This window comes from Mesobacillus sp. (assembly GCF_057785455.1).
Map to the genome: position 1 here is coordinate 1 of NZ_JBYNSB010000012.1, position 53,722 is coordinate 53,722.

At 42.1% G+C, this 53,722-nt stretch carries 73 protein-coding genes (1 of these 73 cut by a window edge); 15 read left to right on the forward strand and 58 right to left on the reverse strand.

Going from position 1 to position 53,722, the window contains the following annotated elements:
• Window positions 1-187: 187 nt before the first annotated feature.
• The 7 genes from AC3EBE_RS02535 to motA form a co-directional block, all read right to left on the reverse strand.
• Window positions 188-898 carry an ABC transporter ATP-binding protein gene (locus tag AC3EBE_RS02535; RefSeq protein ID WP_488593443.1) on the reverse strand — a complete coding sequence of 237 codons (711 nt, stop codon included), beginning with the start codon at window positions 896-898 and terminating at the stop codon, window positions 188-190.
• Window positions 891-1,724 carry an ABC transporter permease gene (locus AC3EBE_RS02540; protein WP_488593444.1) on the reverse strand — a complete coding sequence of 278 codons (834 nt, stop codon included), beginning with the start codon at window positions 1,722-1,724 and terminating at the stop codon, window positions 891-893. Before AC3EBE_RS02540 ends, AC3EBE_RS02535 begins: the two co-directional genes overlap by 8 nt.
• A complete protein-coding gene (locus tag AC3EBE_RS02545) occupies window positions 1,706-2,167 on the reverse strand; it encodes a nitrous oxide reductase accessory protein NosL (RefSeq protein ID WP_488593445.1) in 462 nt (153 codons plus the stop codon). Before AC3EBE_RS02545 ends, AC3EBE_RS02540 begins: the two co-directional genes overlap by 19 nt.
• Window positions 2,164-3,519, reverse strand: a complete 1,356-nt coding sequence (gene nosD, locus AC3EBE_RS02550; RefSeq protein WP_488593446.1) for a nitrous oxide reductase family maturation protein NosD — start codon at window positions 3,517-3,519, stop codon at window positions 2,164-2,166. Before nosD ends, AC3EBE_RS02545 begins: the two co-directional genes overlap by 4 nt.
• 459 nt (window positions 3,520-3,978) lie before the next feature.
• Window positions 3,979-5,196: an MDR family MFS transporter gene (locus AC3EBE_RS02555; protein ID WP_488593447.1), complete on the reverse strand. Its 1,218-nt coding sequence runs from the start codon at window positions 5,194-5,196 to the stop codon at window positions 3,979-3,981.
• Window positions 5,197-5,549: 353 nt separating this feature from the next.
• Window positions 5,550-6,314 carry a flagellar motor protein MotB gene (gene motB / locus AC3EBE_RS02560; RefSeq protein WP_488593448.1) on the reverse strand — a complete coding sequence of 255 codons (765 nt, stop codon included), beginning with the start codon at window positions 6,312-6,314 and terminating at the stop codon, window positions 5,550-5,552.
• Window positions 6,307-7,101, reverse strand: a complete 795-nt coding sequence (gene motA, locus AC3EBE_RS02565; RefSeq protein ID WP_488593449.1) for a flagellar motor stator protein MotA — start codon at window positions 7,099-7,101, stop codon at window positions 6,307-6,309. Before motA ends, motB begins: the two co-directional genes overlap by 8 nt.
• Before the next feature lie 221 nt (window positions 7,102-7,322).
• Between motA and AC3EBE_RS02570 the strand changes: the two genes are divergently transcribed.
• Entirely contained in the window at window positions 7,323-8,804 is a 1,482-nt protein-coding gene (locus AC3EBE_RS02570; protein WP_488593450.1) for a methyl-accepting chemotaxis protein, read from the forward strand.
• Window positions 8,805-8,895: 91 nt separating this feature from the next.
• Here AC3EBE_RS02570 and AC3EBE_RS02575 read toward each other — a convergent pair whose 3' ends face one another.
• Window positions 8,896-9,270, reverse strand: a complete 375-nt coding sequence (locus AC3EBE_RS02575) for a DnaJ family domain-containing protein (protein WP_488593451.1) — start codon at window positions 9,268-9,270, stop codon at window positions 8,896-8,898.
• A 259-nt stretch (window positions 9,271-9,529) separates the two neighbouring features.
• Here AC3EBE_RS02575 and AC3EBE_RS02580 point away from each other — a divergent pair, with 259 nt between their 5' ends.
• Window positions 9,530-11,347: a solute:sodium symporter family transporter gene (locus AC3EBE_RS02580; RefSeq protein ID WP_488593452.1), complete on the forward strand. Its 1,818-nt coding sequence runs from the start codon at window positions 9,530-9,532 to the stop codon at window positions 11,345-11,347.
• Between the two features lie 44 nt (window positions 11,348-11,391).
• Here the strand turns inward: AC3EBE_RS02580 and AC3EBE_RS02585 are convergent, their stop codons facing one another.
• A complete protein-coding gene (locus AC3EBE_RS02585; RefSeq protein ID WP_488593453.1) occupies window positions 11,392-12,003 on the reverse strand; it encodes a peroxiredoxin in 612 nt (203 codons plus the stop codon).
• A gap of 125 nt (window positions 12,004-12,128) precedes the next feature.
• Between AC3EBE_RS02585 and AC3EBE_RS02590 the strand changes: the two genes are divergently transcribed.
• The gene (locus tag AC3EBE_RS02590) at window positions 12,129-12,293 is read left to right on the forward strand and encodes a hypothetical protein (protein WP_488593454.1); all 165 of its coding nucleotides are present in this window, start codon (window positions 12,129-12,131) and stop codon (window positions 12,291-12,293) included.
• 150 nt (window positions 12,294-12,443) lie between these two features.
• Window positions 12,444-12,593, forward strand: coding sequence for a heavy metal-binding domain-containing protein (locus AC3EBE_RS02595; RefSeq protein ID WP_488593455.1), 150 nt, complete (start codon window positions 12,444-12,446; stop codon window positions 12,591-12,593).
• Between the two features lie 81 nt (window positions 12,594-12,674).
• On the opposite strand, the gene AC3EBE_RS02600 is transcribed toward AC3EBE_RS02595, so the two are convergent.
• Complete coding sequence (locus AC3EBE_RS02600) at window positions 12,675-13,097, reverse strand: hypothetical protein (protein WP_488593456.1); 423 nt, start codon at window positions 13,095-13,097, stop codon at window positions 12,675-12,677.
• Between the two features lie 209 nt (window positions 13,098-13,306).
• On the opposite strand from AC3EBE_RS02600, the gene AC3EBE_RS02605 reads away from it, so the two are divergent.
• Entirely contained in the window at window positions 13,307-13,531 is a 225-nt protein-coding gene (locus AC3EBE_RS02605; protein ID WP_488593457.1) for a helix-turn-helix domain-containing protein, read from the forward strand.
• Window positions 13,532-13,579: 48 nt separating this feature from the next.
• Here AC3EBE_RS02605 and AC3EBE_RS02610 read toward each other — a convergent pair whose 3' ends face one another.
• Both AC3EBE_RS02610 and AC3EBE_RS02615 read right to left on the reverse strand, forming a co-directional pair.
• A complete protein-coding gene (locus AC3EBE_RS02610; protein ID WP_488593458.1) occupies window positions 13,580-13,825 on the reverse strand; it encodes a LexA family protein in 246 nt (81 codons plus the stop codon).
• Between the two features lie 2 nt (window positions 13,826-13,827).
• On the reverse strand, window positions 13,828-14,046 hold the full coding sequence (locus AC3EBE_RS02615; protein WP_488593459.1) for a hypothetical protein: 219 nt from the start codon (window positions 14,044-14,046) through the stop codon (window positions 13,828-13,830).
• A 104-nt stretch (window positions 14,047-14,150) separates the two neighbouring features.
• On the opposite strand from AC3EBE_RS02615, the gene AC3EBE_RS02620 reads away from it, so the two are divergent.
• From AC3EBE_RS02620 to AC3EBE_RS02630, 3 genes are all read left to right on the forward strand, one after another.
• The gene (locus AC3EBE_RS02620; RefSeq protein WP_488593460.1) at window positions 14,151-14,387 is read left to right on the forward strand and encodes a hypothetical protein; all 237 of its coding nucleotides are present in this window, start codon (window positions 14,151-14,153) and stop codon (window positions 14,385-14,387) included.
• 40 nt (window positions 14,388-14,427) lie between these two features.
• Window positions 14,428-14,631, forward strand: a complete 204-nt coding sequence (locus AC3EBE_RS02625; RefSeq protein WP_488593461.1) for a helix-turn-helix domain-containing protein — start codon at window positions 14,428-14,430, stop codon at window positions 14,629-14,631.
• A 122-nt stretch (window positions 14,632-14,753) separates the two neighbouring features.
• Window positions 14,754-15,515, forward strand: coding sequence for a hypothetical protein (locus AC3EBE_RS02630; protein ID WP_488593462.1), 762 nt, complete (start codon window positions 14,754-14,756; stop codon window positions 15,513-15,515).
• 94 nt (window positions 15,516-15,609) lie between these two features.
• On the opposite strand, the gene AC3EBE_RS02635 is transcribed toward AC3EBE_RS02630, so the two are convergent.
• The 46 genes from AC3EBE_RS02635 to AC3EBE_RS02860 form a co-directional block, all read right to left on the reverse strand.
• Complete coding sequence (locus AC3EBE_RS02635) at window positions 15,610-16,299, reverse strand: N-acetylmuramoyl-L-alanine amidase family protein (protein WP_488593463.1); 690 nt, start codon at window positions 16,297-16,299, stop codon at window positions 15,610-15,612.
• 111 nt (window positions 16,300-16,410) lie between these two features.
• Window positions 16,411-16,653, reverse strand: coding sequence for a phage holin (locus AC3EBE_RS02640; protein ID WP_488593464.1), 243 nt, complete (start codon window positions 16,651-16,653; stop codon window positions 16,411-16,413).
• Window positions 16,654-16,657: 4 nt separating this feature from the next.
• Window positions 16,658-17,068 (reverse strand): hypothetical protein, encoded by a 411-nt coding sequence (locus AC3EBE_RS02645; RefSeq protein ID WP_488593465.1) that lies wholly within the window; start codon window positions 17,066-17,068, stop codon window positions 16,658-16,660.
• Window positions 17,069-17,133: 65 nt separating this feature from the next.
• Window positions 17,134-17,271, reverse strand: coding sequence for a hypothetical protein (locus AC3EBE_RS02650; protein WP_488593466.1), 138 nt, complete (start codon window positions 17,269-17,271; stop codon window positions 17,134-17,136).
• Window positions 17,271-17,573, reverse strand: a complete 303-nt coding sequence (locus AC3EBE_RS02655; RefSeq protein ID WP_488593467.1) for a hypothetical protein — start codon at window positions 17,571-17,573, stop codon at window positions 17,271-17,273. The genes AC3EBE_RS02650 and AC3EBE_RS02655 overlap by 1 nt, the downstream gene beginning before the upstream one ends.
• A 17-nt stretch (window positions 17,574-17,590) precedes the next feature.
• The gene (locus tag AC3EBE_RS02660; RefSeq protein WP_488593468.1) at window positions 17,591-18,565 is read right to left on the reverse strand and encodes a hypothetical protein; all 975 of its coding nucleotides are present in this window, start codon (window positions 18,563-18,565) and stop codon (window positions 17,591-17,593) included.
• A 3-nt stretch (window positions 18,566-18,568) separates the two neighbouring features.
• Complete coding sequence (locus AC3EBE_RS02665) at window positions 18,569-18,937, reverse strand: hypothetical protein (RefSeq protein WP_488593469.1); 369 nt, start codon at window positions 18,935-18,937, stop codon at window positions 18,569-18,571.
• 15 nt (window positions 18,938-18,952) lie between these two features.
• Complete coding sequence (locus tag AC3EBE_RS02670) at window positions 18,953-22,330, reverse strand: Gp37-like protein (protein WP_488593470.1); 3,378 nt, start codon at window positions 22,328-22,330, stop codon at window positions 18,953-18,955.
• Window positions 22,327-22,971, reverse strand: a complete 645-nt coding sequence (locus tag AC3EBE_RS02675; protein WP_488593471.1) for a hypothetical protein — start codon at window positions 22,969-22,971, stop codon at window positions 22,327-22,329. Before AC3EBE_RS02675 ends, AC3EBE_RS02670 begins: the two co-directional genes overlap by 4 nt.
• Window positions 22,972-22,985: 14 nt before the next feature.
• Window positions 22,986-23,855, reverse strand: coding sequence for a phage tail family protein (locus AC3EBE_RS02680; RefSeq protein ID WP_488593472.1), 870 nt, complete (start codon window positions 23,853-23,855; stop codon window positions 22,986-22,988).
• On the reverse strand, window positions 23,856-26,963 hold the full coding sequence (locus tag AC3EBE_RS02685) for a phage tail protein (RefSeq protein WP_488593473.1): 3,108 nt from the start codon (window positions 26,961-26,963) through the stop codon (window positions 23,856-23,858).
• A 2-nt stretch (window positions 26,964-26,965) separates the two neighbouring features.
• Window positions 26,966-27,169, reverse strand: coding sequence for a hypothetical protein (locus AC3EBE_RS02690; RefSeq protein WP_488593474.1), 204 nt, complete (start codon window positions 27,167-27,169; stop codon window positions 26,966-26,968).
• Window positions 27,170-27,285: 116 nt separating this feature from the next.
• Window positions 27,286-27,759: a tail assembly chaperone gene (locus AC3EBE_RS02695; RefSeq protein ID WP_488593475.1), complete on the reverse strand. Its 474-nt coding sequence runs from the start codon at window positions 27,757-27,759 to the stop codon at window positions 27,286-27,288.
• Between the two features lie 61 nt (window positions 27,760-27,820).
• Window positions 27,821-28,351: a phage major tail protein, TP901-1 family gene (locus AC3EBE_RS02700; RefSeq protein WP_488593476.1), complete on the reverse strand. Its 531-nt coding sequence runs from the start codon at window positions 28,349-28,351 to the stop codon at window positions 27,821-27,823.
• Window positions 28,344-28,757, reverse strand: a complete 414-nt coding sequence (locus AC3EBE_RS02705; protein ID WP_488593477.1) for a DUF3168 domain-containing protein — start codon at window positions 28,755-28,757, stop codon at window positions 28,344-28,346. The genes AC3EBE_RS02700 and AC3EBE_RS02705 overlap by 8 nt, the downstream gene beginning before the upstream one ends.
• 1 nt (window position 28,758) lies before the next feature.
• Complete coding sequence (locus tag AC3EBE_RS02710) at window positions 28,759-29,178, reverse strand: HK97-gp10 family putative phage morphogenesis protein (RefSeq protein ID WP_488593478.1); 420 nt, start codon at window positions 29,176-29,178, stop codon at window positions 28,759-28,761.
• Window positions 29,171-29,497, reverse strand: coding sequence for a phage head closure protein (locus AC3EBE_RS02715; RefSeq protein WP_488593479.1), 327 nt, complete (start codon window positions 29,495-29,497; stop codon window positions 29,171-29,173). Before AC3EBE_RS02715 ends, AC3EBE_RS02710 begins: the two co-directional genes overlap by 8 nt.
• Window positions 29,484-29,825, reverse strand: a complete 342-nt coding sequence (locus AC3EBE_RS02720) for a head-tail connector protein (RefSeq protein ID WP_488593480.1) — start codon at window positions 29,823-29,825, stop codon at window positions 29,484-29,486. Before AC3EBE_RS02720 ends, AC3EBE_RS02715 begins: the two co-directional genes overlap by 14 nt.
• A gap of 7 nt (window positions 29,826-29,832) precedes the next feature.
• On the reverse strand, window positions 29,833-30,138 hold the full coding sequence (locus AC3EBE_RS02725) for a hypothetical protein (protein WP_488593481.1): 306 nt from the start codon (window positions 30,136-30,138) through the stop codon (window positions 29,833-29,835).
• Between the two features lie 15 nt (window positions 30,139-30,153).
• Window positions 30,154-31,137, reverse strand: a complete 984-nt coding sequence (locus AC3EBE_RS02730; RefSeq protein WP_488593482.1) for a phage major capsid protein — start codon at window positions 31,135-31,137, stop codon at window positions 30,154-30,156.
• Window positions 31,138-31,153: 16 nt separating this feature from the next.
• Entirely contained in the window at window positions 31,154-31,801 is a 648-nt protein-coding gene (locus AC3EBE_RS02735; protein WP_488593483.1) for a DUF4355 domain-containing protein, read from the reverse strand.
• An 83-nt stretch (window positions 31,802-31,884) separates the two neighbouring features.
• Window positions 31,885-32,070 carry a ribosomal-processing cysteine protease Prp gene (locus AC3EBE_RS02740; RefSeq protein WP_488593484.1) on the reverse strand — a complete coding sequence of 62 codons (186 nt, stop codon included), beginning with the start codon at window positions 32,068-32,070 and terminating at the stop codon, window positions 31,885-31,887.
• Between the two features lie 15 nt (window positions 32,071-32,085).
• The gene (locus AC3EBE_RS02745) at window positions 32,086-32,352 is read right to left on the reverse strand and encodes a hypothetical protein (protein ID WP_488593485.1); all 267 of its coding nucleotides are present in this window, start codon (window positions 32,350-32,352) and stop codon (window positions 32,086-32,088) included.
• Window positions 32,327-33,376: a phage minor head protein gene (locus AC3EBE_RS02750; protein WP_488593486.1), complete on the reverse strand. Its 1,050-nt coding sequence runs from the start codon at window positions 33,374-33,376 to the stop codon at window positions 32,327-32,329. Before AC3EBE_RS02750 ends, AC3EBE_RS02745 begins: the two co-directional genes overlap by 26 nt.
• Entirely contained in the window at window positions 33,376-34,887 is a 1,512-nt protein-coding gene (locus tag AC3EBE_RS02755) for a phage portal protein (protein WP_488593487.1), read from the reverse strand. Before AC3EBE_RS02755 ends, AC3EBE_RS02750 begins: the two co-directional genes overlap by 1 nt.
• Before the next feature lie 9 nt (window positions 34,888-34,896).
• On the reverse strand, window positions 34,897-36,099 hold the full coding sequence (locus AC3EBE_RS02760; protein WP_488593488.1) for a PBSX family phage terminase large subunit: 1,203 nt from the start codon (window positions 36,097-36,099) through the stop codon (window positions 34,897-34,899).
• Window positions 36,092-36,910, reverse strand: coding sequence for a terminase small subunit (locus tag AC3EBE_RS02765; RefSeq protein ID WP_488593489.1), 819 nt, complete (start codon window positions 36,908-36,910; stop codon window positions 36,092-36,094). The genes AC3EBE_RS02760 and AC3EBE_RS02765 overlap by 8 nt, the downstream gene beginning before the upstream one ends.
• An 89-nt stretch (window positions 36,911-36,999) precedes the next feature.
• Entirely contained in the window at window positions 37,000-37,461 is a 462-nt protein-coding gene (locus AC3EBE_RS02770; protein ID WP_488593490.1) for a helix-turn-helix transcriptional regulator, read from the reverse strand.
• Window positions 37,458-37,664, reverse strand: coding sequence for a hypothetical protein (locus AC3EBE_RS02775; RefSeq protein WP_488593491.1), 207 nt, complete (start codon window positions 37,662-37,664; stop codon window positions 37,458-37,460). The genes AC3EBE_RS02770 and AC3EBE_RS02775 overlap by 4 nt, the downstream gene beginning before the upstream one ends.
• An 85-nt stretch (window positions 37,665-37,749) precedes the next feature.
• On the reverse strand, window positions 37,750-38,262 hold the full coding sequence (locus AC3EBE_RS02780) for a hypothetical protein (protein ID WP_488593492.1): 513 nt from the start codon (window positions 38,260-38,262) through the stop codon (window positions 37,750-37,752).
• Window positions 38,259-38,459 carry an XtrA/YqaO family protein gene (locus tag AC3EBE_RS02785; protein WP_488593493.1) on the reverse strand — a complete coding sequence of 67 codons (201 nt, stop codon included), beginning with the start codon at window positions 38,457-38,459 and terminating at the stop codon, window positions 38,259-38,261. Before AC3EBE_RS02785 ends, AC3EBE_RS02780 begins: the two co-directional genes overlap by 4 nt.
• A 698-nt stretch (window positions 38,460-39,157) precedes the next feature.
• Window positions 39,158-40,471 (reverse strand): DNA cytosine methyltransferase, encoded by a 1,314-nt coding sequence (locus AC3EBE_RS02790; RefSeq protein ID WP_488593902.1) that lies wholly within the window; start codon window positions 40,469-40,471, stop codon window positions 39,158-39,160.
• 329 nt (window positions 40,472-40,800) lie between these two features.
• Window positions 40,801-41,301, reverse strand: coding sequence for a hypothetical protein (locus tag AC3EBE_RS02795; protein ID WP_488593494.1), 501 nt, complete (start codon window positions 41,299-41,301; stop codon window positions 40,801-40,803).
• A gap of 119 nt (window positions 41,302-41,420) precedes the next feature.
• On the reverse strand, window positions 41,421-41,879 hold the full coding sequence (locus AC3EBE_RS02800; protein ID WP_488593495.1) for a DUF1064 domain-containing protein: 459 nt from the start codon (window positions 41,877-41,879) through the stop codon (window positions 41,421-41,423).
• Window positions 41,866-42,021: a DUF6011 domain-containing protein gene (locus AC3EBE_RS02805; protein WP_488593496.1), complete on the reverse strand. Its 156-nt coding sequence runs from the start codon at window positions 42,019-42,021 to the stop codon at window positions 41,866-41,868. The genes AC3EBE_RS02800 and AC3EBE_RS02805 overlap by 14 nt, the downstream gene beginning before the upstream one ends.
• Window positions 42,021-42,218, reverse strand: coding sequence for a hypothetical protein (locus tag AC3EBE_RS02810; protein WP_488593497.1), 198 nt, complete (start codon window positions 42,216-42,218; stop codon window positions 42,021-42,023). Before AC3EBE_RS02810 ends, AC3EBE_RS02805 begins: the two co-directional genes overlap by 1 nt.
• Window positions 42,219-42,229: 11 nt before the next feature.
• Complete coding sequence (locus tag AC3EBE_RS02815; protein ID WP_488593498.1) at window positions 42,230-42,451, reverse strand: hypothetical protein; 222 nt, start codon at window positions 42,449-42,451, stop codon at window positions 42,230-42,232.
• The gene (locus AC3EBE_RS02820; protein WP_488593499.1) at window positions 42,452-43,327 is read right to left on the reverse strand and encodes a DnaD domain-containing protein; all 876 of its coding nucleotides are present in this window, start codon (window positions 43,325-43,327) and stop codon (window positions 42,452-42,454) included.
• Between the two features lie 180 nt (window positions 43,328-43,507).
• Complete coding sequence (locus AC3EBE_RS02825; RefSeq protein WP_488593500.1) at window positions 43,508-44,410, reverse strand: recombinase RecT; 903 nt, start codon at window positions 44,408-44,410, stop codon at window positions 43,508-43,510.
• Window positions 44,410-44,619 carry a hypothetical protein gene (locus AC3EBE_RS02830; RefSeq protein WP_488593501.1) on the reverse strand — a complete coding sequence of 70 codons (210 nt, stop codon included), beginning with the start codon at window positions 44,617-44,619 and terminating at the stop codon, window positions 44,410-44,412. Before AC3EBE_RS02830 ends, AC3EBE_RS02825 begins: the two co-directional genes overlap by 1 nt.
• A 1-nt stretch (window position 44,620) precedes the next feature.
• The gene (locus AC3EBE_RS02835; protein ID WP_488593903.1) at window positions 44,621-45,562 is read right to left on the reverse strand and encodes a YqaJ viral recombinase family nuclease; all 942 of its coding nucleotides are present in this window, start codon (window positions 45,560-45,562) and stop codon (window positions 44,621-44,623) included.
• Window positions 45,563-45,666: 104 nt separating this feature from the next.
• Entirely contained in the window at window positions 45,667-45,876 is a 210-nt protein-coding gene (locus AC3EBE_RS02840; protein ID WP_488593502.1) for a YqaI family protein, read from the reverse strand.
• A gap of 265 nt (window positions 45,877-46,141) precedes the next feature.
• Window positions 46,142-46,411: a hypothetical protein gene (locus AC3EBE_RS02845; RefSeq protein ID WP_488593503.1), complete on the reverse strand. Its 270-nt coding sequence runs from the start codon at window positions 46,409-46,411 to the stop codon at window positions 46,142-46,144.
• Complete coding sequence (locus AC3EBE_RS02850) at window positions 46,408-46,938, reverse strand: XRE family transcriptional regulator (protein WP_488593504.1); 531 nt, start codon at window positions 46,936-46,938, stop codon at window positions 46,408-46,410. The genes AC3EBE_RS02845 and AC3EBE_RS02850 overlap by 4 nt, the downstream gene beginning before the upstream one ends.
• Before the next feature lie 61 nt (window positions 46,939-46,999).
• Complete coding sequence (locus AC3EBE_RS02855; RefSeq protein WP_488593505.1) at window positions 47,000-47,149, reverse strand: hypothetical protein; 150 nt, start codon at window positions 47,147-47,149, stop codon at window positions 47,000-47,002.
• 183 nt (window positions 47,150-47,332) lie between these two features.
• On the reverse strand, window positions 47,333-47,557 hold the full coding sequence (locus tag AC3EBE_RS02860) for a helix-turn-helix transcriptional regulator (RefSeq protein ID WP_488593506.1): 225 nt from the start codon (window positions 47,555-47,557) through the stop codon (window positions 47,333-47,335).
• Window positions 47,558-47,718: 161 nt separating this feature from the next.
• On the opposite strand from AC3EBE_RS02860, the gene AC3EBE_RS02865 reads away from it, so the two are divergent.
• The 7 genes from AC3EBE_RS02865 to AC3EBE_RS02895 all read left to right on the forward strand — a co-directional run.
• Window positions 47,719-48,060: a helix-turn-helix domain-containing protein gene (locus AC3EBE_RS02865; protein WP_488593507.1), complete on the forward strand. Its 342-nt coding sequence runs from the start codon at window positions 47,719-47,721 to the stop codon at window positions 48,058-48,060.
• 31 nt (window positions 48,061-48,091) lie between these two features.
• A complete protein-coding gene (locus tag AC3EBE_RS02870) occupies window positions 48,092-48,622 on the forward strand; it encodes a PH domain-containing protein (protein WP_488593508.1) in 531 nt (176 codons plus the stop codon).
• Between the two features lie 78 nt (window positions 48,623-48,700).
• Window positions 48,701-49,120, forward strand: a complete 420-nt coding sequence (locus AC3EBE_RS02875) for a stress protein (RefSeq protein ID WP_488593509.1) — start codon at window positions 48,701-48,703, stop codon at window positions 49,118-49,120.
• Window positions 49,121-49,216: 96 nt separating this feature from the next.
• Complete coding sequence (locus AC3EBE_RS02880) at window positions 49,217-50,290, forward strand: hypothetical protein (RefSeq protein ID WP_488593510.1); 1,074 nt, start codon at window positions 49,217-49,219, stop codon at window positions 50,288-50,290.
• A complete protein-coding gene (locus AC3EBE_RS02885) occupies window positions 50,291-51,784 on the forward strand; it encodes a hypothetical protein (RefSeq protein WP_488593511.1) in 1,494 nt (497 codons plus the stop codon).
• 64 nt (window positions 51,785-51,848) lie between these two features.
• A complete protein-coding gene (locus tag AC3EBE_RS02890; protein ID WP_488593512.1) occupies window positions 51,849-52,334 on the forward strand; it encodes an ImmA/IrrE family metallo-endopeptidase in 486 nt (161 codons plus the stop codon).
• Between the two features lie 204 nt (window positions 52,335-52,538).
• On the forward strand, window positions 52,539-53,722 hold the 5' portion of the coding sequence (locus AC3EBE_RS02895; protein WP_488593513.1) for a recombinase family protein. 262 nt of this gene lie beyond the right edge of the window; only the first 1,184 of its 1,446 coding nucleotides appear in the window; its start codon is at window positions 52,539-52,541; its stop codon lies beyond the right edge, outside the window.

Below are 53,722 nucleotides of genomic sequence, written 5' to 3' on the forward strand. Positions count from 1 at the left end.
GCGCCAGCGGCGACGAGGAGGCTCAGCGCCGGCCCCGCGGAAAGCGAAGCGCCTGGAACGGAAATCAACAGCCCCATTCCAGCACAAACCAAAAAAACTGTAGACAAGCTCGATTTCCATCGAGTTTGTCTACAGTCTGAATCCCGCTGCAGCAAAAGCTGAAGCGGGATTTTTTTACCTTCGTGCCTTATTCGAAAAAGACCCGCTCAAGCGGTGTATATTCGCCATTCCGATGAATGAGCGAGCTGACCGTATCGCAGTACTGAAGTTTCCCCTCCTGCATGAAGGCTGCCCTGTCAGCAAGCTCTTCAACAAGGCTAAGGATATGGGTTGTGAATAAGATGGTCCTTCCCTGTTTTTTCTGCTCGAGGATTATTTCCTTAAAGCGGTACGCCCAGTATGGATCTAGTCCATTCGTTGGTTCATCCAGGATCCGCAGCGGCACATCAGGAAGGAGCGCCTGTGCAAGTGACAGCCTTTGCTGCATTCCTTTCGAATAATCCTTTATCTGCATTTTGCGCACCTCGTAAAGGCCTGCCTGCTGCAATGCTTCACTTACCTTCTCGTTGCTGATATCCCGCAGCCGGGCAAAGAAGGTCAATACTTCGATTCCTGTGAGCTGGCGAGGAAACAGCATTTCGTCCGGCATATAGGAAAACAGCTGTTTATACGCCATGCTTTTCGTATCCGCTTCTGCGCCATTGACCAAAATCTTTCCAGCAGTCGGCTTTAACATTCCCGTGAGCATTTTGATGAGGGTGCTTTTGCCTGCGCCATTTCCGCCGCAAAGAGCAAAAATTTCCCCTTTGCTTATGGAAAGGTCGATGCCCGTGATTTTTTTTGACTCATTATAATGCTTGGCAAGGCCATCCAATGTGATCCAGTTTTGGTTATTCATTTATGGTCCCCCTTTTTATCCTGTTGATCGTGAATATAACCGGTAAGACTATCCACAATAGGACACCCGCGGGAAAAAGCATTTTCCCGGTCAGACCATTCGCCCAGATTGTTAAATCATAAAGCCGCGGGCCGAAAACCGGCGCTCCGTCCAGGGATAGGATCGATTGGACGCGGATCATCTCTACAGGATTTAGGAAAATGGAAACCGACAGCATTGGCAGGATCCATTGCTTCATCATGAGCATGCTTGCGCCCATGACGATGAATTCATAAAACAGGACAAGGAACGCCCATACGATCAGGCTTGCCCCCAGTGCCTGGAAACGTGTTTTTGAAAGGATACCGATCAGCAGTGACAGGGACAGGAAAATCGCTGCCAGCAGTACGGAATAGAAATAGAATATAAGCAGCAATTTTACCGAAACAGCTGTACCAGTAAAAAAGATCACCAGCAGTGCGGCTCCATATCCGAATGTGAGCACCGACCAGATTGCCGTGAATAGGCCAGCAAATTTCCCAAGGATGACGCTCCAGGGCGAAACCGGATAAGTCAGGAGCAGCATCAGCCCCCTGTCCTCTTTCTCGCCGGAGAGGAACAGGCTGCCAATCAGCAGCGAAAGCAGGGGAATCAATAATAAATTCACATTTAGCAGGCTGGCAGTCATCCGATTGAAGCCATCGAATCCGGTATCCCCGGTATTCCCGAGGAACACCACCATGACGGCAAGGGCGGAAAACAGCAGGCCAAATCCGGATAGCCAGCGGCTTCTCATAATCAAGGCCATCTGCTGCCTGGCAATATTCATCATTCTTCCCAGCTCCATTCATGCTCCTCCAGTGCCTGAAAATCAAGGACCTCTCCCTTGCCCTGCTCCTTGACGTATTCTACGGCGCGCTCCTTTGTCTTGAAGCTGACGACACCGTTGGCCATCGGTGTCCAATAATCAGGGTGGAAGGCATGGAACGCTTTTTCAAGCTCGACCCATTCCCCAGTCTCCATGTCCCTGACATACTGTTTGGACGCTCCAGCTTCCTTAAGGCTCTTTTCCGTCTGTAAAAATTCATCCATACAGCCGATATCATCGAACTTATGGATTTCCCCGTCATCTGTAACGATTTCTGCCGCGAAATGCTCATGGGCAATTCCCATATTGCATACCTCGCACACATCGATTTCCGGATTGATTTCCTCAGGCTCAATCTCATTATTCTGGCAGCCGCTCAATGCAGCCAGTAATAAGCCGGCTATTGCAAACTTATTTTTCATAAACGTTTCCTGCCTTTCCTGACCGCTAGTAACGAGAGCAGTATGAATAGTGTTCCTGCCAGGCCGGGCAGACATTTATACTCATTTGCCTGGGCTTTATAAATCGTTATAGTCTCAACTGGCTCGATCAGCGGCCTTGCATCATACACATCCGCTGAACCGAATGACGGGAATAATGATTCAGCCTTCGTCCACAGTTTGATGGACGGGCTTTCAAAAAAGAACTGCCAGTAAGGCTGTTTCTGAAGCAGATTGTCATACAGTGAACCCGCTTTATAGGATTCTTCACCGATTCCATCGCCTGTAAGGTCAAAGCTGCTGTAATCGTCCCAGTAATTGCCCTTTCCGCCATCATCCAGCCTCATATCGTCGCGGGCTATTTTTGACTGGACCACATTGCCGATAAAATTATTTTCCGTGAATTTGTTGTTTGGATTACTGCCCTTGAGCTCCAGTCCTACCTGGTTCGCTCCAATTAAATTCCTGCTGACAAATAAGCTTCCGGCATTTTCAACTGACAGCCCTGTACTGTTTCTTGTCATATCATTTTCTTCTATTAAGACACCCTTCGTTTCATAAATGAGGATGCCGAAACCCCTAAAATGAAAGTGATCCTTTATTTGATTGCGGAGCAACTGTATTCCGCTTGAGTCCATCACCATAAAGCCAGTGATGTTTTTTTTTACCAAATTCTGTTCCGCAGAAATCTGCTTGCTGAACATAAGGTGCAATCCATAGCGGGACTGCTGGATATCATTTTCTTTTGCGTGGATATGTTCCGTGAAATCAAAGTAGATTCCATCCTGGACATTGGCGATTTTATTTCCGCTTATCTGATGGCCGCCGCCTTTAAACAAATGAATGCCATTGCCCCTCTTGGAAAAATGAGAATCATAGCTAGTGATCGTATTTTGAATCAATTTATTTTCCTGGCTGTTTGCCACATAAATTCCGTAAAGAACGTTTTTGAGCGTATTTTTCTTTAAAAGAATATTGTCGGCCTTCTTGATAAAGATCCCGCTGTCCTCCTGACGCGTGCCGCTGTTCTGGACTGTCAGCCCTTCAAGCTGGACATTTGCTGCCGTAATTGTGACGACATTTCCTTTTCCGCTTCCATCGATGACAGCCCCTGGCTTACCAATGATGGACATGGGCTTGTTTATGATGAGATTTTCTTTATATACACTGGGCATGATGATGAGTGTGTCCCCCTTATACGAGCGATCAATTGCTTCCTGGACCGAGTCCCCTTGTTCTATCTGTATTTCTTCCGCAAAGGTGCGGGTATGCCCTGAGCTCATGAACAAGATCATTAAGAAAGCAATTTTGCCTGCCAGCCTGTAAACTTTCATCGCCTGCCTCCCTCTCAAAAAACATTCCATTATAAAACTAGCAAATAAATGTGATAAAACCTTGAAAAGAATGTGGTGAATAGTTGAAGTTAACGAGAAGATTTCTTATCGAAACTTTTTGAGGCGGAAAAAGAGAAGAGAAGGAATAAGTTTTCTGAATTTTACATAAATAATTGTGTCTATTCTGTGACAAATAGAATATAATGTTAATACTATGGATTACTTATTATTTAGGAGGACATGGACATGACAATTGTTCATATTTTGAATTTCTCCATTCCCATTGCGATGATGCTTATCATTGGCTACGCTGTGGATAAAATGTGCAAACCTGAAGCTGCTGAGCAGAAAACTGAATAACTTTACACCGTATGGCGCCGTGTGGACGAAAACAGAGGCGCAATTGCTTTTATACAAAAAAAGCGCAGGATCCTGATTTATGGATCCTGCGCTTTTGTTTTAACTTTTTGCAACTGAGGGAACTGTTTTTACAACCACTCTGTTTCCTCTGATGAAGAATAGAATGCTGCCGAGGACGGCTGCGGCGATGACAGCGAAAAGCACCGTTCCCCCTGCCTCCTTCAGCAGGAATCCGCCGACAATCGGACCGAAAAAATGGCCGATTTTCCGAAACTGGGCAGCACCGAAGTAGGTTCCCCTAAGTTCATCGGTTGCCAGCTTATCAACAAGATAGCTGCTGGAAGGGAAAATGAGAATTTCACCGATTGTCACTAAAAGAATGGCAAAAATTCCGGTGTACCAGCCGGTGACGAATCCGAAGGCAAGCAAGCCGGCGGACAGGAAAACTGCACCAGCCATCATCACCTGCATAGTCCTGAATCGCTCGGCAAAATGGCTGAGTGGCATTTGCAGAAGGACGACCATTACGGCATTGATGGACAGCATCACGGAATAAACAAATACCCCGTTTGTCAAAGTCCCCTCCAGATGCTGCGGCACATTCGATTCCATTTGCGAATAGCCGAAATTAATGATCATGCTTCCTAAAACCAAATAAAGCAGGGCTTTGTCCTTGGCAATTATTTTTAATGAATTCGCTATGGATACCTTGGCTGCCCCTTCGCTTACTGGATTCCCGAGGTTGTGCTTTTTCATCATGAAGGCAAGGATCAGCACGTAGATGAAATACATGATACCCGTCAGCATGAATGCCGACTTTGCTGAGACAACGGCAAGATAAGCGCCGAGCAGCGGCCCGACAGATGCCCCGATATTTATCGCGGTATATCTTAAGGAGAATGCCCTCATCCGTTTGCTTTTTTCTGTCAAATCGGCAATCAGTGCCTGGCCAGATGGTTCAAAAAAGGAACCGCTCAAACCATTCAGCGCATTGAGGATAATGAACCAGGCTGGTGTCTCTGCGATCGTGAATCCAAAATATATAAGTGACATTGCGAACAATGAGCCAATCATCACAGGCTTGCGGCCGAACCGGTCCGACAGATGCCCGCCGATGAATCCGCCAATGACCCCGGATAAAGGGCTGATCCCAATCGTAATTCCAATCAGGACCGGGTGAAGATCAAGGTTCCTGGATAAATAAATCGCCAGGAAGGGAAGTGTCGCGAATGCAGAGCCGCGCGCAAGAATCGTCCCGCCGAGCAGCACCCAGACGATTGGGTGGAACTGATTATAGTAGTTTTTGAGTTTATTCATCGTTTTTACCCCATAAAGTTAGATTCCTAAATCATAGCAAAAATCCAAAATTATGAAAATAGTGCGAATGGAAATATTTTTGGGCAGTGGGGTGGTGCTATGAAAGTGTTGGCTAGTGCTGTCGAGTTTTTTGAGAGAATCATAGTTGCTTTCGGACAGGTTTGGATCTGGCTGCCGAGGTTTTGTCCGAATCAGAGATGCTTTCAGACAGGTTTAGTTCGAGTGGCGTTGATACTGTCTAAATTTAAGTTGCTTTCGGACAGGTTTTCAATAGGCGCAGCCTTTTCTGTCCGAATCATGTTAGGCACCAACAGGCATACAAAAAAACCGCCACCAAAGTGACGGTCTCCCATTTACTGCGCATCATTGCTTGTACGTGGCAGAATCAATATCTCAACTCTTCGGTTTCGGGCTTTTCCTGCAGCTGTATCGTTTGTAGCGACGGGCTGGAATTCACCGAAGCCTTTTGCGCTGAACCAGCGCGGGTCCAGATTTTCATTTTTTAGGATGATTTTCATGAATTCAACGGCTCGCATGACGCTCAGTTCCCAGTTTGATTCATAGCGTGCATTTTTAATCGGCACATTGTCTGTGTGGCCGCTGATGATGATATTGCGCGGCGGCTCCATGATCAGCAGGTCAGCTATTTCCTTCGCGACATTGATATCGGACGTCCTGACCTCTGCCCTTCCTGATTCAAACAGGACATTATCCCGGATGGTCAGCAGCAGTCCTTCATCGGTCAGGGAGGTATTCAGCTTGTCGGTGAGCTTTTTTTCTTTTATATATGAGTTGACCTTCTGCTGCAGGGCTTGCAGCTCGAGCTGGTCCTGCTCGGCATTGGCTTGTTCATTCTTCTCTACATCTTCCTTGCGCTCATCCGGTGATTCCATCTGGCCTTCAGGCATCGGACTCTGGAATTCAAGCACGCCGGTTCCGCCGGTGAAGACATCGTTGAACGCCTTGGAGAGCTGCTGGAATTTCACGGCATCAACTGAGCTCATCGCGAACAGGACGATGAACAGTGCCAGCAGAAGGGTAAGCAAATCGGCGTACGGGATCAGCCAGGATTCATCCATATGATCCTCATGATGCTGCTTCTTTTTCCGCTTACTCATCCTTCGTCACACTGCTTTCTTCCATGATCTTTTTGCGCTCACCAGCTGGAAGGTAGGAAGCAAGCTTTTGTTCGATCACTCTTGGCGCTTCCCCTTCGAGAATCGACAAAATCCCCTCGATCATCATATATTTCACTTTTGCTTCCTGCTTCGATTTCCGCTTCAATTTGTTGGCGAATGGATGCCACAGTACATACCCTGTGAAAATCCCGAGCAATGTTGCAACGAAAGCGGCACTGATCGCTCTGCCCAGCTCGTCCTGGTTTTCCATGTGGCTAAGCGCGGCAATGAGACCGATTACGGCACCAAGCACTCCAAGTGTAGGCGCATATGTACCGGCCTGTGTGAAGATCGCTGCACCTGATAAATGGCGTTCTTCCATTGCTTCTACTTCTTCTGTCAGGACATCTCTGATATAATCGGCGCTCTGTCCATCAACTGCTAATGAAAGGCCATTTTTTAAAAATTCATCATCAACTTCACTTGTTTTCGCTTCAAGTGCCAGCAGCCCTTCCTTTCTCGCCAGCTGTGCCCATTCAGAAAATAAACGGATCAATGCCGGAAGGTCAGCTGTTTCTTTTTCCTTGAATAAAATCCCGAACAGTTTCGGGACTCTTTTCAGTTCACTTGAAGGAAAGGCAATGGTTACGGCTGCAACGGTTCCTAAGATTATGATTAATATTGCGGCCGGGTTTGCCAGGGCCACAATCGGCACCCCTTTAAAGACCATGCCTACGCCTACCGCAATGATTCCAAGTATGATACCTATGATCGACGACTTATCCATGTACGACTCCCCTGTCTGTTTTGCCTCTATTTATGTGTTTAAAATTTCGCTGTAATGATATCTCTTTTTATTTCGACACAATTTGAAAATTATTAAGAGGCTGTGGACGTTTTTATCAAAATCAGGGAGAAAAAAATATTTTAATTCAAGCGATTAAGATTCAGAAATTTTATACCGATATAACGAGTGTAAAGACACTTATCATCAGAGGAGGATTTAACGTGGAGGCTATTGATCATCTCCGCAGACAGGATACGAGGAAAAAGAATACATTGATGCTCAGCACTTACTCGGTATCCCTTATTGCGACAACCGCATACACCTTGATTGAAGGAGAACCCGTTTACAAAACAGCGATTTATGCAAGTGAGCTGTTATTTTTTATCCTGTTTTATGTCATTTTCCAGGTATGGCTTAAAAAAGCGTCATTATTCCCATATGCTGCATTGGCAGCCATTTATCTTCATCATTTTACCTATATCGGATTGTTTGGCGGCAATGGTGCATTCTTGCTTGTCCTGATCTTCCTGGCCGTTTTCGCAGCCATCCATTTTGATACGAAAATATTTGTGATAGGTTTTGCACTTGGCCTCACAGGAGTCGTGCTGAACACGTTACAGGCAAGCGAGAATGTCGATTTCTTAAATGAGAATTTTGCTGCAATCCTGCTTTGCTATACTTTGCTTGGTATCGTGCTGTTCGTATTGATCAGACTGAACTCCAATACCTATAAATCGCTTGAGACATTCCTGGCTGATTCCGAGAATGAGAAGGCACGCAAAGAACAGCACAGCGCCCTTTTACACAGTGAACTTCTTGTGATGACTGACAGCCTTGGTAAGATTAACGAACAAATCCAGACTCATTTGTCCTCGCAGACAGAGATGAAGATTGCCGTTAACGAAATCTCTGCCGGCAGCCAGGTACAGACCGAGCAGATCAACCAGATTTCCGAGAACGCAGAGACTACGAGACAGCGGATGGATGAGATGTCCGACATGTCTGTTTTACTTTCAGATAACACCATGAGTGCTGCCAAAGCTTCAGAAAATGGCTCTGAAAAAATCGTGGAGCTGCAGGGAGATATGAAGGAGCTTGCCGGATCGATTTCCGGACTTAGCCAGACTTTTTCCATGCTGACGAAGAAAATTGAGGAGACAAACGGCTTTATCGTTAATATCCGCAACATCACTGAACAGACAAATCTGCTTGCGTTGAACGCTTCGATTGAGGCGGCCCGTGCAGGCGAGGCAGGCAAAGGCTTTTCTGTTGTCGCAAATGAAATCCGCAAACTGGCAGAAATCACGAAGGAAACAGCGATGCAGATCACGGACAACCTGGCAGCTGTAAACGAAACGAACTCTGCCGCTTTGGAGAAAATGAATGACAGCAGCGAAAAGCTGGAAGAAAGCAGAACAGCTGTTGAAGAAGTTTCCGGTTTCTTTGCAGAGGTAAGCTGCACTCTGCGCGGACTTACAACTCAATTCGACCAGTTTGAACTGACAGTTAGTGATGTCAAACAGCAGACAGTCGATGTCGAAGCTTCAACGCGTGAGCTGGCGGCCATCATCGAGCAGGCAACCGCAGGCCTCGAAGAAATGAACGCGACCATCGAAACCTTGAACGACGACAACCAGACCATCGCAGCATATGTAAGCCAAACAGCAGCAGCCGCAGAAAAAATCAAAACACTCGGTGCCTAACCACTTCACCGCACCACCGCACTGGGGGTCAGACCCCCAGTGCTTTAAAACGTTAACGCGCCGGGGGTCTGACCCCCGGCGCGTTACTGTGTTAAAGGAGTTTATTCTGGATTTTGCGTTCGTAGTTTTTGAATACAGCTGAGTTGGTGCTGCTGCCCCGGCTGGACATGATTTTATTGTATTTCAGCAGCTTTTGGCCCAATTGCTGGGTGAGCTTTTCTTGTTCCTCTGGGTTTTCACAGGTGCGGATCAGGTCCTCGATGGTCATGACTTCTTGTCTTAATTTATTTACCTCAGGAGAGAATCCGCTGTTTTTCATCAGCTGGTAGGCCATCCTTAACTCCTGCGGCACTGCGGATAAATCCTCCAAATTCAGCGGCTTGCCATAGCCAGGCAGATTATCAAATTCTCCATCTTTATAGGCGCGTTTTATCCTGTCCTCAGATACAATAAAACCGAAATCCATCTACACCACACTCCAGTCCGGCATTACACCTTTTATACTATCATTATATTATTTTTATCCATTTTTTCCTAATTTTAATAACTGGAAAAAAGCCCGGCTTTTTCTTATAATCCTCCTCCCATTTGACCTGTCCTCCCTCGAGTTTGAATAATAAACTTTATTTCCCAATTAACAATTTAAAGCATTAAAGGTTTAGCGAGTTAGTTAGCAGGATAATTAACAACTAAATAAAATAAACACAACAAGGGGTGTCATCAGAATGAATTTTGGGGGTATCGGTTTTACACTGTTGTCGGCCACGTTCTTCATGGGGCTGGTCGCCTGGTATTCTTATGTGAAAACAAAGGGCGAGGTCAGTGATTCTGCGGGCTATTTCCTTGCAGGCCGAGGGCTGTCCGGCGGTTTTATTGCTGGTTCTCTCCTGCTTACTAACCTTTCTGCCGAGCAGCTGGTCGGTTTGAATGGACAAGCGTACAGGACGAATCTGTCAAATATGGCCTGGGAGGTCACAGCGGCCTTTTCAATCATCATCATGGCCATTTATTTGCTGCCTAAATATCTCAGAGGGAACTTCACCACCCTTCCGGAATTTTTAAGCAAGCGATTTGATGAGGGTGTCCGACAGTATACGGTCCTTTTATTTATGCTCGGCTATATTTTCGTAACTGCGCCATCCATGCTTTACTCTGGTGCACTTGCAGTGTTGCAGCTGTTCAACTTTCCAGAGCTTTTCGGTATTTCCTATGAAGCCTCCGTCTGGATCATCATCTGGATCATTGGAATCATTGGCGCCATTTATGCGATTTTTGGCGGGCTGAAAGCTGTTGCCATTTCGGATACACTGAACGGAATCGGGCTGATCATTATCGGTTTGCTTGTTCCGATTCTTGGGTTGATCGCTTTGGGCGACGGCAATATGTTCAGCGGCATGAAGCAGATTGCGACTGTCCATCCTGAAAAACTGAACGCAATCGGAACCGAGAAAGACTCTGTCCCATTTGGAACGATTTTTACAGGGATGATCTTCGCCAACCTGTTCTACTGGGCTTCCAACCAGTATGTCATCCAGCGTACATTAGGTGCGAAGAATCTTGCTGAGGGCCAAAAAGGGGTTATGATTTCTGGATTTTATAAATTGATGGTTCCGCTCGCCATGATGATTCCAGGTGTCATTGCATTCCATATGTACGGCGGCGATTTAAAATCTGTCGACCTGGCTTACCCTGCACTAATTTCCGATGTGCTGCCAAAATGGATGTCCGGCTTTTTCCTTGCCGTCCTGCTTGGAGCAGTGCTAAGCTCGTTCAACTCGTTATTGAACAGTGCGGCGACAATGTTTGCGCTTGATATATATAAATCTCGATTCAACCCTGATGCAGATGATAAAAAGCTGATTTCGGTAAGTAAAATTTCAGGTATCCTGCTGGCTGTCGTATCTTTATGCATCGCGCCATTGCTGATGAACGCTCCTGAGGGGCTGTGGGATTTAATCAGAAGATTCACGGGCTTCTTCAACATCCCAATCATCACGATTCTGCTTGTCGGCATTTTTTCCAAGCGCGTTCCGGCACTTGCAGCAAAAGTTGTCATCATATTCCATGTGATTACGTATTACATGCTTGTATGGGGGACACAGCATCTATTCGATGTTGCCGTGCCTATCCACTTCATCCACATCTATGCGATCCTGTTCGTGGCTGAGGTTGTGATCATGCTGGCCATCGGTTTCTGGAAGCCTAGGGCAACACCATATTCATTCCGCTCTGAAGCTGTCGTTAATATGGTTCCATGGAAATACACATTGCCACTATCCATCGTCTTGCTGGCACTTGTGGCCATCCTCTATGTCGTATTCTCGCCAATTGGCCTGGCATATGCAGGCGCGTACGTTTCCGGAACATTCTGGCCGCTAATCATTGGGATCGTCGCAATTGCCGTTGTGTTATCTTATCTTGCTATAAAGAAATGGAATCATGCCTATGCTGGCTATTTGCAGGAGGAGAATCCTTCGATAGCACAGAAGGCGAAGCACAGTAGTAACACGAAAAATCTAAAACCTCGAACAACACAATATTAAAACCACAGAAGGGACCTATTTTAGAGCAGGTCCCTTTTTGTTTTTTAAATTTCTCCGATATTTGATGGATCCGTGCTGATTCCCTGCTGCCCGGGCACCCAGTTCGCCGGCACGCCTTTTCCGGTCTGCTTTGCATATTCGAAGGCCTGCAGAATCCTCAGATGTTCTGGGAGATTTCGGCCGACATTCCCCGGATAGACCAGTTTGGCCCTGATGATTCCCTCTGGGTCTACAAACACGGAAGCCCTGAAGGCGGCTCCTGTTGTTTCATCAAGTACCCTGTAGGCACGGCTGATGGCATGTGTCCTGTCGCTTACCATTGGATACGTGACATTTTTAAGGGAAGGCGAGGTTTCTTTAAAAACCTTGTGCGAAAACGCACTATCGGTGCTGATTGACAACACTTCAGCATTAATTGCTTTTACATAAGGGTAAATAGCGGCGACCGCCGCCAGTTCTGTCGGTCAAACGAAGGTGAAATCACTTGGATAGAAAAATAAAATCACCCATCTGCCCCGGTAATCTTCCAGGTTGATTTTTTTAATATCGCCATTAATAACTGCATCTGCGGTGAATAACGGTGCCTGGTCATCGCGGGTTGCACAGAAGACAGTCGGGCATTCGGCCAAATCCTTTGCATACAATTTTTCGTCCATTGCGGGCGCCCTCCTTTCATAAATTTTGCTTCTTTACAATCATATGCAGGAGCCTATGAACTGATTTTTTATATTTCAGGCTGCTGCAGGAAAAACTACTTCAGAGAAGAAAGGAGGGTACATGAATGGCAAGAGGCAAAGAATTCAACCATAAGAAAAAGGGACATCCTGGCGACCTGCCTGCTGGCGCGTTAAAAGCGAAGCGCCCAGAGACGGAAGCACAGGAAGATGAAGAATTCCTGGTTGTCCAGGAGGCTTTTAAAAACCGCGTTGAGGAAGATGAAATTTAACTTGGTTGGAACCTGGTTCATTTTTACCGGGTTCTATTTCTTTTTTGGAATTATGATGAAACTTTTTACAAAAAGGTTACGTATTAACAAGTACAGAAAGGCTGGCACCCTATTTAGGAGGCAAAGCCAATTTTAGAGGAGGAATAAAAGATGATTGTAACGACAACACCTACCCTTCAGGGAAAAGAAGTGGAACGCTATCTGGGGATTGTTTCAGGAGACCCGGTAATATTAAAAAGCTGGTGTAAAAATCAAAAAATAATGGCCAATACTATGACCCCGATTGCACCATACATGTAAGCTAAATCCTCATTAGAAAGCCACCGGGTTTTGACAATATAAGACCCGTAAGTACCTTTTACTTTTTTTAATTTTATCCTTCTAACCGATTCGTATTTGGATCCCTCCTGACGTCTGGATTCTTTCCTGAATCTTCCCTTCTGATCCCTTGACCTCTGACTGACGTCTACCGATTTTGGTAACTCTTGATCCTGATTCAGCAGCTCGGCTATTAATCGCAGTTTCTCCTTTTCGGTCATCGTAAACATTGAAGTCCTTCCCCTCTCCTGTTGTTTTGGGTGCCTGCTCCCTCCATAATTCCATCTGATCCAGCTGCCATAAAGGGGAGGGAAGAGAGACGTCACCTTTTTGATTCAAGCGCATCAGCTTTAAAAATTCAGACGAGTAAGCAGCTGTGAATAACGCTGCCCTAATGATTTGATTACGATCCAGGTGTGTGGATTGGAACATCTTATCCACATATTGTTGATAACAATCTGCATAACGCACGGTAGGTCTATACAAGTGACGTCCCTCCCTCATTAGTTATTCGAACCTTTCTGCCTTGTTCTTCCTGATCAAATACCCACATACAGTTCCTCCTTTTTTGACGTCTGCTGACGTCCTTGATAAAGGATATTGAAGACTGGTTGTCCACTATTCCGTATTTTTCAGGAAGTATGGGTATGTTTTTCAGGATAATTGGACATGAAAGAGGCAAGGAGGTTGTTAAAATGTTCGGATTAGGCAAAAAAAGAACGAAGTTAGGAAAATGGCTAGATAATAGAGGGATTTCACAAGCGTGGTTAAAGGAAAAGACAGGATTAAACAAAAATACAATAGGGGAATTGTCCAGCGATATTGAACGCATGCCGACACAAAGGACAATGAAGAAAATATTGAAGGCAATCCGGGAAGTAGATCCAAATGTCAAAACAGATGACTTCTGGGATATGTAATTTCCCAAGCGCTTGGGAATATAAAAAGCTCTACCCGACGGTAGAGCTTTACTCGATTATCCTTATGGTTCTTGGTGCTTTTGTTTTCCACTCGATTAACCCTTTTTCCTGCAATTTATTCAAATATCTCAGTACTGTACTTGTAGAAGTAACACTGGCTTTCTTGGCAATCTCCCGTACAGTTGGTGAATATTTATGTTTAGAATAAAATTCTGTAATGAATTTGAAAATTTCTTCCTCGGTTCTTTTCACTCTCTGCGATCGCGTCTCTCTATCCTCTTCATAAAAGTACATCGTTAGGCTCCTTTTCGTCTCGTTCTTACTGGGCCAATTGATAATATATTTTTAAAGTTAAAAGAGCGCTGCTGCCTACGTAGGAAACAATATCCTTGTAACGAATCTTCAGACAGGTTGATAACTTTAATATTTCTATAGGTAATCTCGTTTTTATCAGATATGTACATTAACTCAAGTACCTCGCCTGATTGCTGCGCTCTTTTCAGTAAACCGATCATCAAATTAGCCCCCTTTCCCTTAATTATATACGAACATATATTCGAAGAACAATAGAAAAAACGAACATATTTTCGTATAATTGTTTTCTAAGGAGGGAATTAAGATGAAAGTGGTGATTACTGTCAAATTTCGCTTTCCTGAAGGAGTAGCATCTAAAAGTGGTGACTTCCCTTTAAGAAGGCGTTTGCCTGAACAAGTAGCATTTGATTGGATTCAGCAGATAAAACGGGAAGTTCACTTTGAGGAATTGTTTGAAGTGGTTGTGAATGAAAAAGAAGATATAACTGAAAAGGTTAAGGAATTACATAAACATTCCAGGGAGAATGAAATATCACTTTAACATTGCCGATATAGAAATAAGAAAGAATAAAGGAGGTTTTATGATACACCCTCAAAGTTTAGGAGCTATCCTCCGGATGGAAAGATTCAAAAGAAACCTAACACAGGAACAAGTTTGTGAAGCACTAAAAATGAATATAAAAACACTTTGTAAAATAGAGAACAATAAAAGTGTCAGTGGAAAGACGATAAAAAGGTTAATGGATTTTTATGATTTAACACATACAAAAACCCCTCTCAAATGATGGCTTAATTATCTCTGACTAGAAAGAAGATATGTGAAAAACTAACCATTTTTTATATGATTTTATGGATTTCCAATAGTAAAATATAGTAAACCAAAAATTATAAACAAGGATGAACTGTCATGTCGGAGAGTATAAGGGAAGTTATTTTTAGTGCCTATGATAGACTAGAAGAAGCTCATTGGAATATTCATCAAATGGAAATAAATTATCATGAATCTGACTCGTTTAGATATTCTTTAAATTCTTTTTTAAGAGTCATAAAAGAAGTACCCCAGATACTTCAAATGGAATTACAAAATAAATCAGGCTTTACACACTGGTACAGGGAACGACGTAAAATTACAAATGATTATCCCTTGATTGCAGACTTATTTAAGAAACGCGATATAGTGGTGCATAAATCAATGTTAAAACCAAAAAGCAGTGCATATCTCGGTATTACTGAGGGAAGAGGTTTAAAATTGGGGATGGGCATGCCACTTGATCCATTACAAGATAGCGATTTTCTCATGGTGAGATTTTTGTTAATAAACGCTAATTCCGATGAAGACTTAGATTTATTTGGGATATTGGGTGAAGATGAAGATCAATTACCGTGTATTGAACGACATTGGGGATTAGAACCTTTTGAAGAAGGAATCTTGGAATTAGCTGTACAAGCATGGAAACAAATTGCTTCATTAATACGTGACACCATAATATGGTTAGGTGAAGATCCAACACAATTAAGACTAAGTATTGACTGTATTCATAGTAGTTCTTCAGTTGCTCTTTTAGCTTATAATCGAGATTGGATAAAAATTTTAAATAAAGCAATTGATAGCGGAAAAGAATTTTATGAATTGATGTACATAATTAAAGCACTAAGGAAAGGGCACTGACAATTAGGTGCGTTAGTTGATTACAGCATATAATTAAGCCCCTCTCAACAGAGAAGGGCTTTTATTATTTCAAAGTACTCTGTAGTTATACTGATTACTTCACACGAAGCACTTGTCCAACAAAAATAGTGTAATTATCATCAAGGTTATTCCATAACTTGATTTGTTCAGTAGTGCTGCCGTACGTCTTGCTTAAAGAATAAACGGTATCCCCAGCAGCAACAGTGTGATAGACCGCTATTTCTTTCTTGGTTAAATTAAAGCTTTTTACAATCCCGTCGACATGTCCCCGGGCTAGGTTCTCGATAAACGAACTGGATTTCAGCTTTGCCGCATCATTGGCATTGTCAATGAAGCCATTCTCCGTTAATAATGCTGGCATGTTGGATTCTCGTAACATGTGGAAGTTAGCTGTTTTCTTGCCGCGATCATAAAAATCAACAAGTGCCATAACTGCAGCATGAATGTTACTTTGATAAGTAGTTGTCGGTGCTCCTGCTCCTGGATAAATATAATCTTCGTAACCTGTTCCTCCGCCGGCATTGATATGAACGGAAAGTAGGAAGTCAGCACCCCATGCATTAGCAGCGTTTGTTCTTTCAGTCAGTGATACTGTTTGGTCCCCGGTCCGGCTCATAAGAACAGAAACATTGTTATATTCCTGAGTAAGAATGTTTTTAACTCTCGTTCCAATTTGCAGGGTTAAATCTTTTTCTCTTAACCCGTTCCCTACTGCACCTGGATCTGTTCCACCATGACCTGGATCAATAAATACTTTTACCATTAAAATCACTCCTAATTTTTTTCTCCAAATAAGAAAGCTGACGAACAACGCTGGCGCCTACATGACAAACACCCCTTTCAAACAAAACAAAAAGCCACTCGAATGAGTGACTTACTTTTTCATTAGTCCCTGGGCTTGCAATGCTTTCTTCTGCAGCTGCGCGTTCCTCGATGTATAGGTGTTCTTCCACACGGCATACGTATTAATAGCGAAAGCAGCTCCCGCTCCAACAAGTATTACAAATGCATTAATACTTTCCTGAGTGAACCATTCAAATGAAATTCCGATCGTTCCCAAAAATAAAAGGAGAGCTGTCAGGAAGCCCCCCAGTAGTGTCGCGATATCTTTTTTCATGTCCTTATCCTCCAAACCATAATAAGATTTTGTCCCAAAGAGAAATGATCAAAGTTAGAACACCAACAATCCCAGTACCTCCGAGCATTCCAAGCATGAGGTCCTTGCGTGTGGTAATCTTTGTTTTTGTGATTTCCCCTTCTTGGGTAGCTCTAATTTTGTTCATTTCGCCTTCTTCCACAGTCTTGATTCTCTTTATCTCAAGGGTATGCTCCAGAAGCCTTGTGGTTAGCTCCTTCTGCGAGCTGAACTCCTTTAAAACAGTGTTCTCCATTTGGGCTTGTCCCTGCTTGATCTGGGCATTCTCTTCCCTTACCTTTCCTAAGTCCTCAATAACCTTGCCATAATTAAGCTCCAGCTGAGTTATTCTGGTTTCGTGATTTTCTAATCTTTCCGGCAACGACATCTCCTCCAATTTATTCCCCCCTCTCTCTATTCACCCCTAAGAAAGAGAGCCGAATGTCAGCTCTCGCGTGCAAATCACTGTGTAATTAAATCCTGTTGTTCCTTGGAAATTAAATAAGCGTCGATACCTTCTTTAAGGTCCGGACGCTTTGATATTACATAATCATAGGTATAGACTCCGTCAATGATTCGTTGCCCCATGTATGCTGCCATTAGAACGCACCTCCAAAGATTAGATCATCAATGGCCTGCTGCATCAGATCCTGCTTTTCTTCCAGTTTAATTAGCTTTTCCTGAGGAGCTAAAGGTCGGTCAGTGTATTCGTAAAACAGTTCGCCTGTAGATGGTCTATAGTATAAATCTGATTGTTTCCCAATCCGGTTCTCGGCTGGAGGTACTTCATTTACTAAGATACCTTGCGACTTCTCCTCATCACTTAATTCCTCTGGCGAATAATATGTGGAAGATACTAATTCCTTATCTTCAGCTATCTTAGTAGTAAATAAAATTGGCATATCAATATTCCTCCCTTTTAGCTAAATGTCCCATGATATAGTTTTCCGTCATTACCCTGCTGGATCCATCTCTTATCCGTCATCTTCATTTGCCCTCCTAAAATGTACTCAGGTGAGTGCATGATATGGCCAGAATCCGTTGGTTCCATAAAATAAGTGAAATTACCTGACGGCCCCATATTAATTACCATGCCATCTTTATAAACCTGTGTCGCTTGCGAATTATCATCGATGTAAAGGTTGTAATCACCTATTTTTCTATCGGATTGAACCACAGGTGTGGTGGGTCCAATATCAACAGTGATTAATCTGACACCGCTAGATTGATAGGCTACAAAACAAATATTGCCCTTTTTGAATGTCCCAAGAGTTTGGTCTCCGCTTGCACTCCCTAGGGCTGTTTTTGTTAGTGCCATAGTGCTTGCATTAATGACATTAATTGATAATTGTCCGTTAGAGGTCGTCGTGTAATATAACTCGGTTTCATCCTCATTTACATTTAAGGAGGCATTGTATATGTTACTGAACGTGGCAGTTGTAACTGCTACCCTCGCTCCTGTAGTTTTACTAACTTTATAGATTTTGTAGTCGTAGGTACTTAGGTAATAAATATGGTTTTTTCCGATGCAAACAGACGGCCAATTGACGTAATTTGAATAATCAGCCGTTCCCTTATCCCAAATGATCCCCATATTTTTATTGTACATAACGAGACCACTGTTAAAGCCCAATAGGTTATCGTCGTGCCCCGATGCCTTCATAAATACCGGTGGCTTGGCAGGTGTGAAATTGCCATACAATGTATTGGTTGCTAAATTGACCACGCTGAAAGCATTAGAACCATTATTGGCTGTATAAGCATAGTCCTTCGCAGGTACAAATCGCATGTTTCCAGTATCAAAATGGGTAAGTGGAACCGCTCCTGTATATTTCATTCTTTTCGGCTTAGTTCCGCCTCCAAAAGGTCCTCCATGTTCCCTGATATCAATCATTATTTACACCTCACTTATCAAGTCGCCGTCCGCATCGTAGCTAAGGGTGAACGAATCTGTTTTCATGGTTGTTATGCCATCGGCAGCGTAATAAACTATCGTACGAGTGGTGTATTTAGGGCTCGTACCTCCACTCAATGTGGATTTCACAGCCAGAGTACCATCTGATTTCCTTTTAGCCTCCAGAACAGTGAAGATCCCATTGGAATCCTTTCCACTCTTATATAGCCTTAAAGGTTCCCTTATCTCCTGGAGGGCACTTTCAACGTTGGTTGCTACAAAACGATTCCCCGCGTCTGCAATATCAACTTTAACCGCGTCCGTTCCTACGACTTCCCAGGAATCCCCATCCCAATACTTTTGTTTAGCCATTTTGTCACCTTCTCTTTAGTTTGTATCAATCCACATTAGGTTTCTATTTGCAGGTGCAGCTGTACCGATATGATGACCTATTCCAGCAGGTAGATTACCAGATAAAGTTTGCGTAATGGTACCTAATACAGTAGCAAAACCTACAGTCCATCCGTTTTCCCATTGAGCAGTTTGATAATTTCCATAACCTGCAAAGAAATCTTTAACCAAGATTTGTGGATAAGACCATGTGGAGTTAATCTCACCAATATAGATACAACAATTTGTCCCATCATGACCGAATCTTACAGTGAAATCCCTATTTGGATTAGAGCCAATAATATGTGCCGATGGATTAACCCATTGCGAGGAAGCTCCATAGTTATAGCCCGCAACTGCTACTGTAAAAGATTCTTCTGTGAAGTATTCAAAAACCTCTATTGTGAATCTCATCATAGTGTTAGTCCATGATTGCGGAAGGGTTATTTTAATTGCACCGGTCTCTGTAGCAGCAGTTGAAGCTCTCATTCCACCTTTTGGATTTGAAATAAACAGACCTGATCCTGAACCAATTACCGCTTCAGATGGAGGAAATATAGCAGGTTTGTTCAAAACATCGGGCCATTCCACTGAATCAGCCACTGCTGCACCCTGAGGTCCCTGCAGGTCTACATATTGGTAACTGGTCTCGCTGGTCTTCTTGACCCCTAGTGAAGTCCCAGACCAATTGTAGTCAAGGCCCACGCCCTGTGGTCCGGCTGGTCCCTGTGGTCCGATAGGTCCCTGTGGTCCCGTTGCACCAGTGGCGCCTGTAGCTCCCTTGATGTTCCCTCGCAAGGTCCATGTAGTGGATGCAGTCTTCTCATATACATCCCAAGTCGTTCTATTGAGGAAGAAATCGCCAATCACACCTGTAGAGGAAGTTGGAGCTGCTGTTCCTGTATACCAGCTCTTCCCGTCCGCTCCTGCAGGCCCTTGTGGTCCAATCGGTCCCTGGATACCCTGAGGACCGGTAGCACCAGTATCACCTTTTGGACCCTGAGGACCTGTGGCTCCAGTGTCACCCTTAGCACCTTTTAGTTCTACATAGGAAAAGGCCTGCTCCGTCTCGAGTTTGATTCCCAACTGTGTCCCGTTCCATTGATACTCTATGCTTTCGCCCTGAGGTCCCTGCAGATCCACCACAGCCATCTGAGCTGCAATCAATACATATTGTCCAGCTGGCAGACCGGCAGCTAAGGTAATTCCCTTCCCGTTTAAATGCTCGGTAAATGAAGCCTGTGGCTGCCTGTCTCCATTGATGAATAGATCAACTGCTCGAATGCCCACAGGGAACGTTTTGGTATCTGTCCATGAAAAAGACGTCTGTCCTTCATTGGAGATAAATTCTTTCTCGAAAAGGACATAGGACTGAGAAGACCCAGGCGGGCCCATTTCCCCAGCGTCCCCCTTATCCCCTTTGTCACCTTTCAGATTGACGTAGGTTCCAAATGTACCATCCGGATTCTCAAATCTGAGGGACGTTCCACTCCATTGGTGAAGAGGCTTGTCCCCTTTATCTCCCTTAGGTCCTGTCGCACCAGTCGGACCAGTATCTCCTTTCGGCCCTTGTGGACCTGTCAAACCGATGGGACCCTGAGGACCTGTATCACCCTTTGGACCTTGCAATCCTTGTGGACCAGATGGTCCGACAGGCCCTGTTGGTCCTGTATCTCCTTTTGGTCCTTGCAAGCCTGCTTCACCTTGAATCCCTTGTGGACCTTGTGGCCCTGTAGGACCAGTCGCCCCTGTGGAGCCTTTTTGTGCAATTAAATCCCAATAGGTTGTATTTGTTGGAATAGTGCCCTCAGGTGCATTCGCTTTTAGCACATAGGATGAACCGCCATAAGCAACTACATCCCGAATTGCATATGTGGTTGTGCTGCTATAACTTCCTCGCCAAACAAAACTGTCTCCTTTGGGACCTTGTGGACCCGTAACTCCTTCTGGTCCAGCGATTCCCTGTATCCCTTGATCGCCTTTATCCCCTTTTGGGCCTTGCAGTCCTTGTATCCCCTGAGGGCCTTGTGGACCCGTTGGCCCAGTCAATCCGGTATCGCCTTTAGGGCCTTGAATCCCCTGAGGACCTATAGGACCTGTGTCCCCTTTATCGCCCTTTTCACCCTTTGGCCCCTGAATGCCTTGGGGTCCCTGTGGGCCGGCTGGACCCTTAAGGTCGGTATACACAAAATTCGTTTCATCCTCTCGTTTTACACCGAGTGATGTTCCTTGCCAAGCGTAATTCAATCCGATTCCATCAGTTCCATCTGAACCCGGCGTACCAGGATCACCTGATATGTTCTCGGCCACTGGCTGATCTATCTCTTGTTTGATTTTTTCAACAAGAGTCGGAAGGGACTTGCCAAATACCACATCGAGACGGAATCCGCCTGGTTCATAAGTTTCAGTGACTTCCGTAACCCGTAAGTGAGCTGTCATTCCCCACTCTTTATTCTGAGTGGTGACTATATCACCTAAATCCCAGTCCTGTTCATAAATAAAGGTAGAATACGGCAACACCTTAGTTTCAAAGGATTGCACTGGTTTGAATTCAGCCAGTTTCTGTTCTCCACGTGATGGAAGGTCACTGCCATCTTCAATATCCCGCGCATCAATAAAGACCTCATTCCGTTCCAGACCAGAAAGGTCATTCCCTATCTGAACGATTTCCCTCTCTACACCTTCACCTTGGCCACCCACGAAAGCAGCATTCTTGTGACCAAGCTCGCTATCCACGAACGTTTGTGATTCCACGTTATCAAAATCAATAGAAAAGAATACGGGTGGATTGAGTGATTGCTCGGCACTTAAATCCCTGCCCTCATGAACATCAAAGACATACTTCCTTCTGTCCAAATCAATCCGAATATCCCATCCTAATCCGGATGAGAGAGAGATTTTTTCGAGCTCCTCATCAAGGTTTTTAAAACGTGTCTGAAAAACAAAAGAAGCACCCCTGTTTTGATTGGGTGCAATCTCGAGATCTGGAATGATTCTGTTAGGATCCACAGGATTCACTGCGTTTCTATCGACGTAGGTCTTCATGATGGTTTCTGCATCAGCGTTTAAACGGTCGTATGCAATCCCTGCAGGAGGAACGGTGATCCTTTTCGATAACCACCCTTTTAGGGAAAGTCCTCTAATTTGCAATGCACCAGCTGCGTCCTTCTCAACATGAAGGATATAGGCTGCTTTTTCAGGGGTAAGGAATATGATGTTTCCTTTCACCAAATGTTCCGTGTGCTGCTTCCTGGAGTCGATAACAATTTGAAGGTCATGAGGCTTGCTCCATTTACGGGTAAATATCAGACTCTCATAGTCGTCAATCTCCCCCAGGAATTCAAATGCTGGTGTAATGATTTTCAGGCTGCTCATCTTGTATCAATCCAAATATCGTTTATAGTTGGGGAAGCATGAGCAGCCGTACCAACACTGATCTTCATCCCGCCCATGGCAGGAGCACCTGATTGGATTCCTGTGAACCATTTGTTCCATTCCGCCTGGAACTGGTCTGTGGGTACAGTAATAAGTGAGGACACCAGTCCGGCCACGCTCACATCTAGCCTCTCATCTGTCACACTGTTAATTGTAGAAGATCCTGCATTAACCCTGACTTGCGCAAGACTTATTTCAAAGATGATATCATCCCGTTGCAGTGCTGGAGGAAGAGGATTAGTCGCCGGTGTTCCCTTTTTCACGACTGCCTGAATGCTCCTTTTGGCCAGACTGCGATCAAGTCGAACGACAACACGGTCAATTCGAGGATTCGTTGCATCAGCAGCATCATGAGTCAATGCCTTGTCTGTAGTGTTTCGGTACATATACCCTTCCAAAAACGCGCTTCCTGCCTCTACTTTAGTCCCCAGTCCGTTAGTTGCTGTGACTTTTAAAGAAGGTACGTTGTTTTTATGGTAAAGACCTGAGGTAAGGAACTGCCGGAAATATTTCGCGAATTCATCAGCGCTATACTGCCTGTCCCCATTTACACTATTAAAAAAACTATATTCTTCTGTCATGTGATTCACCTCTCTTATACTGCCAGGTATCGATTCTTCCACCTTATAAGTACTGGTGCACGCTCGTAGTCTTGTCCGGTTGAATAGCTTAATAGATTATTCCCTGCAATCAGCTGAAAAAGTTCTGAAGAAGCGATGTTGATTTGATTAAACGCATTGGTTTCTATTCCAGTTGCGCTCAATTTTGTCACACGCTTTTTCCCAAACTCAGTATTGATCACCAACTTCTCGCCATCTAGCAAACTTTGATTTACCTCAATCATCTTTCCGGTTGTTTCATTACGGATGATGATAGGTGCAGTGGCTGGTCCTGTGAACGTCACCTCGATTGGTGTATCCACATCACCCTCGTTCAAGATCAGCTTTGATTTACTAGGTGATTGTTGTGCAAAGGTGGACGGAAAGGTGACAGGGAACGTCAACCCACCTTCGAAAACAGCTAATTGCTCCACCTGGTCTACACTTGTCCAGTATGGATTGGGACACGTTAGGGTGATCATCCCTTTTTGCAATGTCATGCTACGATTAGAATGACCATCTGGATAAACGGGAACAGAATTTGCAATGGCCTCGATTTCCCTCACAATAAAGTCATTTTCATAACGAATAATTCCTGGTTTAAGCTTTGGATTAAACGCCCGTGCTATTTTAGCTCTTGAATCAGAAACCTCCGAATAGGCTTTTTGTTCAATCAGGAATTCAATCGTGACTTCCCTTTCCTGTAGAACGCTGCCCATCAGCGAGCTTCCATCTTGATAAGGAGATTTCTGAAGCTGTAACTCCGCCTCAACTTCACCTAATCCACTAATTCGGCTCAAATAAAAAGGGGGCCCATCGAAGTGAATGATATCACCAGTCGAACCTGTATAAATGATACGCTCCATTTACCTGAACCCCCATTCCATTGCCTGTTGCTGTCCTACCCGTTTTAATTGCCTTGCGTTTTCAGAAGGTGACAAAGGTGTAGGAGAATGAAGGTGGACCTCTTGTTTGAAGTCTCCGAGTCCTCCTGTTCCACCTTTTTGATGGATCCATAAATCAACATCTAGTTCATCCTTAATTTGTTGCTTAATTTCATCCATCTGGAATCCAGTGTCTATTGATGTACGGCTAATTCCTATATCCGTCATAGCAAGTTCTGGGGTGAAAGCATCGGTTATGGATGTGGCCAACAAACCGGTAGCTTTAACAGCAGCTGCATGCATTTTATTAAGGCCAACTATTACGCCTAAAACTATATTTTTACCCACCATATCCCTTGCCCAACGGCTCGGGCTGTGAATGTCCAACGCTCCTGTAATAGCATCCTTTATCCCATCAGTAATACTATTTACTGCATCCCACACGGCTGAAGTCATGCTGCCAATACCTTTAATCAACCCTCGTATGATATCCATACCAATTTCTTTTAAGTCCAGAGACTTAAGCTTATTGACAATAGGATCAATGACATCACTCTTTATTGTTGTTACCAGTTGGCTTCGCAATTTAACGAGTCCATCAATTAGTGCTTTGATTATTTTGATCCCTGCATCAATTATTTTCGGGAGATTCTCAATAATCCCAGTAACTATTGCTAAAATTAGAGTAACAGCCGTTTCTAATAATTTGGGTAAAATCTCAATGATTCCCTTAATTAATGCATTCAGAATCTTAATGCCTGCATCAATTATTTTTGGTAAATTTTCAATCAGAGCATTGGTAATGTGCATAATTAGTTTTATCGCTGTATCTATAAGCTTAGGTAAAATCTTTACTATGCCATCAATCAATGCTTGCAAAATTTTAATTCCTGCATCGACTATTTTCGGTAAATTGAGTATTAGGGCATCGAGAATGGTTGTGACTAATTTTATCGATGTATTAATTAACTGAGGTAGAACTTTCATGACACCATCGATCAGGCTATTTAAAACTTTAATTCCTGAGTCAATAAGCAGTGGCAGGTTTTTAGAGATGATGTTAATTAAAGAATCAATAATTAAAATACCTGTATCGATCAACACAGGTAGAATAGAAGTTATGCCTTCAATTAACGCTTGAACAATTTGGATGCCTGCAAATAATAATACTGGCAATAAATCAGAAACAATTGGAACTATCATCGTGATAATGTTTACTAACGCCAACGATATTGCAGGTAGTGCTTGAACAATTCCGCTAACGATACCATTGATAATTCTAACGCCTTCTTGTACAAAAACAGGTAATTCATTAGTTAAAAATCTAGTAATACTATTGGCTATTTGTGTAATGGTTGCCGATAAAACTCCTGCATTGCTAGTGATTCCCTGCGCTATAGCCGGAATAAATCTAGAGCCTGCAATGATCAGTCCTGGGATGCCTCCGACTAAAGCTGCTAAGATTGTCGGGAAAATCGCTTTAAAAATCTCACCTATATGGCTAAAATCACCATGAAAAGCAGCTATAACCGCGTCTCGTAACCCAGCAAACTGCTTACCTATTTCCGCGATTGGCCTTTGAATTGCTTTTGGCAAATGAGTTAACCAATCATTCATGTAATCCCCATCAGCAACTACCCAAAAGAAGTATTTACCAAGGGATAATAGGGCTAAACCAAATTCCTTAACCGCGTTGATTGCCAGGGTAATTCCATTTCTAAAACTTTCATTTGTTTTATAAAAATGGTTGAAGACAACTACAGCACCAACGATAGCCGCTGCCACTAACCAAACAGTTGCACTCATAGCTGCTAGACCAGTCACAAGTGGGCCAATGAGCATCCACACTTGCCCCCAAGCTGCCATAAAACCACCCACAAGACCTACGCCTATGGCCAGAGGTGAAAGAAGAAGTGTGAGAGCAGGAATAAGCATCATTATGCCCTGAATGACCTTTGCTAGGACAGGATGAGCCTCATTAAATTTAATAACCATATTTGCTACTGCTGTAATGAAGTCATAAACCTTCATCATGACAGCACCAAACACTTCAACCATGGGCTGGAAGGCTTCCCTTACTGCTGCCGTCATCCTGTTGAGTGACTTTTCATATCCTTTTACCGTTTCCATAGCTCCCTTATGCAATGCTGAATAAAGAAGGGCAGATGTAACAGCAGCTCCCATGGCAACCATTTGGAATCTCATGAGACCTTGAGTGATCATCATGGTCATATCATTTAGTTGCTTCATACTTGCAGTCGGACCAAGTAATCTCAAGGCAACGGCTGCCGGCTGTCCTGCATTCGCTATCCTATTCAAACTATCTGCAACTCGAAGAGCCCCGGCATTTACTAAATAAAACGGATTTCCCATTCGCTGATAGTTAGCAAGGATTTTACTCGCCTGTGTAGAGCGCGCCAACATGGTTCCAACAGTCTGCATAAATGAATGACGCAACTGTAGGTCATTAGCAATCATTTGATCATTGATTTGCCTTTGCTGGTTACCCAGTTGTTGCAAGCTGTTCATAAAATCACGAGTGGAACCAGTATAATTACTGGAAGCCCTGGCTAACTGAAAGTAGCCATATTGGACTTCGATTTGTTGATCTCTAAAACGATTCATACTGGCTGACTGGGCAGCAAATGCAGCACGCATTTCCTGGGTCATTTGCCTAGCCTCTGACGATGTACCTTGATATACATGATTTATTTGTGTTCCAGCATTATAAATTTGGTTGCTGGCTTGTTGAATATGGGCTCCAGTTTGTTGAAATTGGTGCTGATTATTTGCTAATTGACCTGTTAAAACATTTAGCTGTTGTGTCAAGGCTAAAACCCTGGCTTGAACGCGTTCCATATGTCTTATAAACCGCGTTACTTCAGCTTGCAGGTTCGTCTCATGTACCTGAGGAATTCCGTTTAACTGAGAGTTTGCTTGATGAATGCTAGATACGAAGTTATTAATATCCGCATTAATCATAGCCGTTGCCCCTAGCGCGGTTCTACGTATGGTCTCATCAACTATAGCCATTTGATTCATAAATTCATTAATCTCGGCCGTAATTATCGCTGAGAAGTTTTCCTGCATGTTTATCCTCCCTTCATATTGTAGGATTTCATAGCTTCACGGGCTGCTCTATAGCGTTCTACGTTTATTGTTGGTTCCCGACTATCTTTCCAGTTGTCTGAACCATGCATAATCCTTTTACGAGCTGTCTTTGCATCAAACATCTTGGTTTCTTTTGCTCGTTTCGCATTTTGGGCATAACGATTAAACATTGCCTGTTTAGCCATACTTTCATACTGATCGACTATCCGTAATTGGGAGCCTTTTATGAAATTCTTAAACTGTCGAGGAGTCCAGGATAGTATCAGATCAACATCATAGACTTCAAGATAATGAGCTGCATTTACGAACAGCTGGTCGTAGTCAAGCCCTTCATTTCTTTGTACATCTGCTCGAGTCGTCCCACTTGCATTTCCTTGTCCGCTTTCTCTTCTTCCGTTTTCCCTGTCTGTTTGTAGGCGTCGATATTTTTCCAATAATTCTTGGCTTGTTTCTTGAAAAAACCCGATTCATCCACCGCATTGAAGGCCTCTCGGAATAATCTTTCCGTGTCTCCATCCTCTTCGATCCGTTGCTCAATGGCACCCTCAATGTCCTCAAGCTTAGGCTTGTCTTTTCCTAAGTAATCCAAAGCGCAATCCCAGAAAGCCAACAGGTGTTTATTTGAAAATTGAAGAAGGTTGGTGTATAAACCGTGGAAGCCTCCTACATTGTTTCCCTCTTTATCCTGTTCAGAGTATTTCTTATCTGCTAGTCTTTCAAAACGGAACGTACATTTCGCCTCATACTCTCTACCATTAATCTCTAATAATGCCATTTTTCATTACCTCCAAAATAATTTATAAATAAAAATAGACAGGACTATGTCCTGCCTACGGTTATGCAGTAGTTGTGCTGGTTTGGTCAGGGAACTCTCCCTTTGTCTCCCCTGGAGCTTCAAAACCATATCGAGCAAATTCAATCATCTCTGGTGGAAATGGGGCTATTTCACCCTCTTGCGTTGAACCGATTACTTGGACAGTGGCTGAAACTTCGACAAATCCATCTTGTGGGCTTGATTTTTCCGCACTTTCAACAATGCAATAGCCAAAGACGGCAGGATGCTTGCCGTTGGCATTTAGATTAAGATCCACTTCCCAGACCTTGATTTGTTTTTTATTTTTTATGGCATCCATTACGGCTTTTTGTCCTGGGTCACCAGTTTCACCATATGCAGTGAATTCGAATGACTCACTGTTCTGTCCGTATCCGACAATTCGTCCGAACTTTGTAGACTCGTCGATGATGTCATTTTCGATAGAATATGAGTTTTCTGTTAGATTGCCGATTAACAACCCGGCTGCTCCTAAAACAGCATCAGTGGATTGTACAAGCAGGATAGAATCTTTCCCTTGTTGCAAATTAATCACTCCTTAATGTATATTTCATTCTTAAAACACCATGCTTTATGCGTGGATCTATGTCGTCAAAAACCTGCATGCCCAGCCGTTCAACTTTCAAAATTTTAAACCCGGGTATTTCTAACTTAAAAGCCAGAGCTTTTTGACAAGCGTTCAAAATTCCGTAGGTTTCTTTCTTCCCCGGATAATCTGACCATGCGTGAATCACAATTGATAATTCCTCACCAAAGGTGTTTTTTGTATCGAATGGAAGCGTGTTTGGTTCACCAATGACCACATATGGATATGGCTGATCTTGGAGAACATGATCAAATATGCCTTTCACACCTGTATTGCTTTCAGATAAGCCGGGGTAAGATTGCAACCGGTGAAAAATAGCTTCTTGCAAAGGCCAAAGAGCCGTTTCAAATGACATATCAGTTCACCAACCTGTTCATTTCATTCCTGAAATGTCTTTGCCCGACTTCAATCGCTGGAAACCAATAGGGTTGAGCCTGCATCCCCCTTGTTGTTACGAACTGCCCGAGCTTATCAGAGTAGTAGGTCCAAGGTGTTTGTCGGCCATCACCATTAACGGCATAAATGCCGGTCCCAAATTCTACATATATGGCGTAGTGTGCTCCGACAGTAACAACCGCTGTTAATCCACCGTCTCGAATCTCTACCTCAATTGATTTTCTAAGGTTCCCATCATCTGAGGGTGCCAATGAACGGGCATTCGCCTGGATCATGTATGCTGTTTCTACAACGATTCTTTTCGCTTCCTCGACTACACTTTCACTAAATTGACGGACCGATCTGGACATGCGTCTGCTGCCGAAGCGAATATTAACCATTGGAAACCAACCTTAGGGGCAGTCGCATAATTTCGCCCTGCCCTCCTTGGTCTTGTGGCCTTCCAACGATTTCATAACTCTCATTCTGGTATGTCACTCGCATATCTGTCTTGATATCCGTTCTGAAAGGGTAATACATTACTCTGTCCAATGGATTGTCCAACTTTTGGGCCTTATAAATCTCACGGCTTGAAGGAGTATCCATAAACCCGTTTATTTTCAGAACAGCTACAAACCCTTTTTCATGGCCGCCTCCGCCGTCTGGGATAGTCCTCTGCTCCCAAAAAGTAACTTCATGAGGAAACTCATCGTTGTGCATGGAATCTCACCTTCCGGTAGGCTCGCAAATTTGTATACAAGGATTTGGGCAACTCACTTTCGAAAGAGTAAGATACACTGCCCATTGAGCGATTACGCAACCCGGTTTTGTTTTGATAAAATTCAATCGCTTTGGCCATAAAGATTTTGACACCACCAGGAATAACAGGGGAAGTCGTTTCACTGTCTCCGAAGGTGTTATTACACTCTTCCTTCACATGGTCAAAAATAAGAGGAAGCATGGTACGGTAATGCTCCATTTGTTCCGTACGCTGCTCCCGGTTGATCAGCATGATTTCTCTTATTTCTTCATCTGTAGGTCTATACACGGTACACCTACTCCCCAAGGATCAACTTGATTAAATCCTCTTTATTGTCACTGGACTTATATTCGATGTTTTCCTGGTCCAGGAACTTCTTCAGGTCATCATTTTTGATTTCCTGCAACTCTTCCCGGGTCAAAGCAAAATAGTCCACAACCTGCCTTTGCTCAGGGTTTTCTGCTGTTTCCGGAGAGTCCACCAGGGTATAACCTTTTGCTTTATACACGATGTTATATGCCCTTTCAGTTACCCTGTGCGTCTTACCATTCTGATCCTTCACAACAACCATACTATCTGAAGCCTTCACGTATTTAGCCATTCGTCATTCCCCCTTTTATGGTGTCACCACGGCAGGTGTTAAGGCACCAAATGCCGCAGGCTTAATGTTCATGTATCCGATGTGCATAGTCGCACGCAGCGCAAACATGTCACGCTCAAATAGGTTGATAGGCTTTCCAGAAGCGTCCACGATCGATGATAACTGTGCATCTTCTGAAACAGCATATTCAATGTTCTGAAGGATTCCGTATCGAGCATAGTCCCAGTCACCCATAAGGGCTGCAGCCTTGGTAGCGTCGAATGCTTCGGGCTTAGAGTATGTTACAGCGAGCCCTTCCACGTCGTTTAGGTTAGTGTAGTATCTTTCACCATTTGTAGCGTTCCTTGCACGGCGCAGATTCTGTTTGAAAGCATTTGTGGCCACCATTCCATCAGGAGTGAATCCACCTGCCTCGATAAGGGCCATTAGATCAAACACTTCGTCCTGAAGGTCGGAACCAGAACCCAATGCAATCAGATTCCCTTCATCGGTAGCAGCTGTAAAGATGGACTTTCCACTTGTATGAGTAGCGAACGGCGAATTGGTTCCAAACAATGCTGCAATATCGAAAGTTTGGTAGAATGCTTCTGCGATCAAAGGCTTAACTTCATTAAAGAAGTCCTTGGCAGTGTACCGTAAAAACTCTTTTGAGAATGGGATAATTACACCCAGTTTCTCTGCCTGCATTGAAGCAGTAAGCCATTCAACTGTTGAAGTCTTGATAACTTCAGTTTCAGATACCCAGTATGCACCGGCTCCTTTAGCCTTGAAAGAGAATGTCTTCTTCGGCTTAGTCATAGGCTCATATTTCGCCAGCTTCATGACTGTGGATCCTTTGATTACATCCTCGATGATCAGGCCGCCCTCTTCCTGAGGAATTAACCCTGTTTTTGCGTTTTGCATAAGGACATTATCTGGTGTATAAGTCTGTGCTTCGAACTGCTTGATATTAACTGCTAATAGAGATCTTACTAATGATGTTGCTAATGCTACTGCCATTTAAGATGGCCTCCTTTTAATTGTTTTGATTTTGATTGCGAATGTTGTGTGCTTCAGCCATTTCCTGAATGGATTTGACCGTACCTCCAGTTGAGCTGCCACCGTGTTGGATATTCCTGCCGTTATCCTTGAATTTGCTATCGACAGCTGCCTGGAGAGCCTTGTTGTAAGTTTCTTCAAGCTTTGCAAGGTTAGTAGTTGTTTTCTCCTCGTCCTCTGCAAGGAAAAAGCTAACTAGTTCAACCGGTAGTTTCTTTTCAGTAGCTTGCTTGATGGCTAGGTTCATAAGCCTTTCTTGTTGGGCTTCTCTTTTCTGGTCTTCGAGAGCCTTCTCGAGTGCCGCAATACGTTTCTGTTCCTCTGTCAGGGCAGGATTACGTTTAGCGACCTCTTCAGAAACTAGAGCCTCCAGGTTGTTCGCTTTCCAAGTTTCTAACCCCTTGGTGAAAAAGCTATCCAGACGTGGCTGAAGCAGCCGTTTTCCATCTTCCGTATCCAAGAAACCTTTCACCTTGTCGGCTGACACGGCAGAAAGTTCTCCGAGATAAGACTTTACCTCTTCCTGATCCTTGTTATCTTCCAAGAATTTTTTTACTGCTGCCAGATTGATTATGCCGGCATCGAATTGCTTAATATTGACCTTTAAAAAATCTAATTTTTTCATATCTTTTCCTCCCAGCCATGCAGTTCGCGCCTGCATGTCAGTTTTTAAGTACAAAAAATAAGCCTTTTAATGACATACTCAGGTCAATTCTCTTCCTTCTTGATTGATATTTGTAAATCGTCAGGATATTGCTCGGCGAGTTCCTGGAGAAACCTAACTGATGATTGTAGTAGCGTTGAAACTGAAGCGCAAACCACGCTTTGAGCATGTCCATCCGCTTCAATCTTCATATAACCATCTTCTCCAACGGTGACTGTTACGCTAGTCAAATTAGCCTCTCCTTTCTAATCGATAAATTCAATCAATCTATCAATATTTGATTCAACAATAGCCATAGTGACGTCCGCTTGAAAATGTCCCAGCATGTACTGTTTCTCTTGGACGTCCAGATTGTAGTATCCCGTCATGATCGTTCGGTCTTGCGCTTCAGCAGCCACCATGATATTAATGATTTGCCCCTGTTTTGCCTTCTCGAGTAAATCTTCTATATGATCGATTAATCCTTGCTGGGTCTTCTCCTGCTGATTAAACAACCTTACTACTTTTGGCAACGGGGCTCCCCCTATCGGCATATTTCTTTTTCCATTCCTCGAATGTCACATAAGGCATTGTGGTAGAAGGAGGTTTTACAGCCTTCTGTGCCTTTTTCAATGCCTTTGCGTATGTTAGGGATTCATCAGCCATTAGCGCGTCTATACGGGCCGCCAGCTTCTTTTGGTAATCAGGATTCATATAGTCCCTGCCTCGGCGATATTCAGGCAGCATGCCATTTACGATTCGAATCTTTACACAACGGCAGTTAATATCCATGTTTGCTTTGCCCCAGAGATGAGGCCCTTTGGCTTTCATGCCTTTGTAATGGAAAAATCCGTCCTTGTCAGCCTTCTGACCGTCCAATTCCCTGTGCGATGTCCTGACCCTTAGGTCCAACGATGACGCCCAGATACTATCCATGTCAGCAAATTTGGCAGCCTGTTCAGCTACAGCCTCATCAGAGAGGGAACGTACACGACCTGCCTCTGTCCTGGCTACAAGCATAGCTTTCTTTTTGGAGAAGTTTACAGCATTCTCTATCCTTTTAGACATTGCTGTATATCCTTCACCAGCAATTAGGGATTGGGCGATTTCGATATTAATTTTCCGGATTATTTCATTCCGATGCTCTGTAAAAACAGATGGTAACGTCAATTTGTCTACTGGATTTGCTAAAGCCATTTTTATTGTTGTCATGGACGGGAGAGTGAATCCTATATTGGTTGAAGCGCTCATTTGAAAAAGGTATGCATGCATGAGAAAACTCTCCACATACTGCGATTCCATCGAGGCATTAATCATTTTAATCAGCTGCTTATAATCAGCGTTGAACATGTTGCTGATAAGCTCCATTTCTTTCTGGAACCGGTTATATTTGTTCAACTCAGTGTAAGAGAGCTCGCCATTCTTCTCATACTTCCTGAACATTTCACCGATTTGCAGAAAAATAGCTTTTAGTCGTTTTGCAAATACCTTTTCGATATCTGTTTCTGTCTTCCCCAAAAGCTTGTCCAGCAGCTCCCGAATCTCTAATTGATCCATTATCTCACCACACCAGTACCTTTACATGTTTTGCACTGAATTAGATCACCAGTCCTATTACTAGTTACTTTCCCAGTGCCACTGCAGGTAGAACAAGGTTTGGTACCTTCGCCAGCTCCCCCTGCACTTCCCTTATCTTTTTCAGGCAGTTCTTCTTCATCAAGGTCATCATTGAGAGGTTCCAACATTGGGCCAAGGAGAACAGCATCCTTTTTCATTTCCTCAATTTCGAATTCCACGTCGTCAACGAATGATAGGAGTCCTAAACGTGTTCGCTCACTAACATGTCCCTTCAGCTGAGCAGTTGATTGTGCTTCATCGAGAATATTGGCTGGAAGATTCCGCTTGAAACCGAAGAAAACCTTCAAGTAATCATCCGGACTGAATCCCTTTCGTTTGGACCAGGCACTAAAAAGGACCTTGAACTGGTAACGTAGGGAAGCAGCGAATTTCCGCTCCATCGTGATGCATTTATTCTCTAATGCCATAAGTTTGAACCTCATCGCCACTCCACTGAGCTGGGTTCCAAAGGACTCATCAGTAAAGTTAACCGACTTAGCAAACCGTAAGATATTCTCTTCCAATCGGTCCAAATGGTTTTCAATCATCTGATCATTAATATCCTTTGTCAGGTAACGAACATCGTCGTTCTCACCGAACAGCTCAAAAACACCATTCTTTTTTAAATTAGATAGGGTTTCCTCATCTGCTCCAATCCCTCTCAATATGAGATAAGCTAAACGATACTGTTCAATCTCGTTGGAGGCATCGGAAAGAGTACGGTCATAGGCATCAATCAGTGCCAAGACCTTTTCTGCGTCCCCCTTTAGTTCTTTATTGTTCGCAACCCCAAATAGTGGGTCATATTCGAACATATGTGGCTGAATGTCCTGGAGGTGAAAACTTCCGCCTTGGTTGGCCTTGAAAAAGTAAATATAAGTATCGTCATAAAACTCAGCAAAGATTTCGTCGTCCCTGTAAAAGTAACGAAGAGAATAATCGGGCTCATGAATATCATCACCCAGGAATACGACTTCCCATGGATCAATATTCTTTATCCTTTCAAAGCCCGCCTTATCGATATACGCCAATCTAGCACCATATCCGCAAATAGCTGCCATTTTACCATATTCCGCATCATTATCCTCTGAATTATTCCGTAGAAGGAATCCTTCTAGCTCTCCCCTTAACTTCTCATTCTCCTCGTCCAAATCATAGCTAATTGGATGGCCCAACATGTAACCGATTTTCGTGTCCACGATATCAGCATCAAATGCATTATTGAGCAGGTTATTGACTTTATCATCAATACGAAGCACGTTACCACCAGTCTCGAAGTTCTCATATTGAGTGGCAGAACGTGAGAAGATCGTTGGCCCATCCAGATCAGCTTTATATCTTTGGTACATCTTCATCATGCGAGCTCTAATTTTGCTATGAGCCTTAATAATCTCAAGGACAGTCTTTTCATCAATGCCACTCTTATCGATATATTCCTTAAATTTCAGCATTATTATCACCTACCCCGTTTTCCGTCTTTGTGGTTTTAAGTGTGTATAAATGGCATATCGTAGTGCATCTAGCACGTCATCCCACAGTTTTACCGGCTCACCAGTCTTGGCGTTCCAGACGTATTGGTATATCTCTTTGTCAAAACGCTCCACCTTCTCACGCACGACGAAGAGCCTGTTTTGTTTGAACAGGCTTGCAACTTCCTCTATACCAGAGACCACTTTCTTGTCAGCGTTGATAGCACGAATCCTTTCCCTTCTGAACCGGATAATATGCTCTGGGCGGGCCGTATCACAGTAAAAATTAATATTGCCGTAACTTTCCTGGATTACTTTGGCCACTTTGACCCAGTAATCGATTTCCTCATGTTGGGCTGCGTGTTCTTCGACAAGATAGAAGTTCCCCTTGTCATCCTCGCCGATCACAACGATAGAGCCATGGTGTTCATATCCCCAGTCCACGCCGGCAAAGTAACGGACGATATTGACCTTCCCAAAGTCTTTTCGGTTGATATAGTGCTTGTCCCTTTTAAAATCCTTATAGACAACTCCCTCAGCTGCAACCCACAATCCATTAATGTCACGGTCGGTAAACATGCCAGACGGCGTTGAAGCAATGATACTCTCCACATACTCCGGATCAAGATAAACGTTATCGAAAAGCGTAAAATGAAAAGCTTTGATATTCAGCTTCCCATTCTTGAGCTTTTGGCCATCTTTGTCGATGTAATCCGTTTTTACAAAGTGGGCTGGATTCTCAGGATTTGTATCGATTAACACACGGGCACCTGGATATGAGCAACGTGAAATAACCTCTTTAACGAAAGTATCATGCAAGGCCGTTCCTTCATTGAGAAGAGCACCAGCGGCTGTGAAACCACGCGCCTTTTTCCATGCATCAGCATTTGTACCATCGAAGCAGTATACCTTGTTACCAAATACAGAAATGGCGTTGGTCTTGTCCAGCTTTAATTCCTTGCCCAATACCTCTTCCATATCATTCAGGATATTTCGACGAATGGAAGCTTGCGTGGAACCACCGATAATGAACGATAACCCTTGGTTTTCATACTTGGCCATATGCATTAGAAAAAGCAGGATAAACACAAATGTTTTCCCTGCTCGTTTGGCTCCACTAGCGAGTAATATTTTGGGTTGTTCCTTTATGAAACAATCCCATACCTCTTTTTGTTTCGGTGTTAAATCAGCCACCTGTTTCACCTGCCATCCTGCGTAACATGGCAGCTACTTCGCTCTCCTGAGTACCTGAACCGTTATTGCCTTTTAACTTTTCGATTTCAGTTTTAAGCTTCTCATCTTGCAATCTCTTTCTGTCATTCTCGGATAATAGGTCAGTGTACTTAGATAGGAACTCCAGGGCTTTCATCTTGTCAGCAAGCTTCACAGATACTCCGTCTTTTCCCTTTTTGACCTCGGTTACTATGCTGCCATCTATTTGCGTTGATTCTTGAAGGTCCACATAATTAATCTCAACCATAATAGGATTGCCTTCTTCATCTTTCAAAGGTCCAAATGCTCCCATGGCCTGAACTTCTTTCTTGCCAAAGATTGCGTAGTCGGTTATATCAGCAAAGGCGATGTCAATGTACTTTTGAAGTATGACTTGAGCATCCAACAGGACACCATTAAAACGTTCCTGCTTGAGACGCTCGATTTCTTTCTTTACTCCATCATTCCCCATCACCCTATAAGCGATTGATTCTGCTGTGTTACGATCTACTCCATATGCCTTTTGATACGCCTTTGTGGCGTTGAAGTACTTGATATAGTAAAGGCAGAACATCTTTTGCTTGTCAGTGAGATCATCGGATTCAATGACTGGTTCCATGGTTGCAACCTTCTTTTCTTTGGTTGCATCCTTTTTGGTTGGATCCCGTGACCATCCTTCACGGCTTTTTCTGCTTTTAATGGTGCCGATTTTTATATTATGTTTATCAGCTAGAGCCTGGAGAGTAATTTTCGTTTTTTCATATTCGTTTCTTATCTCATCCCATTTAGGCATTACATATCACCTACACCCCCGGTACCTAATTCCTCATAAACGTAAAGAGGAAGCAGCTTGTTAACTGCCTCCCCGTCCTGCCTTCCAGTTTAGCAAGCTGATTTATGTTTTAGCAATTTCGTGTCAATTGTGCCATTCGTTCCATTCGTTCCATTTTTTTCTTCAAACTGTTTTATGATTGAATCTCTAAGCCTCTTTATATGTGTTTTTGATAATCCCATATGCATCGCGATCCAATTATAGGATTTACCTTCGAGTAACCAATGCAAGACTTCTTGCTCTCGATCATCAGTAATCAGATGAAGCCTATCCTGAATAACAGAAATCTTTGCCTCGTATTTATGAATGACCGAATACCTTCTCTCCCTACGGACATTCTCCCTATAAACAGGATCACTGGTAACCCCCTGTGCCTTTGGCATACCAGCAGTGTCTCCATACTGAGCAACGAGCCCTTCTCCGGCATCTTTCATTGAGTCCCTTAGTATCTTTATTGAATTTATCATCCAATGGTAATCCTTTAGAATATTTTCAATCTCTTTTTTATTCATCGCCCATTCCTCCAAGCTCCGCCTTTACCGCGGGATAATGTTTGTCTATTGGTGCCCATCAGAAACTTTAGATCCTTGTCAGTTAGCTTCTCCTGCTTATTTACCATTGTTTTTTCATCGGCCGGCTTCTTCTTACGCTTACCTTTTTGCTCTATATGCTGCCGGTTCCATTCCTTCAACTGATCCCTAAATGGTTGGTTCATTGTCCTCTCTCCCTAAGACAAAATAAAAAGGACACCAAACAAACGCCTAAGCGTTCATCCAGTGTCCTCCAGTTGGCTGGTAGAACTATAATTTTCTTAAATATGTTTTACTAATTTTAAGATGGTTATCAAGTTTGTAACCTTTAAAAACCATATCTTTTGTAATTACCTTAAATGTATTTCCAAGTGAATCTTTACCTACCATTTGCATTGAACCTATATATGTTTCTTCACTTTTAGGTAATAAAGTAACTATCAGGCCAGGATATTCCTCCTTTTTCTTTTCGACTCCATTTTTGGTAGTCGTGGAGGTTACAGTTCCTTCCCAATACTCTTTTATTAAAACTCCGCTAGCAGAAAAAGTTATTTTTTCAATCTGGTGAAACACCTGGTTGGAGTTTTCTATAACTAATGATACTGATCTTTCCCCGAAGCTTGTAATATAGGAAATCCTGAATACAGGAATGCAGCTGTGCTCCCATTGATTTTTTTGAATCTCTACTTGTTTTCCTATTTTTCTTACAGAAAGGTAGGAAATAAACACCCCTGTAAGGGAAATCACAGAACTTGCAACTAAAATGTAATGTTCAAAACTCAAAACTCTTCCCCCTCATCAAACTTCACCCGCTTCACTTTACCTTGGTGCGTAACAATTCTGGTTTCTCCATGAGGAGGCAGCTCTGTCAATTTTGCCTTACCATCACACACCACAATAGCAAAACTTCCTTTTTGTTCCATTATATCAATTTCTAGTTTCATAGTACTAGGGTTAATCTGTATTTCTTGTAGACGCACCAGAACCCCTCCTGTGGTATAATTAAGATGGCTGAGTCAGGAGAAATCTTGGCTTTTTTTATGTTTTTAGTTTTGTTAGATGCTGCTGCCTTTTTTACCACGCCCCTAAAAATCAATATGACTAATCGTTGGAGCGTTTTTTTTGCTTTTCCTGTCGCGTGAATCGGATATCTCTTGCTGTACGCTTGGCGTTCTTTCTCTGTCATTTTCCATTCCGTTACAGTTCCGATCATACAAAAATTCTTTAAATATTGTTTGTACTAACCTTTTTCTTGTTATATACTGTTCCCAAAGAGGAAAGCTACTGTGGGTTCTAAGGGAAAGCCCCTCCACAGATTCGCAACCCCTCTTTTTTTTGTGCACTTTCTTAGAAATGTGTATCAAAGAATACTGTAATTTAATATTATGTATTAGAAATAGCCTGCCAAACGCTATTTCTTCCGTATCGGGAAACGGCCCCCCCTACTTGGCCGTTTTACATTTCTTAGCAAATACACAATATGAGTCAAATATTCCCTTGTGACATTTATCATTCATCAATCATCCGTGTATCTGTTATGCTGATCATGGTCATATCACATGCAGTATGACCACTTCCAAAATGAGGCCATGCACTGTCCGGCATGGCTTTTTATCATGCCCCGGGTTCTTCTTCTCCTATAAATCTGTCTAATTTGTAGAATGTTTGATTGAATAAGCTAATTTGCCATCGCTGGTTTATCTCGATTATGCTTCACGCAGAATTCAGGTAAATTTGCTCTTACCAACGCATCAGCAAATGGAGGAGGAACAGCATTCCCACATCTGGCCACTTGTTCTGTTTTAGGATATGGCTTCCCTTTATGGTCCCGGTCAATAATATAGTTCCCCGGGAATCCCTGACCAGCATATAATTCATGTGGCTGCAACATCCTCATTCCGATATCTGCAATCTGATATTCCTGCCCACTGACAGTGACTAATCCGAACCGATCACGAGTAGTTATAGTGTGTAATGGTTCAGTCATTGCTTGTCCCACGCTTGCACCGTAATATGCCATTAGAAACGATCTAACTTCTCCAAGGTGTGTTCCACCTGCAGTGATGGTGTGTAAAGGTCCCATTGCTGAATGACCATAATTCTGACCACGGAATTTAACCAAATGACTGGTGACTAACCCAAATCGATTGGCTGTAGGTATTGTATAAATAGGATCTTCTAGAGATTGCCCTCTGACTTCCCCTGGAATGGTTTCTGTATAATATTGCGCAAGAAATGCTGATACAAGCTTCCTATTGTCATCCAATACAGGATTTACTGGTGCAATGAATGGCTTTGGATTATCAATAACAAACTTTTGCAGTCCCCGGGCAATTCTTCTCATTGTATTAGCTGCTAAAGGCTTTTTCCTATTGAAAATAGATGGTGTTCCTATTGACCAGTCAATAATTTCAGAAGCTGTTCTCCATGGTTTTAACTTCCCGACATTAACAGCTAAACTGTTAGGATCTCCGTGAGTAGGTTCAGGCCACACAATCGGCCTGCCATCCCTGCGAGCTACCATAAAGAATCTTTTTCTGATAGTTGGTGCTCCATAATCACAAGCACGTAATTCCTTAAATTCAACCTGATAGCCAAGTTTTTTTAGGGCATTTACAAAGCTGTTAAAAGTGACTCCTTGCTTTTCCTTAATTGGCTGTCCGTTTTTTCCTATTGGTCCCCAAGTTTTGAACTCTTCCACATTCTCAAGCATGATTACCCTTGGTTTCACAGCAGCTGCCCACCTTACTGCTACCCAGGCGAGCCCTCGAATTTCCTTATTAACCGGCTTACCACCTTTAGCTTTTGAGAAGTGTTTACAGTCCGGGGAAAACCAAGCTAAACCGACAGGCATTCCCTTAACTGCTTCGCGTGGATCAACTCCCCATACGCTCTCACAATAATGCTCAGTGTCGGGATGGTTTGCCTTGTGCATGGCAATTGCTGCTGGGTCATGATTAATGGCAATATCTACTGATAATCCAGTTGCCATTTCGATTCCTGTACTGGCGCCACCTCCACCAGCAAAATTGTCAACAATGATTTCTCTAAATAAATTTAGTTGCTTCACAATTACCCTCCCTTAGGAATAAATTAAGTTGTTGGAAATATACTATCTACTGCTGCGGGCCCCATTTTTCAATATGAAGTGGGGATGCACTATGGAAAAATTCTTTTTAGACTTACTTGGTCAACTTGTTGTTAAATGCTTGCTGATTTTTTTGGAAAAACGAATTAACAAAAAATGAGACACTCGGGCCTGTAGCCTGCCAGAAGCTATTTTTCTGGCAGCCAGGTCTAATGTAAATAAACTAATATTGCCTAAAACAAAGATAATTGTTCAAAAACTGGGTTTTTGTATACACTCTCAGTAATGTTCAGGTCATCCTCCGTAAACACAAGTTCGATTTCTTCGTTTATGCCATCGAATGTACCCTCTTCGAAATCACTGAACCAGTGAAGAGGGAAGGAGCCGCAAAACTGTCTGCAGGCTTGATCCTTGTAGAAAAAGGCCATTGTTTTGCTAGGCTTCAAAAAATATTCAGCACCTATCTCTGTCCCATAAAACTGTCTCCTCCAGATTAACTTGGCTTTATACAGTTTCTCTGAATCAAGCTTAATTTCACGGACTGCCGGCTCCTCTGGCCATAACTCCTCTTCCACCAGCTGAAAATGAGCCGTACCATAACATCCCATATGAGCATTTTCGTTTGGGAATTTAGATACCAGGTAATGATTCATCCCCTTTGGGAAGAGGTAATACTGTTTGCCCTGTTCCAGGGTCGTTGTCAATCCAGTGTCTACACATATCCCTTGAAGCATATCCTCACCGCTTCACTATTAGTTTTGGAATCTCTGTTCCCCCAAGCTTCTTGCACTCTGACCCAAGATGGGATGAACACGATTTATATTTTGAACATCGCAGCATGCAGGTCATCTGCCTATCTTCTGCTCGCACCCAGGCTGGCCGATCGTCGGCGATTAGTACGTTTTGCACTTGGCTTCACAGCCTTTCGTTTTAACTTCTTCAACTGATCCAGTTCAACCCAGCCGAACGAATCATCAAGAGTTACAACTTTCAAGGTATGTTCATAACGAAATTCAAACAGCTTTTTTTTGATCAAGAACTCTTTCGTTTCATGTCCCTTTACGTCCACAATTTCGATACTGCCGTCCAAGTTATGAATCTCGAAATCTGCAACATACTCAATTTTCCGAACACTTTTCCCATTTTTCTTGTAGGCTTCCTGCAGCAAGAACCTAGGTTGTAAGTTGAAGCCTTTTATTTGCTTAGCATGCTTTAACCATTTCAATTGTTCGTAGTATTTTGCCTCTGCAATACTGTCGAATTGATGGCCGTCCACTACTGTTTTCCGATTCCCGTATTTACTTACTGCCATCCTGATCCTTCAGCTCCAACTTCATCTGGCTTTCGTCATGAGTATCTTTTAAGTCTTCAAATTCACGAGCACATATCGGACCCATGCCGCGGGCAATGCTTTTCTGGCTTTTTAAAGGGCGATTACATACTGGGCAGATCATTATCGGCTCACACCCCTTAACGCCTCTTTACCTGCGCTGGTAACCTTAAAGTAAGCCATGCCTTCTTCCCAACCGGGATGCTTTGAAGCAAATCCTTTTTCGACTAACTCATTCCAATCATTACTCTTTGATTCTGTGTAAAAACGATTTCCGTTTCTCAATGCATGTTCCATATCGCCGATTTGATTTTTGTTCACGTTGTCCCCTCCTAGAAATATCGATTCTCCGGACTATCTGTATTCACATTACTAAAATCAGCAACCGCTAATTCTTGCCTTAGCTCGTAGTAGCCAAGGTCATGAATGCTTGTCCCTCTGTGATCATGAGTGATGCCCTTTGCAAGCAGCTGTGATATAAAATCCTGTCTCAGTGAGTCCTGGCTGAGTTTCACCTTGTCATAAAGAAATTCCCATGATTTCACCCCATTCACTTATTTAACTCTCTTGAACTGTCTTAGCTCTTCTTCCAACTTGGCTTTTTCAATTTCAAAGTCATCATTGTCCGAATCATCAACAGGAGAAGGAGTTATATTTTCGTTCTTCCTAAACCACTCTGGCAGTGCTTCAGTACGTAAGGGAACGGTTCCCTTTCTTTGTCTATTGCGTTGTTGTTTATGTAAGTCATGGTTAGCCTGTTCATTGTCAACATCTAAAATAGTTCGTATGCCTTTTTTTGCCCAGCTGTTTAATATGCTCCTAGCATATGAATACTTGGCTCCGACCTCAGCTGCCTTTTTGAACGCTATACAAACTACATCAATACTCAACCCATCTTGGTCTATAAAACTATTTATCTCTTGCATTTGGATTGAACTAGGATGACCTCCAAAACAGAGCATGTATTCATCTGCATAATTCGCGCGTGTAGCAGCTGGAGTATTAGTTTCGTTTAATTTAGTTTCGTTTAGTTTATTTAATGTGGAACTATCTCCGGAACTACCTCCGGAACGACCCCCGGCACTACCTACGGCACTATCCGCGGAATTTATTTCCGTAGGGAGTAAATGCACGGAAGTATTTTCCGTAGAATAGAACGATAATAGCTTGTAAATTGGTGCCTTTCCGCCTTTACGAGAGATAAAATCTATTCGCCCTTTTTGCTTAAGTTCGTTTCGTACTTTTCGGAGGGTTCGATCTGTCAATCCTGTCTTCACGCATAACACCGATTCAGCCACCGTAAATGTTTCTGCCCATGCAGCCTTATTATTTATGTGCATCAAGGCGTACCATAAATTAATTGCTGATGGAGACAGTTCATTTATTTCGAGCCAATCATAGAATGCGTTAAGCTCCTTAATGTAGTTCATGCTGTTCTCTCCCCCTCCCTTACTTCCTCTCACAAATTGCAAATCTATCTTTTACCTTCTTCACCGTATAATCTGGATATCGCCACATATACTGTAGTACAAGCATTTTCAGGTGTTCTTTATCCTTTGCCTCCTCCCAGATCCATTCTGGAAGGAGGACGTTTGTATGGTTGCTACTAATCATTCAAAATCAATTTCCATAGAATCTTGTGCAGATATTTTTTCTTTCTTACCCTTCTGTTTTTCCGGCTTTTTATCGATAATTTCTCCTTCAACAACCTCGGCCTGGCCGTCCTCTTCAGAAGAAGCGTCAATGATGTCCGATTCAGCAGACAAATCTATCTCTTCCGCATCCTCAGTGATATCCCTTAACTCCCGTTCTGTATTTTCGTCCTCTGAAACAGCTTTTTGCATTTCGACCGAAAGGATTCCCCATTTACTCAGCATGTTCCTAAGCACTGTCTTTTTCGCCATCGCATCCCAGTCTTTTTTCCATCCAAAATCTGATTTACTGAACTTATTTTTGTGTTTAGTGATTTCATCCTTAGTCCAGTAAACACTCTTCTCAAAGCCGTTTATCAACTTAAAGTAAGCGCAATATCCAATGACTTTTTCACTAGTGGCCGCGTCCAGATCCAGTTCAATTTCTTCCGTAAGGCGATTCCACTTCACTAACTCTCCCTCACGAACTTCTATCACGTTGATTGATTTATACTGTCCAGTTCGTAAAGCCAATTGAATATATCCCTTGTATCCAAGCTGGAACTGCGCTTTTCCGCTGTAAGGAACAATCCATGCGTACCCGAGGTTTTTATCAACTGGCAAATCCAGTGATGCAGCCACCATGGCACTAGAAATGATGGACATCGGTTCTGCCTTTTGTAACCCTGGATCACCGTTATAAAGGTTCAGGATGGATGCCATAAACTGTGGAGCCTTTTTTGACAAGACCTGTTCGAATTTCTTTTGCATGGTAGGTGCGTTTAGAAGATGTTTCAGACCGAGGGACTGAGCAGATACCTGCTTAGACTCTGAACCTTGTTTATTTGCTAATTGGTTTTTTAATGCTGAATTTGTGGCCATTACTCTACCGCCTCCAATTCTTCTTCAAGTTCCTTCACTCGGTCCTTCAGTTCATCAATTTCATCATGCAAGTCCTCAGTAGCTTTATCTACTTCTTCAGCAAGATCCTCTAAGGCTGAATACATTTTTGGTGAAAGGTCTTCTTCGTTTGAGTCCAGAAAGTTTTCTATTAAAGATTCAATATCCGTTTTTCGTGAAATAGAAGCCATATCATTTAATCTCCTTTACAGCGAATTTCCGGAAGCTTGTTTCCTTTAAGACCTCTTTATAGATGTCCGGAAACTTTTCCTTAAGGGCCTTAGAATCAACCCGTCCCTGCGTCTGATTCTTCCAGGAGACGACATAGTTATCAGTTATGCCAGTTTCGGCATCCTGTAGTTCTGCTTTGAGTTTATTCTCGATTTCTGTCTTTGCTGTCTTAATGAGCTTTTCATCCTCTTTTACTTTTCCGTACTGGATGATTAAGTCTTTGAATTCACTTCCAAGTACGATTTCCTTGTTTGCTTCAGCTCTTGCGTACTTTTCATTCAAATATTGTTCAGCTGCACTTGATCCGTCTAACACAGGAGGATTGAACCGCTTTACATGGAAGTCCCAGAAATGTTGCTCTGCATTGAAGATTATTTCTATAAGCTCTTCGTCTCGAGCAACTTCTTTCCAAATGAACTTGTTCCCACCAATCAAGACTGCGATATATGCCTTCTCCTTTCCAGTTACACCAAGATAGTGTTGGAGCTGCACTAGGTAAGTTGCAGGCACTTCGTCTGCCTCCCACTCTTTCGCAAGGTATGCAGAGGCTGTTTTACATTCCAGAACTGCTGATTCTCCAACTACAAGCCGGTCTATGTTAGCTTTAATGAAAGGATAATTAGGATGGCTGTACATGAAGTTTGTTCGTCTAACCTTTTTGCCCGTTCTTTTTTCGAACTCCTTAGCCACCACATTTTCCATTTCATTGCCCCAGTAGATTGCTTCATTGTCGACCTCTATCGGATCAACTTGGCCAGTTTTTTCGAGCCACAATTCAAAGGCTGTACGGTATTTATTCAAACCGAGGATAATACCGGCATCGCTGCCGCCAATTCCTTTAGTGCGTTCCTGAAGCCATTCATAACGATTCATTTCATGAGTAGGAATGGCATTTTGATTCATTGCCATATACTTGTCCTCCCTTTACCGCCATTGATAGGTATGCTACAATGACATTAATTGATTTTTTCAACATGGCTGACCTCCTGCTGCGAACAGGGGGTCTTTTATTTTGCAATGGTAAATTCCAATCCGTAGACATCCGATAAATAATCTTCCAGGTTATTTTTCAAGATCATTTCTTCGCCATCGATGAAGATTTCATCACCCTTGAGGATTTCATCCCCGAAATAATCTGTGCCATTATGTTCTGGTTGGGCCACAGCGTTCGGGTAGCCTGTCCGCTCTATTGATTCAACGACTGGATGGTCTCGCATACTCGGACCTCCCTTCTATATGTATTGGTGCTTCATTCACACCGTCAGACTCAAGAGCCGGAAACAGGGATCGGAACCTTTTCCTGAGCCTGACGGCAAGAACCAAGCTTGCCGCACCACCGTGAAGGTGATAAAATATTTACAAACCCTTAGTTTCCCAGAAGCAGTGAGTTGTACGGTCCCCACCATCACTCACTGCTTTTTCATTTTGTTTCTAAGCATAAGGTACTTTTCTAGCTTCGATAGCTTTAACCATTCACCAGCCTTAGTTTTCACGAATAATCACCATCCCTCTTAGAGAATGTCTTCCAAGCAAGTAGTCTAATTTGCTGATGTGCCTATCAACTTCTTTCTTTCTCCTCTGAAGCTTTTCCAGTTCGTTTAATGAGCTAAGAAGATTTGCAGCTGCGAGTTTTGCATCTTTTAAATCACCATTCATAAGACTTTCTTCTGCCTTCGTAATATTTGTCCAGGATGCCCTGTATTCTGCTATAGCAGCTCTTGCGTCGTTAGGTAAAAACTGATCTCTGTTCATTTCTTGATGAACCTCCTCTGAATTAACTTCACTTTATGCTGGGTCCAAACTTTAACCCAGGATATTCCGTATTCTTTGCATACGACTGCGACATAATGATTTAAAGCTGTGATCGCATCGATACTTTCCATGAGCGATTTCTCGATTTCATGTGTGTCTATCTTTTCTATGCACCGAGGATTAACCGCAAGCATCTCTGTAGCCTTTTTAATGGCAATGAGTGCTTCCTCCAACTCCTCTTTGGTTTTCAAGGTGACTGTCATCCTATGTAAGTCTGCTGCGTCCCCGTCAAGTTTCACCGGTCCCCAGCCGATATATTCTGCAGCTGCCTCCATTGCAACGAATGGGTTATTGTGTTTCTCCGTATAATACTTGGCTAGTTCAGGCTGCACCTGATAACGGCCATTTTCCTGCTGGGAAATGGATTCCCGGGAGCCGTAATATTCATCGAATGTCATTTCTAGTTGTGTCATTCCAGCTTCTTTCCGGGCCGTTTTGGCAGCAAGTGTAGCTCTACCATTCGGCATATCTTAGCACCCCCTTTCTACCATTTGCCTTTGGAATAAAATGCTAATATTTTTGTAGATGCTAGATTGCTTTTCTATCAGATTTTGATTCATGCTTGAGGGTGATTTTGATTTGCTTTCCGGTATGCCTGGAGAGAATCCTCTCCACGACAGTTTTTATACGCTCTGCTTTTTCCGGAGTAATGACAACTGGTTGAAAGTCTCTTTTCACGTCGGGATCCTCCTTCTTATTCGTTGATTTGAATGACTTGCTGTTGGTACATTTCGCTCAATTCCAGCTGTACATGTTTAATGATTGCTGGGACATCTGCATAACTGATGTTGTTTTCTGACAGAACCGAGATAATTTAATTTGCAATTTGTTCTTTTTGTTTTGGACTCATGATTAGCCTCCTTAAGCTGAATCGCTCTTACGAAACAATTTGTTGCTTTTATCTTCAAAAAAAAGTATCCAATCAATCTCGAGCACATTGGCAATTTTTTTAGCTGTTGATACACTGGGTGTTCTATCGCCGTTCTCAATCATGCCATAATACTGACGTTTTATTTGGGCTTTTTCAGCTACATCATGTTGAGTCAACTCAAGGTTTTTCCTTGCATTTGATAACCACTCTCTCAAAGTAACACCTCCTAACGAAACAAAATGTTGCTTTATATTTACTATTATACGCAACATTATGTTTCTGTCAACAAAAAAAGCAACAATTTGTTTACGGATATTTACGCAACTGATTGTTGCTGTATAATTAAGGTATTCATGAATACTTAAGGGGCCTTTTTATGTTAGCTGATAGATTAAAACAATTACGGAGCAGAAAAAAGAAAAACCAAGAAGATATAGCAAAAATTTTAGGGATTACTAGACAAGCTTATGGTCATTATGAAAACGGAAACCGTCAACCTGATTATGAAGCATTAAAAAAACTAGCCGATTATTATGAAGTCTCTATTGATTTCTTACTAACCGGTGAGGATCAACAAGGATCAAGCGATGAAATGTGGAAGGAAATCCTGGACCCAAAGACTCAGATTTTCTTTAAAGATTTGATGGAAGCACCAGAAGAGAAGATTGCTGAATTAATAAGATTTTGGGAATTCATTAAGGAAAGAGATAAAAAGTAGCACGCATTGCGTGTTTTTCTTTTAGGTACTAATGGGCATTTTGCCCATAATTGCAAAATTCTTAAATATCGGAGGATTTCAAGTGGCAAATAAATACACAAAGCTAAACCATCGTTTTGGAATTATTGAATATCCAGTAACACTAAAAGAAATGGAAGAAATATCACTAGAGTTTCCTAAGACTGAAAGGAAATTTTATGAGTTTGCTATATCAGCTTTAAAAAAGATTATGAAGCCTGATGAGCAAATATATTCATTTACTTCAGCTGATCCAAAGCTCGTGAAAACCGGTTTTTTAGTAATCACTGATCAAAAAGTAATCTTGGTTTCTATGAAAGGTGGGCTTTTTGGAGGTGCGGAAACAGAAATCTTAAACTATAAAGATATAGTTGGAGTAGATTTTGATATAGCCCCAAACCCCTTTGGTGCTGCTCAAATGGAATTAGGAATCCTCGAACTTCAAATTAAAGGGATGCTTGGTTCAAAAAAGAGAACAATTCGCAATATACCGGAACAAAGTTTGGACAGGATCGTACATATTCTTAGAGATTTTTCAAAATAAAAAGTCATGGTTCAGAATATAAAATGATTTAGCGTGTATTAAGGAAAAAGATAGAGACAAATAGAGAGGGGATTATCCATGAAAAAATACAGTGTTTTATTATTGTTGTTTCTACTTATGGTTTCTGGTTGTAGTAACGAGTCTTCTGGAACAGAGAGCGTCACAGTTGATTCTTTAATTACCGCTTTCAATGATGCTGGTTTGGAAGCAGAAAATCCATCGGACTTAGCTCAAAAAGAATTTGGTAATACACGTAAAGAAGGAAAAAGGATCTTGGTACCTGCTCTTGGGGAGGACACTGGTGGGAGACTCTTTGAATTTGAAAAGACAGAGGACTTAGAAAAAGCAAAAGCTTATTACGATGAGTTAGGTGCCCAAGGACCGCTGTTCTTCTCACATACATATAGCAAAGGAAATTTCTTGTTGCAAATGAATGGTGAGATGGAAGATTCAGAGTTTGCTGAATATAAGAAAGTCATGGATGAGAGTATAAAGTGATTCTGCCCTTCCAAGTGCTTTTTATTAACATACCCGATACTTTATTGTTTTTAAATTTTATTGAGTTCAAAATATTATGTCAAGAGGATGAACTTTATGCCCACATTAACTATAGAAGGTACTCAGTTTGTTTCAGTATATAAAATTGATAATACTAACGATCAAGTTACCAGCATAAATATGGATACAACGGATTCCCAACAATTTATCACCAAAGTATGTATTCAAGACTTGGTAGCAAGAAATAAAAAGAGTTTCAAATACGCTCGGAACTCTTCACAATTAGCCCAGATTATTGAAGGGTTGGTCAATAATAAAGATGAAGACGATTTTTTATCTAGATTTCAAGATAAAACAAAGATTCTTGCTGAAAAGTTGTTGCAATCACAAAGAAATAGGATTTCTCAGTCGCCAAATACAAAAGCTCCTAAAGAGGGAAGCCTTGCAATTATATTAATAAAAAAGGAAGATAGCCTAGAGTTCATAATTTCTAAGATTGACCAAGCAATTTTTTTAGAAATTGAAGATTCTAAATATAAAATAGGGTTACCAGAAGAAAATGCTACCCAAAAGTCTTGTAGCATCACCTATAAACTTCAAGGGGATAGGCTAGAATTATTTGAGATTCTGGTTTCAGATACAAACTCTAGTATATCAGCATTCTGGTCTAAAGACTTTTTAGAGTTAGAAGCTTTGAATAATAATGAAACCAACACATTGAATGCGTTTAATGCAATTGATAGTGTACTTGTAAGAAATGTCAAAAAGAAGTCCGAGTCTGACTACACTGATTTAAGAAATGGCTTGACGGGTTATTTTTCAACTAAAACCTCCTTCAAACTTGATGACATGATCGACTATGTAATAGGTGAATATACACCGCAAGACCCTTCAGTCGACATACCAAGTTTAAAAGAGAAACTAAGATCTTTACCAGAGAACAAAAAGTTCGATGCCGCATTCGATATTGATACGAAGGATATAAAAAAGCGCTTTAAACAAACTTATCAAATTACCGATAAAATAGAACTACGAACGTCAGATTATATTGATGATCTTAAGGAAGTTATATATGCTAAAGAAGATGAAATGTTAGGGGAAAAAATATTAGTTATTAAAAATATCAGTGATAAATTATATGAGAAATTTAAAAAAAGGGATGAAAGTTAGATGTTTAATATATTGGATTCATTCAGAAAATACTCTTCAAACATACAAATTGAGACAGAGAGGGAAACTTTTGAATCCTATACTTTAATCTTCACTATGACTGATTTACTAGAGCCCTTAAATTGGTCTGATTTTCAAACGATTTTATCTTTACTGAACTCCCGGGATAATGTTCATTTAGATATAACTTTGGACGGGGGAGAACCTTTTTCATTCCAAAAAAGTGATTTAATCGAATTTAACCAAACAAAACAATTAAATAGTATTAATTCAAACATTGAAGATGATAGTGAAATAAAAATTAAATATGAAGTTACCAAACTAGCTAAAAACCAAACCATATCGATTTACAATTTCTCTTTATTCAATAAATATTTAGCTAGTCAGCCCCTAAAGGTTTTATTAAACATACTTCACACTAAGTTATTATTAGAAAATATTAATATACTCGAAATACAACTTGTAACCGAATCCAAAATTTACTTCAAAAGCAGTCTAATGCTATGTTCAACTATAAATCATCAACAGTACAGTGATAATTTAATAAACAATGAAACAAGAAACAAAACTTTAGAAACAAGAAGGTTTAACACTAACCCTCAAGGCTTATCAGATTACAAATTCGTTCCAGAAGATTTTAGTAATGAAGTTAATATTAGTGAGCCTAATGATTTTGATATTATTATGGAAAAGTTAAAGGTCGTTTTTGCTGCTTCATTTCTGGCGAATGCTTCAGATCTCATTGACTCCGAATCAGTTTTTTTAGGCTTTATTGGACATAAATTTCTAAATATAGAATGTGATTTCAAATCCACTAATTTCGGTAGTGCAAATGTATTTTTTAATATATATAAATGGGTTTATGGTTATGATGATATTCATGATAAATTAGATTTGTCCCGAAATATTATTTCTAGATATCTAATGTTTGATAATTCAAAGTTGATATTACCAAAGGATACGTTAAACTCCGTCCAATCCGCACATGCGATTTACCTAAAAGAAAATGTAGAGAAATACATTGAGACAAAAAATAAAGTGGCGGAAGTTTCTACAGAGTTATCAATTAAAAGTAGAGAACTCTCTCAATACTTCATTTCTAGTTTTAAAAACAATAATCTAGTTGTCCTTTCCTTTTTTACATCGTTAATGGTTTTTAATACTATGTCAGATGATCTGAAGAATAGTTTGTTTTCAGGAGAAAGGTATTACCTTTCTTTAGTATTTCTTTTTATATCTACGGTTTACTTATTGATAAGTCGAAGTCAGATTAAAAAAGATCTTATACTTAATTTAAAGTATTTTTATTCCATGAAGAGAATATACAAGGACCTGTTCGATAAAAAAGAATTAAAAGAGTTATTTAACAGTAAGCATCTAAGGGAAAATAATAAGTACGTTTTAAGTACTGTGAATAAATTCTCATATTTTTGGTTAACTGAAATCATAGTATTATTAATACTTATTGTCTGTTTAAATATCTACAAATTCTAAAGTGCCCAATCAGGGCTTTTATTTTCCGAATTAAATAGAACATGTGTTCCTTATGGAGGATCTTATGAAATACCATACAACTTTGCTCGAGGACTGGATTAAAATTTTTTATTCGAAGATCGGCATCCACCACCCTCGTCAATTGGATTTACACACTATAGCAAATCGACTAGGCTATTCCGTCATTTACAGGGATATTTCTAGTCGTTTCTATAACGATTCAGTAATCATTGACGTACGACTGTCACCCCAAGAGCAATGGCAGGAATTTGCTCATGAGGTATGCCATTTAGAGCGACATGCCGGCAATCAACTTGTTATGCCACAGCCCTTAGTTGAGCTTCAGGAATATCAGGCGAATCTATTTGCTTATCATTTCTGTGTTCCGACTTTTATGCTGCTGAGTCTACAAATCCCAGAAAATACAAAACAAGCAATCTACTTTATTGCTAATACTTTTTTTGTGACCCTTGAATTTGCTGAACATCGTTTAAGTTTATTTTGGAATAGAATTCATGCATTGAATCAGATTGGAGATATTAAGAAATGAAAAATAGAGAATTTTATTCAAATGCCTCTTCAGGAAGCCATAGATGCTGGGAAAGACAGTAAAGGAAATGTTGTGAAAATACCTATGATTGACAGCATTAGAGAAATCAACGGAGAGCTTTATGCCTTGGTACAAGGTTTTGAGGATCCACCTGAATTATCCCCTGCGTATAAATCCTCAATTAAACACTAAGGAGTGAAAAACTTGAGAGTTGCTATCTATGTCCGCGTTAGTACGGATGAACAGGCTAAACATGGCTACTCAATTGCAGCTCAAGAAGAGCGCTTGCTGGCCTATTGTACCTCCCAAGATTGGGAAGTTGTGAAAATATATAAGGATGAAGGATTCTCCGCGAAAGATCTTCAAAGGCCCAAACTTCAGAGATTACTAGGTGATCTCAAATCAGGAATGTTCGATGTTGTTCTAGTGTACCGGCTAGATCGTTTAACCAGATCCGTGTTGGACCTCTACAAGCTTTTGGCCGAATTTGATGATCATGATGTAAAGTTTAAATCAGCTACAGAGATATATGATACAACGACCGCGACCGGCAGACTTTTTATTACACTTGTTGCTGCCCTGGCACAATGGGAAAGAGAAAACCTAGGGGAACGGGTCAAAATGGGGATGCTCAAGAAAGCTAACCTTGGTGAATGGCTTGGAGGCACAACTCCTTATGGATACGTACAGAAAAACGGTAAATTTACAGTAGTACCTGAAGAAGCGAAGATTGTACAAAGAATTTTTAAAATGGCCAGAACCATGGGTATGGACCGAATAGCAAGGATTCTGAATCAAACTTCCCGTACTCGTAAGGGAGCCGAGTGGGCCGGTTACACTGTCCAATACATCGCCAAAAATCCTGTTTATATAGGAAAGTTTCGCTTCAATAATGAAAGACACCAGCTTCGACTTCCTCTGGCTGAACAGCAGCTGTTTGATGCTGATATTGAAAAAATCATTGATGAAAAAGAATTTTGGGAATTGCAGACGCTTTTGGAACAGCGTAGTGAAAATAAAGGACGGGGAATGACAGGTGGCTATTTCTTCACCTCCATCCTCAAATGTGGAAAATGTGGAGCTCCCATGCAAGGGACAGTTTACCATTACAAGAATCCTAATCGCTCTGTTAAGTTTTATAGATGCAGCAACAAGACAAAAGGACGCACTTGCAGCATGCCCAGCATCCAGGAAGATAGAATGACAGATGAACTCCTAAAGTCATTTTCGAAGCTAGTATATGCCTGGATTGAACCTGATAATATCACCCAAAAATCAGAAGTTCAGTCCAAAGACGAAGTCGATATTGAGTTAGCAACCATACAGAGAACCATGGAAAAGTATAAAATGATGTTCATTAATGACCTGATTGACATAGAGGAGCTTAA

What these genes read in the sequence shown, in the direction of transcription:
- AC3EBE_RS02535 (WP_488593443.1), bottom strand. Translation starts at nt 898, where the DNA reads ATGAATAACCAAAACTGGATCACATTGGATGGCCTTGCCAAGCATTAT.
- AC3EBE_RS02540 (WP_488593444.1), bottom strand. Translation starts at nt 1,724, where the DNA reads ATGGAGCTGGGAAGAATGATGAATATTGCCAGGCAGCAGATGGCCTTG.
- AC3EBE_RS02545 (WP_488593445.1), bottom strand. Translation starts at nt 2,167, where the DNA reads ATGAAAAATAAGTTTGCAATAGCCGGCTTATTACTGGCTGCATTGAGC.
- nosD (WP_488593446.1), bottom strand. Translation starts at nt 3,519, where the DNA reads ATGAAAGTTTACAGGCTGGCAGGCAAAATTGCTTTCTTAATGATCTTG.
- AC3EBE_RS02555 (WP_488593447.1), bottom strand. Translation starts at nt 5,196, where the DNA reads ATGAATAAACTCAAAAACTACTATAATCAGTTCCACCCAATCGTCTGG.
- motB (WP_488593448.1), bottom strand. Translation starts at nt 6,314, where the DNA reads ATGAGTAAGCGGAAAAAGAAGCAGCATCATGAGGATCATATGGATGAA.
- motA (WP_488593449.1), bottom strand. Translation starts at nt 7,101, where the DNA reads ATGGATAAGTCGTCGATCATAGGTATCATACTTGGAATCATTGCGGTA.
- AC3EBE_RS02575 (WP_488593451.1), bottom strand. Translation starts at nt 9,270, where the DNA reads ATGGATTTCGGTTTTATTGTATCTGAGGACAGGATAAAACGCGCCTAT.
- AC3EBE_RS02580 (WP_488593452.1), top strand. Translation starts at nt 9,530, where the DNA reads ATGAATTTTGGGGGTATCGGTTTTACACTGTTGTCGGCCACGTTCTTC.
- AC3EBE_RS02590 (WP_488593454.1), top strand. Translation starts at nt 12,129, where the DNA reads ATGGCAAGAGGCAAAGAATTCAACCATAAGAAAAAGGGACATCCTGGC.
- AC3EBE_RS02595 (WP_488593455.1), top strand. Translation starts at nt 12,444, where the DNA reads ATGATTGTAACGACAACACCTACCCTTCAGGGAAAAGAAGTGGAACGC.
- AC3EBE_RS02605 (WP_488593457.1), top strand. Translation starts at nt 13,307, where the DNA reads ATGTTCGGATTAGGCAAAAAAAGAACGAAGTTAGGAAAATGGCTAGAT.
- AC3EBE_RS02610 (WP_488593458.1), bottom strand. Translation starts at nt 13,825, where the DNA reads ATGTACTTTTATGAAGAGGATAGAGAGACGCGATCGCAGAGAGTGAAA.
- AC3EBE_RS02615 (WP_488593459.1), bottom strand. Translation starts at nt 14,046, where the DNA reads ATGATCGGTTTACTGAAAAGAGCGCAGCAATCAGGCGAGGTACTTGAG.
- AC3EBE_RS02620 (WP_488593460.1), top strand. Translation starts at nt 14,151, where the DNA reads ATGAAAGTGGTGATTACTGTCAAATTTCGCTTTCCTGAAGGAGTAGCA.
- AC3EBE_RS02625 (WP_488593461.1), top strand. Translation starts at nt 14,428, where the DNA reads ATGATACACCCTCAAAGTTTAGGAGCTATCCTCCGGATGGAAAGATTC.
- AC3EBE_RS02630 (WP_488593462.1), top strand. Translation starts at nt 14,754, where the DNA reads ATGTCGGAGAGTATAAGGGAAGTTATTTTTAGTGCCTATGATAGACTA.
- AC3EBE_RS02635 (WP_488593463.1), bottom strand. Translation starts at nt 16,299, where the DNA reads ATGGTAAAAGTATTTATTGATCCAGGTCATGGTGGAACAGATCCAGGT.
- AC3EBE_RS02640 (WP_488593464.1), bottom strand. Translation starts at nt 16,653, where the DNA reads ATGAAAAAAGATATCGCGACACTACTGGGGGGCTTCCTGACAGCTCTC.
- AC3EBE_RS02650 (WP_488593466.1), bottom strand. Translation starts at nt 17,271, where the DNA reads ATGGCAGCATACATGGGGCAACGAATCATTGACGGAGTCTATACCTAT.
- AC3EBE_RS02655 (WP_488593467.1), bottom strand. Translation starts at nt 17,573, where the DNA reads ATGCCAATTTTATTTACTACTAAGATAGCTGAAGATAAGGAATTAGTA.
- AC3EBE_RS02660 (WP_488593468.1), bottom strand. Translation starts at nt 18,565, where the DNA reads ATGATTGATATCAGGGAACATGGAGGACCTTTTGGAGGCGGAACTAAG.
- AC3EBE_RS02665 (WP_488593469.1), bottom strand. Translation starts at nt 18,937, where the DNA reads ATGGCTAAACAAAAGTATTGGGATGGGGATTCCTGGGAAGTCGTAGGA.
- AC3EBE_RS02670 (WP_488593470.1), bottom strand. Translation starts at nt 22,330, where the DNA reads ATGAGCAGCCTGAAAATCATTACACCAGCATTTGAATTCCTGGGGGAG.
- AC3EBE_RS02675 (WP_488593471.1), bottom strand. Translation starts at nt 22,971, where the DNA reads ATGACAGAAGAATATAGTTTTTTTAATAGTGTAAATGGGGACAGGCAG.
- AC3EBE_RS02680 (WP_488593472.1), bottom strand. Translation starts at nt 23,855, where the DNA reads ATGGAGCGTATCATTTATACAGGTTCGACTGGTGATATCATTCACTTC.
- AC3EBE_RS02685 (WP_488593473.1), bottom strand. Translation starts at nt 26,963, where the DNA reads ATGCAGGAAAACTTCTCAGCGATAATTACGGCCGAGATTAATGAATTT.
- AC3EBE_RS02690 (WP_488593474.1), bottom strand. Translation starts at nt 27,169, where the DNA reads ATGGCTAAACAGGCAATGTTTAATCGTTATGCCCAAAATGCGAAACGA.
- AC3EBE_RS02695 (WP_488593475.1), bottom strand. Translation starts at nt 27,759, where the DNA reads ATGGCATTATTAGAGATTAATGGTAGAGAGTATGAGGCGAAATGTACG.
- AC3EBE_RS02705 (WP_488593477.1), bottom strand. Translation starts at nt 28,757, where the DNA reads ATGTCATTTGAAACGGCTCTTTGGCCTTTGCAAGAAGCTATTTTTCAC.
- AC3EBE_RS02710 (WP_488593478.1), bottom strand. Translation starts at nt 29,178, where the DNA reads ATGGTTAATATTCGCTTCGGCAGCAGACGCATGTCCAGATCGGTCCGT.
- AC3EBE_RS02715 (WP_488593479.1), bottom strand. Translation starts at nt 29,497, where the DNA reads ATGCACAACGATGAGTTTCCTCATGAAGTTACTTTTTGGGAGCAGAGG.
- AC3EBE_RS02725 (WP_488593481.1), bottom strand. Translation starts at nt 30,138, where the DNA reads ATGGCTAAATACGTGAAGGCTTCAGATAGTATGGTTGTTGTGAAGGAT.
- AC3EBE_RS02730 (WP_488593482.1), bottom strand. Translation starts at nt 31,137, where the DNA reads ATGGCAGTAGCATTAGCAACATCATTAGTAAGATCTCTATTAGCAGTT.
- AC3EBE_RS02735 (WP_488593483.1), bottom strand. Translation starts at nt 31,801, where the DNA reads ATGAAAAAATTAGATTTTTTAAAGGTCAATATTAAGCAATTCGATGCC.
- AC3EBE_RS02750 (WP_488593486.1), bottom strand. Translation starts at nt 33,376, where the DNA reads ATGGATCAATTAGAGATTCGGGAGCTGCTGGACAAGCTTTTGGGGAAG.
- AC3EBE_RS02755 (WP_488593487.1), bottom strand. Translation starts at nt 34,887, where the DNA reads ATGCTGAAATTTAAGGAATATATCGATAAGAGTGGCATTGATGAAAAG.
- AC3EBE_RS02765 (WP_488593489.1), bottom strand. Translation starts at nt 36,910, where the DNA reads ATGCCTAAATGGGATGAGATAAGAAACGAATATGAAAAAACGAAAATT.
- AC3EBE_RS02770 (WP_488593490.1), bottom strand. Translation starts at nt 37,461, where the DNA reads ATGAATAAAAAAGAGATTGAAAATATTCTAAAGGATTACCATTGGATG.
- AC3EBE_RS02775 (WP_488593491.1), bottom strand. Translation starts at nt 37,664, where the DNA reads ATGAACCAACCATTTAGGGATCAGTTGAAGGAATGGAACCGGCAGCAT.
- AC3EBE_RS02790 (WP_488593902.1), bottom strand. Translation starts at nt 40,471, where the DNA reads ATGGCAACTGGATTATCAGTAGATATTGCCATTAATCATGACCCAGCA.
- AC3EBE_RS02795 (WP_488593494.1), bottom strand. Translation starts at nt 41,301, where the DNA reads ATGCTTCAAGGGATATGTGTAGACACTGGATTGACAACGACCCTGGAA.
- AC3EBE_RS02800 (WP_488593495.1), bottom strand. Translation starts at nt 41,879, where the DNA reads ATGGCAGTAAGTAAATACGGGAATCGGAAAACAGTAGTGGACGGCCAT.
- AC3EBE_RS02805 (WP_488593496.1), bottom strand. Translation starts at nt 42,021, where the DNA reads ATGATCTGCCCAGTATGTAATCGCCCTTTAAAAAGCCAGAAAAGCATT.
- AC3EBE_RS02820 (WP_488593499.1), bottom strand. Translation starts at nt 43,327, where the DNA reads ATGAACTACATTAAGGAGCTTAACGCATTCTATGATTGGCTCGAAATA.
- AC3EBE_RS02825 (WP_488593500.1), bottom strand. Translation starts at nt 44,410, where the DNA reads ATGGCCACAAATTCAGCATTAAAAAACCAATTAGCAAATAAACAAGGT.
- AC3EBE_RS02830 (WP_488593501.1), bottom strand. Translation starts at nt 44,619, where the DNA reads ATGGCTTCTATTTCACGAAAAACGGATATTGAATCTTTAATAGAAAAC.
- AC3EBE_RS02835 (WP_488593903.1), bottom strand. Translation starts at nt 45,562, where the DNA reads ATGAATCAAAATGCCATTCCTACTCATGAAATGAATCGTTATGAATGG.
- AC3EBE_RS02840 (WP_488593502.1), bottom strand. Translation starts at nt 45,876, where the DNA reads ATGCGAGACCATCCAGTCGTTGAATCAATAGAGCGGACAGGCTACCCG.
- AC3EBE_RS02845 (WP_488593503.1), bottom strand. Translation starts at nt 46,411, where the DNA reads ATGAACAGAGATCAGTTTTTACCTAACGACGCAAGAGCTGCTATAGCA.
- AC3EBE_RS02850 (WP_488593504.1), bottom strand. Translation starts at nt 46,938, where the DNA reads ATGCCGAATGGTAGAGCTACACTTGCTGCCAAAACGGCCCGGAAAGAA.
- AC3EBE_RS02865 (WP_488593507.1), top strand. Translation starts at nt 47,719, where the DNA reads ATGTTAGCTGATAGATTAAAACAATTACGGAGCAGAAAAAAGAAAAAC.
- AC3EBE_RS02870 (WP_488593508.1), top strand. Translation starts at nt 48,092, where the DNA reads ATGGGCATTTTGCCCATAATTGCAAAATTCTTAAATATCGGAGGATTT.
- AC3EBE_RS02875 (WP_488593509.1), top strand. Translation starts at nt 48,701, where the DNA reads ATGAAAAAATACAGTGTTTTATTATTGTTGTTTCTACTTATGGTTTCT.
- AC3EBE_RS02880 (WP_488593510.1), top strand. Translation starts at nt 49,217, where the DNA reads ATGCCCACATTAACTATAGAAGGTACTCAGTTTGTTTCAGTATATAAA.
- AC3EBE_RS02885 (WP_488593511.1), top strand. Translation starts at nt 50,291, where the DNA reads ATGTTTAATATATTGGATTCATTCAGAAAATACTCTTCAAACATACAA.
- AC3EBE_RS02890 (WP_488593512.1), top strand. Translation starts at nt 51,849, where the DNA reads ATGAAATACCATACAACTTTGCTCGAGGACTGGATTAAAATTTTTTAT.